The following is a 53,683-nucleotide window of genomic DNA, read 5'->3' as shown; positions in this document are numbered from 1 at the left end:
CGTCCCCGCGCTGCGCGGCTGGACGCTCACCCGCGTCGGCGCCCCGCTCGTCACGCCGTTCTACGAGCGCCTGCTGGACTGATCCGGCCCGGCTGGACGGATCCGGACGCTGCCGTTTCCGTCCACCGGAGAACCCTTCCACCCACTCTGAACTGCGACGAAGCTAGTACTCGCCAGCAGGGCCCACCGCCCGGAGGCAAACCGGCCGAGCGTCAACCGCGGGACGCGACACCGGACCCACCGCCACTCGTCCAGTTCTCGAAAGAGGTCCACTCCCATGCTTCGCACCCCGCTCGCCAAGGCCGCCGCGGTCGCCGCCCTCGCCCTCGCCGCCGCCCTGCCGATCGCCGGCCAGGCCTCGGCGAACACCATCTGGGACAGCCCCGCGCCCGCCCCGGCCGCCACGACGGCGAACACCATCTGGGACAGCCCCGCGCCGGTCACCGCCCCCGCGCCGGTCACCGTCACCCCGGCCAACACCATCTGGGACTGACCCGCCCCGCGCCGGCCACCGCCGTGAACACCATCCGGGACTGACCCGCCCCGCCGTCGCCCGAGGCCACCCGACCGCTGCTCCTGCAGGGCAGCTGTCCGCCTCCCCTCCGGGCCACGCCCCCCGACTTCCCGCGCCTGCCGCTCCGGCGCCACCACCTCTTTCACACCGTCAGGACGTGTCGCCATGCCCTCCGCGCTCTCCAAGCTCGCCCGCGTCACCCTCGCCGCCTCCATCGCCGCCTCCGGCGCGATAGCCGCCACGGCCTTCACCACCACCGCGGCCCACGCCGCCGCCTCGTCCACCGTCGGCGGCCAGATCAGCCGGTCGGAGATCCTCTCCCGCGCCCAGTACTGGTTCAACCAGAACCCGGGCCTCACCTACAACCAGGGCGCGACCTTCCCCGACTCCAGCGGCCGCTACTACCGCAAGGACTGCTCCGGCTACGTCTCCATGGCCTGGCACCTGGGCTACAGCGCCACCACCCGGTCCATCGCCGACTCCGAGACCTACCCGATCTCGCGCAGCGACCTGCGCCCCGGGGACGTCCTCAACAGCTACTACGACCACGTCCTGCTCTTCGAGAAGTGGGACGACGCCAACCACACCACCTTCTCCTACTACTCCTTCGGCTCCACCCCGGTGAAGCACGTCACCGGCGCCTCCATCAACGCCGCGAAGTTCGACTCGCACCCCAACGGCGACTACAAGGCGCTGCGCTACAAGAACGTCGTCGAGGACGTCAGCACCTCCCCGTCCTCGCTGCCCTCCGGCACCCTGGTCAAGTCCCCGAACGGCCCCTCGGTCAAGGTCATCATCAACGGCGCGGGCCTGCCGGTCGCCGGCTCCGACGTCGCCGCCGACGGCTACGACCTGAGCAAGATCGTCCAGGTCGACGACGGCGCCTTCAACGCCCTGCCCACCGTGCCGCCGCCCGGCACCGTGGTCCACGACCAGGGCGGCGGCTCCTCCCGCTACGTCGTGGTCGGCGGCGCGGCGCTGTTCATCTCCGGCTCGGACTGGACCGCCGACGGCTACAATACCCGCCCCGACATGGGCGTCCCGTCCAGCTGGCTGCAGGGCGCGATCAACACCGGCCCGGCCACCGGACTCGTCGTGATGGACCAGTCCGGCACCGACGCCGGCCGCTACGTCGTCGTCAACGGCACCGCCATGCACATCTCCGCCTCCGAGTGGACCGCCGACGGCTACAACACCCAGTCCCTGATGGGCGTGCCCAGCGACTGGCTGAAGGCCGCCATCGCCAAGCCCATGCCCAACGGCACCGTCCTGATGGACCAGTCCGGCACCGACCCCAGCCGCTACGTCGTCGTCGGCGGCGCCGCCGTGCACATCTCCGCCTCCGAGTGGACCGCCGACGGCTACAACCTCCAGTCCCTGATGGGCGTGCCCGGCGAGTGGCTCAACACCACGGCCAAGAAGACCGTCCCGGACGGCACCCTGATCAAGGGCCAGGCCGGCACCGACCCGTCGATCTACGTCATGGTCAACAACTCCGCGCTGCCGATGACCAACGCCGAGTTCACCACCGTCTACGCCAACCAGCCGGTCCTGGGCGTCCCGGAGGAATGGGAGGCCGCCGAGGTCGCCCGCCCGCTCGCCAACGGCACCCTGATCACCAACGCCGCCGGCACCGACTCCACCGTCTTCGTGATGGCCGGCGGCCTGGCCGTCCCGCTCACCTACGCCGACTTCACCGGCTACGGCTACGACAAGCTGCCGCTGCGCGGCGTCCCCGGCAGCTGGGAGCAGTCGGCCGCCGCCAAGAGCGCCCCCGCCGACGGCACCCTGCTCCAGTCCTCCGACGGCCCCACCGTCTGGCAGGTCGTCAACGGCGGCAGCAAGAAGGCAGCCGCGCCCGGCTCCTACAACGCCGCCGACGTGGTGAAGGTCCCGACCGCGCTGACCGCCAAGCTCCCCACCGTCGCCTGACGCACCCACGCCGCCAGGGCGGCCCGGCCACCGCCGGCCGGGCCGCCCCGCGCCCGCACCGCCCCGCGCCCGCACACCCCGCTCGCACCGCACCCGCACGCACCGCGCCCCGCCGCGCCCGCTCGTCCGAGCCGCCGACCCGCATCCGCCCCAGGGGGAATCCCGTCATGACCGCCGCCGCCCGCAAGACACCGGCCCTCGCCGCCGCCACCGCCCTGCTCGCCCTCGCCGCCCCGCTCGCCCTCGGCGGCCAGGCCTCCGCGGCCTCGGTGTCCACCTGGGACAAGGTCGCCCAGTGCGAGAGCGGCGGCAACTGGAGCATCAACACCAACAACGGCTACTACGGCGGCCTCCAGTTCTCCCAGAGCACCTGGCTCGCCTACGGCGGCAGCCAGTACGCCCCCTACGCCAACCGGGCGACCAAGCAGCAGCAGATCCTGATCGCCGAGAAGGTCCTCGCCGGGCAGGGCGAGCGGGCCTGGCCGCGCTGCGGCCCGGCGGCCGGCCTGGGCGCCGACCACGCCAACCCCTACCCGGCCGGCACCTCCTACCCCGACCCGGCGTCACTGCCCACCGGCACGCTCGTCAAGTCGCCCAACGGCGCCTCGGTCAAGGTCCTGATCAGCGGCGCCGGCCTGCCCGTCACCGGCTCCGACGTCGCCCCCGACGGCTACGACCTGAGCAGGATCGTCCTGGTGGACGACGCCCGCTTCAACGCCCTGCCCACCACCCCGCCCGAGGGCACCGTCGTCCACGACCAGGCCGGCGGCAGCGCCCGCTACGTCGTCGTTGCCGGCGCGGCGCTGACCATCTCCGGAGCGGACTGGACGGCGGCCGGCTACAACACCCGCCCCGACCTGGGCGTCCCCACCGCCTGGCTGCAGAACGCGCTCACCAACACCCTCCCGACCGGCCTCGTCGTCCACGACCAGGCCGGCGGCAACGCCCGCTACGTCGTCGTCTCCGGCGCCGCCCTGCCCATCTCCGGCGCCGAATGGACCGCCGACGGCTACAACACCCGCGCCGACATGGGCGTCCCCGGCGCCTGGCTCGCCTCCGCCACCCAGGCCACCGTCCCGAACGGCACCGTCGTCAACGGCCAGGCCGGTACCGACCCGTCGATGTACGTCATGGTCAACGGCAGCGCCCTGCACATCTCCGGCAGCGAGTGGACCGCCGACGGCTACAACACCAAGACCCTGATGGGCGTGCCCGAGGCCTGGCTGCAGGGCGCCGTCGCCAAGCCCCTGAAGAACGGCACGGTCCTCACCGACGCCGCCGGCACCGACTCCACCGTCTACGTGATGGCCGGCGGCCTGGCGGTCTCCCTGACCTACGCCGACTTCACCGCGATGGGCTACGACAAGCAGCCGCTCATGGGCGTCCCCGGCACCTGGCTGGGCGCGGCCGCCGCCAAGAGCGCCCCCGCCGACGGCACCCTGCTGCTCTCGCCCGACAGCCCCACCGTCTGGCTGGTCGCGGGCGGCGGGAAGAAGGCCCTGACCGCAGCCGACTTCGGCCCCGGCAAGTACAGCCTCGCCGACGTGGTCAGCGTCCCGACCGCGCTGACCGCCAAGCTCCCGACCACCACCGCGTAACCCTGGCCCCCGAACACCCCGAGCCGCCCGGCCACACCCGCCGGGCGGCTCGGGCGCGTTCCGGAGACGCCCGAAACCCGCGTGCCCCACCGGGCACCGCTCCGGTAGCCTGCAGACCATGTCGAGCCCCGAGGCATCCAGGGTGGGGGCTTTCGGTCACGCGCCGTCAGCCCCCTGAACCCCCGAGCCGCACACACCCCGCCCTCCCGCCGCACCCCGCGGCCGGACGGGCACGCCCTCAGGCCCCGGGCGCTGACCGCGGTGACGAGACGCCGACCTCCCGCGCATCTCCTCACTCCGGAGCCCCCAGATGTCCCCGACACGCCCGATGCCCCTCCCGCTGTACCTCCTCGCCCTGGCCGTCTTCGCCATGGGCACCTCCGAGTTCATGCTCGCCGGCCTCCTGCCCGACCTCGCCGCCGACCTCGGCGTGAGCCTCGGGGCGGCCGGCCTGCTCGGCCCCGCCTTCGCCGCCGCAATGGCCCTCGGCGCCCCACTGATGGCCGCCCTCGCCCGCACCTGGCCCGCCCGCACCAGCCTCCTCGGCCTCCTCCTCGCCTTCGCCGCCGCCCACGCCGCGGGCGCCGTCACCACCAGCCTCCCGCTCCTGTGCGCCACCCGCGTCGCCGCCGCCCTCGCCTGCGCCGGCTTCCTCGCCGTCGCCCTGACCACCGCCGCCACCCTGGTCGCCCCCGACCGCAAGGGCCGCGCCCTGGCCGTCCTGCTCTCCGGCACCACGCTCGCCACCATCGTCGGCGTCCCGGCAGGCGCCGCCCTCGGCACCCTGCTCGGCTGGCGCGCCACCTTCTGGGCCGTCGCCGCCCTCTGCCTGCCCGCCGCCGCCGGCCTCCTGCGCGGCATCCCGGCCGCACCCGCCCCACACGACAGCGCCCCACACGACAGCGCCCCACACGACAGCGCCCCGCATGACACCGCCGAACCGGCGCTGCGCACCGAACTCGCCCAACTGCGCCGCCCCCGTCTGCTCCTGGTCATGGCGCTCGGCGCCCTGGTGAACGCCGCGACCTTCGCCGGCTTCACCTTCCTCGCCCCCGTCGTCACCGACACCGCCGAACTGGGCCGGCTCTGGATCCCCGTCGCCCTGGTGCTCTTCGGCGCCGGCTCCCTGCTCGGCGTCACCACCGCCGGACGCCTCGCCGACCACCGCCCCCGCCTGCTCCTCGCGGCCGGCGGCCCGCTGCTCCTCGCCGGCTGGCCCGCCCTCGCCGTCCTGGCCGAGGAGCCGGCCGCGCTGCTGGCCCTGGTGTTCGTGCAGGGCGCGCTGTCGTTCGCACTGGGCGCCACCCTGATCACCCGGGTCCTCTACGAGGCGGCCGCCGCCCCCACCATGGCCGGCTCGTACGCGACCGCGGCCCTCAACGTCGGCGCCGCCACCGGCCCGCTGGTCGCCGCCACCACCCTGGGATCCAGCGCCGGGCCGCTGGGCCCACTGTGGGCGAGCGCCCTGCTCGTCCTGCTCGCGCTGCTCGCCGCTGTCCCGCTGCGCGAGGTGCTCGCCCCCCGCCACGGCGGTGCGTAACAGGCCCCGGGCCGCACCTCGCGGCAGCCGCGCCGTGGGGAGTCGGCGTGGGGAGTCGGCGTGGCCGGCTCCCCACGGCGGCCGTACGCCCCGTCGGTGGGCACGGCCCCGGCGCGGCACCATCCGTGTACGCCCTTCACGTCCTGCCGTGAGCCGGTGATGCCCCCCGCGCCCCGTGGCGTCCGCCGGGGCACCGGCGCGTCGACGCCGGCGGGCGCGGGCCGACCCCCTTGACTTGGGGGGCGGGGCGCCCCGGACCGGTTCCGCCGTGTGTGTGCCCCGCGCCCGCCGGTTCGGAGAGGACGGCCTTGAAGGTTCTGACGCACAACGTGATGTTCCTGTCCTGGCTGACGCAGAAGAGCGAGGGCGACTGGGACAACGCGGCGCGCTCGCGGCTGATCGCCGAGTCCGCGTACGTCGCGGACCACGACGTGCTGGTCTTCCAGGAACTCTTCGACCCCGGCCCCTCCGAGGAGCTGATGCAGGGCCTGGAGGGCCGGGGGTACCGCCACTCGCCCGACTTCCACGACGTCCTGGGCTTCGGGAACCTCCAGGAGGCGGGCCCCCGGACGGGCTGGAAGTACTCCTTCGACACCATCGCCAACGACGCCGCCCTGCACCGCCACCCGGCCGACCCCGCCGAGGACACGGACCGCGTCCTGCTCCGCAAGGGCCACGCCCCGCCGTGCGACGCCTGGACGAGCGAGGTCCTGAAGACCGCCTCGCCGAGCTGGGAGACGGGCGGCCGGGCCTTCACCGACTACAGCGACCACTACCCGGTGACCGCGGGCCGCTGAGCCCGGGCCGGCCGCGGACCGGCACGTCCGTTCCGGGAGTCGCGAGCCGTCCGACAGGAGGAGCGGATATGAGCTACTCGGCACCACAGCAGTTCGGCGAACTCACCTTCGTCTTCAGCACCGGCGAGACGAGACCGCCCGAGGGCTACCACGCCCTGTGCAGCGTCATCCCCGACGACGCCCCGATGACCTGGGTGCGTGGGAGCACCGGCGGCTCGGCCGCGCTGGCCGAGCCCAAGCAGTGGCGCAAGGTCACCGACTCCGACGGGGTGCTGCGCGGCCTGGTGCCGGTGGCCCCTCCCGGGTACCGGGCGCTGAGCGCGCTGTGGTCCTCGGACACGGTCCACGGGCCCCGTGACGTCCTGCGCGACCTCGGCGGCGCGGCCTTCGTCGCCCAGGGCGACCTGCGCTGCGTGAAGGAGGAGATCGGCGGACGCCCCTACGTGGCCGTCGGCGCCTGGCGCGGGCGCGGCGGGCTGGAGATCCCCGAGACCGTCCGCCCCGAGACGATCCCCGGCGGCACGGGCTGCCTGCTGACCCCCGGCATCGCGACCTGGATCTCCTACTTCGACGGCGACTACGAGGGGGAGGACCCCGGTGACGTCCACGTGCTGGACGTGCCGATGCGGCAGGTCCGGCAGGGGACGGCGAAGGGCCCGGCCGTCACGGACGGAGGCGAGGTGCCCGAGCGGACCGAACCGGTCGTCGACCGGGAGGTGGTCCTCCCGTGCACCGCCGTCCTCGACCGGGGCGCGTCCACGGAGTGGATCCTGCGCAACTCGCCGACGTACACGGTGCGGCGCAAGCGGTTCTACACCCGGGTCGCGGTCACCGACCTGCGGGAGGACCCGGGCCCGGGCACGGTCGGCGCCACCGTCCCGTGGGGGGTGGACGAGGCGCAGTCGCAGGCCTGCCGCGAAGCCGTCGGACTGTCCGCGGGGTTCGAGGCGGGCGTCGAGATCGAGGGCCGCGGCGCCAGGGCGGCCGCCTCCCTCAGCCGCGAACTCGGCTACGACAGCACGCGTTTCGTCGCCGCCATGACCCGGGAGCGGCAGGAGGTCCGCGCCCCCGCGCCGGGCCTGCACCTCACCGCGCTGTACGTCGAGAGCCACCGCATCGAGGTCGTCCGCAACGACCCGGACCACACGCTCCCCTCGGGCCGGGCGGGCCTGACGTTCAACGCCCACGCGTCCTGGACGGCGCCCGCCCACCCGCCGCGCCCGGCCCGCTGAGGGGCCGGCCGGGCGGTGGCTACGCCCGGCCGGCCGGCCCTGTTGGCCTTCGACCGGAGCTGAGGCGCAGACGGCTGCGGGCCGGTCAGGCGCGGCAGCGCAGCAGTTCCAGTGGCGGGCTGGCGAGGAGGTCCGCCCAGAAGTCCTCGCCGAACTCGCGCAGGCCCGCTTTGGACACCTGCAGCGGGACCCACTCGGCGTCGCCGAACCCGGCCGCCCGCAGGCACTCCTCGTAGACCTCGCGGCGCGGGGCCGCGCCCACGATGCTGATCGGCTGCGGGTCGAGGAGGGCCGTGATCCGCACCCGCGGGCCCGTCTCGATCTCCTCGCCGGTCGGCTCGCAGCGGAACCCGTACCTGTCCAGGGAGGGGCAGTCGAAGCGGTAGTCGGGTTTCTGGGCGAGCACGAAGAACTCCCCGCCCGGCACCAGGCTCCGGTGGATGTTGCGGCACATCCGCTCCATCGCCGCGACGTCCTCGGCGTAGTTGAGGCACTGCACTCCCAGCGCGATGTCGAACTTCCGGTCGAGGGGGCGCAGTTCGGCCACGTCGCCGACCTCGTAGCGCACGCCCAGCGGCTCGCGCCGCTCGATCGCGCGCGCGGCGGCGACCATCTCGACGGAGATGTCGACGCCGAGGACGTCGGCGGCGCCGCGCCGCTTGAACTCCCTGCTGTAGAAGCCGGTGCCGCACGCCAGGTCGAGGACCGACCTGCCGGCCACGTCCCCGACCAGGCCCAGGAAGCTCGGCACCTCCCCGTAACGGATCAGGGGCAGGGACTTGAACCCCTCGAACGCCTCGCCGATCCCGTCGTACTGCTGAACGCCCACGTGCCGCCCTCCTGTGTGTCGCCCGCCGGGTCGCGGCCGTGGCGGAAAGTCTCCTCCGCCCCGCCGGGCCGCCGTACTGGCAGATGACACAAAGAAGTCGGCGGGTGGATCGGGGGCGAACCCTCTGTCGCCCACCACCGCTCCTCGGGGGACGGGGAAACGCCGTCGAAGGGCCATTCGAGTGACGTCCCGCGTCCTCGCGTGTCCGAACGGCCACACTGGCAGCGCTGAGGAAGCCCGTCGTTCAAAGGAGACGAGTCCGTGAAGAGCCTCGGAAGGACGCTGGTCACCGTCGGTGCCGCTGTGGTTCTGTGCATCGCGGTCCCGTCCAACGCCCAAGCCGCGGAAGGGACGTTCACCTACATCAGCAACAACCAGGAGCACACGCTGGAGAATCCCGAGGGCGACCGGTGCTACGACCTCGGCCGCCGCGTCGCCGAGCTGTACAACGACACCGACGCGGAGGCGGCCGTCTTCCTCGGCGCCGGCTGCCAGGACGAGATCGGGACCATCAGGGCGGGTGGTTCGAGCGCCCAGAGCGGCATCGGCTCGGTCAGTTTCACCGACGACGAGTAGCCGGCGCACCCGGCGGTGGGGCGGCCCGGCCGTCCGACGTGATCGTGAAGGGCTCGGACCAGTTGCCGGAATCACCGGACAGGACGACCCGGTAGTCGTCTCCAGGGGGGACGTCCGGCACGGTCACCTCCATCCGTCCCAGCAGGATGTCGAAGTCACTGGCGAGGACCCGGTCGAGGAGGGTGACGCCGCCCACGCGCAAGGCGATGGACCCCGTGCGGTTGGTGATCTGCGCCGGCGGATCCGAGACGTCCCAGGTGACTTCGACCCGCTCGCCGACCCGCCAGACCGCCCCCGCCCGAGGGGAGAGAATGCGCGGCACGTAGACGTCGCGCCGGGACGTGCGCTCGGCGGAGTGGGCGGCCACCGCCGGAGCGGCGGCCTGTGCCCGTGCCGGCACCGTGGCGAGCAGGCTCGGCATGGCGGCGGCGGCCAGTGCCACCACGCCCAGGACGGGTCCGTTCCAGATCCTCATGGCCTCAGTGTCCCGGTTCGGCCCGGGGCGAGCGCACGGACGGGCGCCCCTTCCCTCGATCGGGGGAACGGCCGTCGGCGACGGACGGCCCGTGAGGGGGCGTGGCCCGAGGCCTGAGGGCGGCAAGCGGCCCGTCAGCCGCGTGACGGGGTGTGCGGTGCGGGCGTCACGGCCCCTTTTGCGGTGCGGGTCGGTCGCCTACGGTGGGTCACCCCGAAGACGAGGAGCGGAGGTTCCCTGTGGCGGAGGACGAGGCGACGACGCACTACCGCAGCTATGCCTGGGAGGACGAGCACGGCGTCAAGCACGTGGCAGCGTACCCGGGCGATGAGGAGGCCGACGAGGAGCGCAAGGCCGAGCTGCGGGCGTTGGGCGCCCGCGTGTCGGCGGACCTGGTGGCCGAGCGGGAAGCCGAGCGGCGCAGGACCGGGCGGGTGGTCGGGCGTGCGGGGCCTGCGCTGCGGTTGATCCGTGGTGAGGGCGGTTCGTCCTGAGTGCGTGACCGGGCCCGCCAGTGCGCAGGGCGCGGGCGGGCGGAGTGGGAAGTCGGCCAGGCCGACTTCCCACTCCGCGGTCGTCGGGGTGGTCTTCTCCCGGGCGGGGGTCGCCGGCTCCCGCCCGGTCCGGACCTGCGCCGCCCGGGGCGAACGGGCGCGACCCGCTTCAGGCCGGGCCGTCGGGGTTGTGGTCGAAGGTGTGGGCGCGGTGCCGGGCGAGGTCGCTGAAGGAGCGGGCGGCGGCGCTCTGGTAGGCGGTGTCCCGGCGGAGCAGGGCGACGGCGCGCGAGGGGAGCGGCGGGTCGACCGGGACGGAGCGCAGATGGGGGTGTTCGCGGGTGGTGGCGTCGGGTAGCACGGTGGCCAGGCCGGTGCGTTGGACGATCGCGACGAGCGCGCCGACAGAATTGGCCTCGATGGCGGTCCGCGGCCGGACCCGATGGTCGGCGAGGAACCGGTCGATGTGCTGCCGGGTCGCGAAGTCACCGCTGAGCAGGGCGAGTTGCTGGTCGCCCAGGGCGCGGACCGGGAGCGGGCCCGAGTGGGCCGCGTACGGGTGGTCGGAGGCGACGACGAGGCCGAGGTGCTCGGTGAACAGGGTGGTGGCGGTGATGGCCGGCAGGCGCGCCCCCTCGAAGGCGATGCCGAGGTCGAGCTGGTCGGCGGCCAGCTCGGACTCGATGCGTTCCTGTGCCATCTCGCGGACGTCCAGGCTGATCCCGGGGTGGCGCGCGTGGAAGTCCCCGATGAGCGGCCCGGTCAGGTAGGCGGTGAAGGTCGGGGTCACGGCCAGGCGCAGGGTGCCGCGTGAGAGGTCCTTGACGTCCCGCACCGCGCGCTCGGCCGCCGCGAGGTCGCGCAGGGCCCGGCGCGCGTAGTGGGCGTAGGCCTGGCCGGCGTCGGTGAGGCGCACGGTGCGCCCGGAGCGGTCGAGGAGCTGCACGTGCAGCGAGCTCTCCAGCTGCTTGATCTGCTGCGAGAGGGTCGGCTGCGAGACGTGCAGGGCTTCGGCGGCGCGGGTGAAGTTGGCGTGCTCGGCCACGGCGAGCAGGTACCGGAGGTGGCGCAGTTCCATGAGCCAACTATAGGCAGCACCGATGGCAATGATGGATACCGCGTCTTGGACGCTATAGGCCCAGGTCATGCATCGTTGAGGTCATCGGCAGGCACCAACGGTCGTCGAAGAAGGAGTGACCTCGTGAACGAGATGGCGCAGGGTTTCCAGCGGTTCAGCCGGGAGGTGTTCCCGACCCGGGCTGCACTGTTCAAGAAGCTCGCCACCACCCATCAGCCGACCGCGCTGTTCATCGGCTGCTCGGATGCCCGGGTCGTGCCGGAGCTGATCACCCAGACCGATCCGGGCGAGCTGTTCGTCATCCGCACCGCCGGCAACCTCGTGCCCCCGTACACCCGGGCCGCGGACGGTGTCGCGGCGAGCATCGAGTACGCGGTCGGCGTACTCGGGGTCACGGACGTGATCGTCTGCGGGCACTCCGCGTGCGGCGCGATGACCGCCCTCGCCTCCGGCGGCGACCTCACCGGCCTGCCCGCCGTCGCCACCTGGCTGCACCACGCGGACGTCGCCAAGGCCCGCACCGACGCGGGCGAGCACCCGGCCGGCGCGGAGCGGGTCGCCGCCCTGGTGAAGGACAACGTCCTCGCCCAGCTGGCCAACCTGAAGACCCACCCGTCGGTGGCCAAGGCCCTGGTGCAGGGCAGGGTGACCCTGCACGGCTGGGTCTACGACATCGGATCCGGCTCCGCCGAGACGCTCGACACCGACAGCGGACGGTTCGTCGCCCTGGCGGGCTGACCACCCCGTCCCCTCCGGCCATTGCCTCCCACCACCCCAGACCAGGTCCGGGCACCCGCCCGGACCCATCCCCGAAAGGCACACCCCATGGTGCACGCGCAGTTCGACCAGACCGCCCGTCAGCAGCTCGCCCTGGAGGTCGTCGACGCCAAGACCCGCAAGGACCTCACCTGGCAGGAGCTCGCCGACACGACCGGCCTGTCCGTCGCCTTCGTCACCGCCGCGCTGCTCGGCCAGCACGCCCTGCCCGCCGACGCGGCCAAGGCCGTCACCGAGCTCCTGGGCCTGGACGAGGACGCGGCCCGGCTGCTCCAGACCATCCCGCTGCGCGGCAGCATCCCCGGCGGCATCCCCACCGACCCGACCATCTACCGCTTCTACGAGATGCTCCAGGTCTACGGCACCACCCTCAAGGCCCTGGTCCACGAGCAGCTCGGCGACGGCATCATCAGCGCCATCAACTTCAAGCTCGACGTCAAGACCGTCGAGGACCCGGAGGGCGGCCACCGCGCCGTCATCACCCTGGACGGCAAGTACCTGCCCACCAAGCCGTTCTGATCCCCGGGCGGGCCGGGGTCGACCGACAGGTCCCCCGGCCCGCCGCCCCACCCCCCGACCAGCAAGGAACCGCCACCGTGGACTTCGCCCAGCACACCATCGACCTCGCCCGCCGCAACGTCGCCGAAGGCGGGCGCCCGTTCGCCACCGTCATCGTCAAGGACGGCGAGATCCTCGCCGAGAGTGCGAACAAGGTCGCCCAGACCGGCGACCCCACCGCGCACGCCGAGATCCTCGCCATCCGCGACGCCTGCACGAGGCTCGGCACCGAGCACCTGACCGGCACCACCATCTACGTCCTCGCCCACCCCTGCCCGATGTGTCTGGGCTCGCTCTACTACTGCAGCCCCGACGAGGTCGTCTTCCTCACCACCCGCGACGACTACGAACCGCACTACGTCGACGACCGCAAGTACTTCGAACTCGCCACCTTCTACACCGAGTTCGCCAAGAACTGGGACGAGCGCCGGCTGCCGATGCGCTACCGGCCCAGCGACGCGGCCATCGACGTCTACCGGGCGTGGCGCGAGCGCAACGGCGGCGAACGCCGCGTCGCCGGCGCGCCCACCGCGGCCTGACGAGGGCGCACGCGATGCCCGGGCCGATCGAGAAGGCCGCGCGGATCCGGCTGGAGGACGGCCGGGTCCTCGCCGCCGCAGGTGAAACATAGGGCATCCCGGTCGCGCCGGCGCCCGGGCCGATCAGGCCGCCGCAGTCAGCCTTTTCCTCCACAGGCCACGGGTCACCGGCCGTCGAACTCGCCGGTCCGGATGTTGCTGCCCCGGGACCAGAGTTCTTCGACGTGTTCGGCGAAGCGGTCGAACATGCCGTTCTCCCCGCTGCGCCGCAGGTGCATCAGTGGCGAGTCGTGGCCGACGGTGCGGGCGAGGTGGGGTGTGACGAGGGCGTGCTCGTCGAAGCGGAAGACGGAGAGGCCGACGTGGTTCGGGCCGTCGTCCGGGGCGCTGAACCGGGCCTCGATGCCCTCGGTGCCGGAGAGTTTGGCCAGGTTCTCCAGGGTGACCCTGATCCTGGTGGACACCGTGAGCGTCACGTCCTCGATCTGCTCGCGCTGACGCGTCGTGTCGGAGACCGGATCCCCGAGGAGAAACCGGACCCGGCAGCCGCTCCCGGCCTTGCGCCGCAGAGTCTGCAACAGGGCGGGCTGCTCCAGCCACACGAAGTAGTTGGTGTAGCCGGCGAAGAAGACATCGGACCGGGCCTCGGCGATCAACTGCGCCCAGACCGACCGCGGGCAGGCCGAGCGGTACGGGTAGACGGCGAACACCTCCCGGTCATGCCCGGTCTTGACGTTCGCCCGGACGGTGTTGGGCCAGATCACTCGTTCATCAACCCCTAAAGCCACACAGACATCGATGCGGTTCCGCTGATGCGGTACCAGCGATGCGTCAGAGAGCCAGCGTTCCACTGTCTTAGGTGTAACACCGACCTGGGGTGGCCAATTGACGGGGGGATAGTCGTGCCGCCGCCATACCTTGCTGAAGCGCAGTGTTCAAGAGGAATCCGTGAGACGTTTGGGCTTTCTTGGACGCTAGCGCCAAGACGTGGCAGTTGTCCTTGAGATGGAACATCTATAGACCATCTGGGTGCCGATGATTCTCGCGTAAGCCGCGTGAAGGGAGTCGTGCACATGGAAGCAGACGCGATCGAAGAAGTCCCTCTCGGGGGAAGCGGGGGCGTGACTAGCCAAGCTGGCATTTCGCCCCGGCTCCACGGCTACGGGGTGCGCTGGGACCCGGAGGGCCGGTGTTACCGGGTGCGGAACGAGACGACGGGGGAGTGGCTGCGCTGCGGCACCTCGGGTGAGCTGGCTTCCTTCTCCCCGTTCTCCGCCGCCTTCAGCACGTGGCGGGGGTTCGAGGTCCGGCGCCGGGTGGGGGTGTGATGGGATCCGCCCTCAACCGCGCCACGGCCGACCAGCGGCGCCAGGCGGTCGACGTCCTCGACGACCTGACCGCCGTCCTCGCCTTGGCCGGGGTGAAGTTGCCCTCCGTCGAGGTGGATTGGGAGCACGGCCGCAGGACCGGCTGCTACCTGATCGGCCTCGGCTGCGCCCGCCCGTTCGAACTCCTGCGGGTCGTGGACCTGTTGCGCAAGGGCCTGCGCTACGAGCGCCTCACGTATGACGGCTGAACTCCTCGTCCGCCTGCTGTGGTGGGCCGGCTTCTCCCTCGTACTCCTCGCCGCCCTCAGGAAGTGAACCCCCCGTGCGCGACCCCCGTCTCCTCGCCAAGCCGCCCGTGTGCCGGCTCGGCTGCCTCGTCCTCGTCCGCAACCCACGCGGCGACATCCTCTTGGTCGACCCCGACTACATGGACGGCCTCCTCCTCCCCGGCGGCGCCGCCCAGCCCAACGAGCCCCCGCACCTCGCCGCCGCGCGTCACCTCCTCGCCGAGACCGGCCTCAACCTGCGCCTCACGGACGTTGTGGCCGTCGACTTCACCCCCGCCGACCGTTACCTGGAGCGCCTCAACCTGGTCTTCGACGGCGGCACCGTCACCGAGCACGCCGCCGCCCACCTCACCGTCCCGCCCCGGCACCGCAGCGGCCTGTTCGGCGCCCGCTTCGTCCCCGCCCACGAGCTCCCGGACGTCATGGCCCCCGCCCAGGCCGCCCGCGCCGCCGAAGCCCTCGCCAACCGCGCCGTTCCCCTCCTCCTGCACGGCCAGCGCTCAAGCTGAAGGGTGCGATCTTAAAACCGCCTTTGACGGAGCCGCCGAGTGGCCGCCGCTTCCCGCCGCCACCCGCCGGCCGGAAGCGCCGGTCCGCCCGTGCGGCGGTCTGGTGTTTCCTTTGCCTGATGTGGCCGGAACCCACGTAGTTGTCACCGTACGGTCACCACGGGGTGAACAACTCCTAAAGGTCCAGACCACCGCCCAGTACGGCCAGGACGTCCGCCGCGTTCCAGTGCCCGGCTGCGCCCGGGCGGGAGGCCAGGTAGTCGGCGCAGCGGCGCGCGTTCCAGCCGTGGGACTCGGCCAGGCCGGCGGCCAGGGTGCGCAGGTAGGGCGCCGAGGGCGGGTTGAGTTGGGCGCCGGCCAGGCCTTCGGGGGCGGTGAAGGTCAGCAGCGGGTGCCCGTCCAACTCGCCCGCGTGCACCAGCGTCTCGTACCGGCCGGGCCCGAACCGGTCGCGTCCGTGCGCGAGGGCGCGGGTGAGGTCGAGGTCGGCGCCGGGGGCGCGGCGCATCTCCTGGGCGGCGATGTCACTGAACTGACTGACCGTCACCAGATAGATGCGGCAAGGAAGTTCATCCGGTGCGTCCGGATCGTAGAAGCCGCTGCCGCCGCCCCACACCGCCGACTCCCGCGCGAAGTACAGCGTGCCGGGCAGCACCGCGGCCACGTCCCGGCGCGGCGGGCTGTGGTCGCGGCAGCCGGGGCAGGTGTGCGCGCCGCCGTCGGGGCGGCCGCCGCGCAGGTAGCAGGCGAGCCGGGCGGCGTGCAGGTTCGACCCGTACGCCGCGTACCAGACGAGCCGCGCGCCGTCCTCCGTGCCGCCCTCGGCGTGGCCGGCCGCGCTACCGGACGCGCCGCCCCCGCCCCCGGCCGGCCACCGGCGGGATCCGGCCACCATCATCGCTAAACCTCCAGATTTGGTGGATCCGCTTTCACTACCGGTAGCGTCCCCGCCGCTATGGCGTAGACCACTCTTCGCCTTCCCGTCATATGCCTCCTGCCTCCGGCGATTACCCTTCGCCACCGAAAGCGATCGAAAAACCCCGAAATGACTTTCGAATCGTTCCCTGATGCCCCCATATGTCGCCGAAAATGAAAAGTTCCTTTGACTCCACCTCCACGGCATCCAGCGGGCTCCCAGTCGAGTCATGGTGAGTGAGGCACCACGCAAGGTGACTCCCCGCATTCATCCTTCATGACTACTCTCAGCCGAGGACACTCCTTATGGACGCACGCCAGGACATGGCAGGCCCGGGAACGCTGAACCGTCCCGCGCCCGCCCACGCCGCCGGTTGGCCGGCCGTCCGGCCCGCGCACCCCCGCAGCCTGCTCGACATCGTCACCGCCACCGCCGACGCCCACCCGCACGCACCCGCGCTGGACACCGGCACCGCCGTACTCGACTACCGCGCCCTCATGCACGAGGTCGACACCCTCGCCGGCGTCCTCGCCGGGCACGGCATCGGCACCGGAGACCGGGTCGGCGTGCGCATCCCCTCCGGCACCGCGGACCTGTACGTCGCCATCCTGGCCGTGCTGCGCTGCGGCGCCGCCTACGTGCCCGTCGACGCCGACGACCCCGACGAGCGCGCCGACATGATCTGGCAGGACGCCCAGGTGTGCGCCGTCCTCGGCGCCGAACGCCGGCTCGCCCCCGGCTCCGCGGCCGGGCCCCGCGGCAACCCCGCCTGGCCCACCCCCGACGACGACGCGTGGATCATCTTCACCTCCGGCACCACCGGCCGCCCCAAGGGCGTCGCCGTCACCCACCGCTCCGCGGCCGCCTTCGTCGACGCCGAGGCCCGCCTCTTCCTCCAGCAGCAGCCGCTCGGCCCCGGCGACCGCGTCCTGGCCGGCCTGTCGGTGGCCTTCGACGCCTCCTGCGAGGAGATGTGGCTGGCCTGGCGCCACGGCGCCTGCCTGGTGCCCGCCCCCCGCTCCCTCGTCAAGGCCGGCACCGACCTCGGCCCCTGGCTCGTCGAGCGCCGCATCACCGCCATCTCCACCGTCCCCACCCTGCTCGCCCTGTGGCCGCAGGAGTGCCTGGACGCCGTGCGCCTGATCATCGTCGGCGGCGAGGCCTGCCCCGCCGAACTCGTCGAGCGCCTCGCCACCCCCGGCCGCGAGTTCTGGAACACCTACGGCCCCACCGAGACCACCGTCGTCGCCACCGCCGCCCGCATGCTCCCCGGCCAGCCCGTACGCATCGGCACCCCCCTGGACGGCTGGGAGATCGCCGTCGTCGACGCCGCCGGCCACCCCGTCCCCTGGTACGAGACCGGCGAACTCCTCATCACCGGCATCGGCACCGCCCGCTACCTCGACCCCGCCAAGGACGCCGAGAAGTTCAGCGCCCACCCCGCCCTCGCCTCCCCCCGCGTCTACCGCAGCGGCGACCTCGTGCGCAACGACCCCGAAGGCCTCGTCTTCGTCGGCCGCGCCGACGACCAGATCAAACTCGGCGGCCGGCGCATCGAACTCGGCGAGATCGACGCCGCCCTCCAAGCCCTGCCCGGCATCCGCGCCGCGGCCGCCGCCGTCCGCAAGAGCCCCGCCGGCGCCGACCTGCTGGTCGGCTACCTCGTCGCCCAGCCCGGCACCACCCCCGACCTCACCGCCGCCCGCCAGCACCTGCTCGGACGCCTGCCCGCCCCGCTCGTGCCCGTCCTCGCCCTCGTCGACTCCCTGCCCACCCGCACCTCCGGCAAGGTCGACCGCAACGCCCTGCCCTGGCCGCTCGCCACCACCGGCACCGCCACCCCCGGCACCGCCGCCCCCCTGGACGGCACCGCCGGCTGGCTCGCCGGCCGCTGGGAGAGCATGCTCGGCATGGCCCCCGGCCACGGCGACGACTTCTTCGCCCTCGGCGGCTCCAGCCTCACCGCCGCCCGCCTCGTCTCCGAACTGCGCACCCGCCACCCCGGCGTCTCCGTCGCCGACCTCTACGCCCACCCCGTCCTCGGCGACCTCGCCGACTACCTCGACAACCTCGCCGGCCCCCCTCATACCGGCGCCGCCGCACACACCCCCACCCCCGCCCCCGCCCGCACCGTGCGCCGCACCCCCGCCAGCGCCGGCCTGTGGCAGACCCTCATCCTGCTCGGCGTCTTCGGCATCTCCGGACTGCGCTGGATCCTCGCCCTCACCGCCTTCGACAACCTCATCGGCAACCACCTCAGCTGGGCCCCGCACAGCTCCTGGTGGCCCGTCGCCGCCGGCCTCCTCCTCTTCTACAGCGCCCCCGGCCGCACCCTCCTCGCCGCCGGCACCGCCCGCCTGCTCACCGCCGGCCTGCGCCCCGGCAGCCACCCCCGCGGCGGCCAGGCCCACCTGCGACTGTGGGCCGCCGAACGCGCCGTCACCCTCTTCGGCGTCGGCGCCCTCGCCGGCACCCCCTGGGCCCTGCGCTACGCCCGCGCGCTCGGCTGCCGCATCGGCACCGGCGTCCTCCTGCACACCCTGCCCCCCGTCACCGGCCTCGCCCGCATCGGCGCCGGCGCCACCGTCGAACCCGAAGCCGACATCGCCGGCTGGTGGCTCGACGGCGACACCCTCCACCTGGGCCACATCGACATCGGCGACGGCGCCCGCATCGGCGGCCGCTCCACCCTCATGCCCGGCGCCCGCATCGGAGCCGGCGCCGACATCGCCCCCGGCTCCTGCGTCACCGGCGCCGTACCCGCCGGCGAACACTGGCACGGCTCCCCGGCCCGGCCCTCCACCGAGGCCCGCACCACCTGGCCCGCGGCCGCCGCCACCCCCCGCTCCCGCTTCTGGAACCTCGCCTACGGCGTCGGCCTGACCGTCTTCGGCCTCCTGCCGATCATCGCCGCCCTCCCCGCGCTCGCCATCGTCTTCACGATGGTCGACACCGACCGCACCCTCACCGCGGCCCTCCTCCAACTCCTGCCCGCCACCATCCCGCTGGCCGCCCTCACCCTGGTGTGCCACGCCACGCTGATAGCGATCATGGTCCGCCTCCTGTCCATCCCGCTGCGCCCCGGCTTCCACCCCGCCCACGGCCGCGTCGCCTACTGCGCCTGGGCCGTCACCCGGCTCAGCGACACCGCCCGGCGCACCCTCTTCCCCTTCTACGCCAGCCTCTTCACCCCGGTGTGGCTGCGCCTGCTCGGCGCCAAGGTCGGCCGCCGCGTCGAAGCCTCCACCGTCCTGGCCCTGCCCGGCCTGATGCGCGTCGACGACGGCGCCTTCCTCGCCGACGACACCCTCGTCGCCCCCTACGAACTGCGCGCCGGCTGGCTGCACATCGGCCCCTCGCACGTCGGGCGCCGCTCCTTCGTCGGCAACTCCGGCATCGTCGGCCCCGGCCGCCGACTGCCCGACAACTCCCTCGTCGGCGTCCTGTCCGACACCCCCGTCAACGCCCCCGAAGGCTCCTCCTGGCTCGGCCGCCCCGCCTTCGCCCTGCCGCGCGTCGCGGCCGCCGGCGGCGACGCCCGCACCTACAACCCGCCCCGGCGCCTGATGTGGGCCCGCGCCGGCGTCGAACTGTGCCGCCTGCTGCCCATCGTCCTCGCCGCCCTCCTCGGCGACCTCGTCCTCGCCACCCTCCAGGAACTGCGCGACGACTACGGCCTCCCGCGCGCCCTGGCCGCCGCCGGCCTCGTCCTCATCGGCGCCGCCGTCGTCGCCTGCCTGGTCACCACCGCCGCCAAGTGGCTCCTCGTCGGGCGCTTCCGCGTCGCCGAACACCCCCTGTGGTCCACCTTCGTGTGGCGCAACGAGCTCTACGACAGCTTCGTCGAGGAACTCGCCATGCCCTTCGGCGGCTCCAGCATCACCGGCACGCCCTACCTCAACGCCTGGCTGCGCAGCCTCGGCGCCCACATCGGGCGCGGCGTGTGGTGCGAGACCCACTGGCTGCCCGAGAGCGACCTCGTCACCGTCGAGGCCGGCGCCAGCGTCAACCGCGGCACCGTCCTGCAGACCCACCTCTTCCACGACCGGGTCATGCGCCTGGGCCCCGTCCACCTCGGCCCCGGCTCCACCACCGGCCCGCACTCCATCGTCCTGCTCAACTCCTCCCTCGGCGCCGGCACCACCGTCGGCCCCGCCTCCCTGGTCATGCGCGGCGAGAACGTCCCCGGCACCACCCGCTGGCTCGGCAACCCCGTCGCCGCCTGGAACGCCGACCCCGCGCCCGCCCTCGCCTCCGCCCCCGTCACCGGGCGGCGGGCCAAGCGCAAGGTCGGAGTATGACGCAGATCACTCCCGCTGGGCGATGAGTTGACGATGCGGTCGCGGTCCTACCTCTGGAGACCGCGACCGCATCCGTTTTCGAAAGGGCGTACCGACCATGACCGCCACCCCCGCCAAGGGCCCCGCCAGCTACTTCCCGTCCATCGAGAAGAAGTACGGCCGACCCGTCGCCGAGTGGAAGGGCCTCATCCGCGCCTCCCCGCTCGGCAAGCACAGGGAGCTCGTCGCCTGGCTCAAGACCGAGCACGGCCTGGGCCACGGCCACGCCAACGCCCTCGTCGCGCACACCCTCGCCGAAGCCGCGGCCTGAGCCCGTCGCCCGGCTCTGCCGGGTGACGCCCGGCCCCGGTTCTGCTGGGTGACGCCCGGCCCCGGTTCTGCTGGTGATGCCCGGCCTGCGCCCCGTGGCGGGTGGAGGGCCGGCGGACGACGACCGGACCGGGGCCGCCTGCGGCACGATCGGGAAGCAGGCGGCCCCGGACCCGGGTCGTTCCGTACGGGCGGGGCATCGACCGCGATGCCCGTACGGCTGCGGTCGGGACCCATTCGACGACTTCAACAGCACTTGAAGTCAAGCCCCCGGCGGCCCGGGGCGCCACGGGGCGGGGTAGCCTCGCTCCCGGCGGGGGCCGGCGGACGAGGTTTCAGGGGCGGTCGAATGGAACAGCAACAGCGCGGCTACTGGCGGGTCGCGGACGGTTCGGCGGTCAGCTCCACCCAGGCCCAGGTCGCCTGGACCAGGGCCGCCTACCCGGCCCTGGTGGACGTGGCCCGCCGCTACCACGCGGTGATCACCTACTCGGAACTGGCCGAGACCGTGCAGGAGGCGGCCGGCGTGCGCACCCGGGTGCACCAGCGGACCTGGATCGGCAAGGTCCTGGCCCTGGTGGTGCGCGAGGCACACCGCCGCGGGGACCCGCCGCTGACCGCACTGGTGGTCCACTCCACCGACGGCATGGTCGGCGTCGGCTACCAGGAAGTGCTGGCCGTGGCCGGACAGCCGCCGCTGGCAGCGGACATGGACCGCGAACACCACGCCGCCGCCGCCCGCCTCGCCTGCTACCGGCACTTCGGCGCCCAACTGCCCGCCGACGGCGGCACCCCCGCCCTGGCCCCGCGCCTGCAAGCGGCCGTCAACCGCAAGGCGGCCGCCGCCACCCCGCCCCGCCCCCCGGCGATCTGCCCCTCCTGCTTCCTCCAACTGCCCGCCACCCGCGTCTGCGACTCCTGCGGGGCCAGCGCGTAGGGCTCTCCTCCGGATCACGCCGGGGTGGGGCCGACGGGCCCGGACGGAGCAGCGGGCCGGATGGGATGATCTTGCCGGCAGTTCCGTACGAGGAGGCACGGTGGACGACCACTCGAAGCACGACCACTCCCGGTGGGAAGGCGTCGTGATCGCGGCTCGCGAACGTGCCGGCTCGCGGCAGGCCCTCATGGTCGAGCGCTTCGGACTGTCCGGTGACGTGCAGTACCACTGGTCGATGGACGACGCGCGGATCACCTGGTCGCGCAGGAGGAAGTGGTCGCGCAAGAGCGCGGTGTTCCTCACCGGCCGGCTCACGATGATCGGCAGCGTCAGCCTCGCCCGGCAGACCTGGCTGTGGTCCTGGGCGAACGAGTCGCTGCCGCCCGCCGTCCTGGGCGACATCGAACGGGTGCGGCGCTTCGGCGAGGACAACGACTTCCCCGTCCTGCCGTGGCCGGGCTTCGACTCCCACCCCGAACTCGTCGCCGAGGCGCGGACGGTCGCGGCCTCGGTGCTCGACGCCGACGGGTTGTGGATGGAGTCGACGGACGACACGGAGCTCCACTTCCTGCTCCACGACCTCGTGCCCACCGCGGCGGCCGACTAGGCGATCGGCCGCTCGGCCGGATGGTCGCTCGGCCGGGTGGTCGGGTAGGCGGACGGCTCGTCGGACGGCCGGGCGGGCGGCGGGGGCTCGCGGACCCACGGCGGGGTATCAGGCCCGGACACCGACGGGCAGGCGGCCCGGCATCTGCCAGCCCTCGGCGAGGCGGGAGGGGGCGAGCCGGCGCCCGTCGCCGAAGAACTCGCAGAACTTCATGATCAGCGGATCCCAACCGAGCGGGTCCACGTAGTGGTCCGTACCGGGCACGAGCAGGCGCTCCTCGACGTGCGCGCGCACCACAGTGACCTCGAAGGCGGTGCAGTGCGGGTTGCCCGCCAGCGGCGTGGCCGCCACCAACCGGCACTCCAACTGGACCGGGCACTCGGCGACGCGCGGCGCCCGCACCAGCTCCGACGGCTGCTCGGTGAGCCCGGCAACGGCGAACTTGCCCCGCTCGAAGCGGTAGCCCTGCTGCCGCCGGCGCTCGGTCAGATCCGGGTTGGCGGTCAGCATCGCGAGGGCGTCGACGGCGTCGACCTGCCCGGAGGAGGGCAGGTTCAGCACGCACTCGCCCTCGCGCCGCAGGTTGACGGCCGTCTGGGCAGTGTTGCCGAGGCCCAGCACGCAGGACTGCCCCAGCCACCACGCCGAGGACATCGGCGCCAGGTTGGTGCTGCCGTCCTCGTTGCGCGAGCTGATCAGCACCACCGGGGTGCCGAAGTAGAGGACCTTGAGATCGGTGGCCTTGTGCACGGGAATGCCGTCCTTGAGTGGGAAACCGTTGCCGGCCTCCGACTCTGCCCCCGCCCGGGAGGAGGGCGCTGGCGGTGATCGGACACGGCGTTCCCGGCCCCGGCGTTCCCGGCCCCGGCGGACGGCGCTACGCCGGACGGCCCCGCACGCGCCGGCTCGGCCCGACACGCACTGCCGACCCGACACGCCGGTTCGGCCGTACGGGCGGGTTCAGCGCCCGTACGGGCCGGCCGTCAGAACGCGGCGCTGACCGGACCGCGAGCGGCCACCGTACGGGCCTGGCCGTCGCGCAGCCGGTAGGACAGACCCACGACGGCCGCCGAGCCCTCGGCCACCTTGGCGGCCAGCAACTGGGAACGCTCCAGCAGCAGGTCCACGGTCTGGCGGATGTGCTCGTCGACGATCCCGTCCGGGTCCTCGATGCCTGCGGCCCGGGCCGACACCACACTCGGGGTGACCCGCTCCACCACGTCCCGCACGAACCCGCCCGGCAGCCGCCCCTGGTCCAGAGCCTCCATCGCCGCGCCCACCGCGCCGCACGAGTCGTGCCCCAGCACCACCACCAGCGGGCACTCCAGCACGCTCACCCCGTACTCGATGCTGCCCAGCGCCTCCGCCCCGGTGACGTGCCCGGCCGTCCGCACCACGAACAGGTCGCCCAGCCCCCGGTCGAAGATGATCTCGGCCGCCAGCCGGGAGTCCGAACAGCCGAACAGCACCGCGAAGGGCCGCTGAGCCGGAGCGAGGGCGGCCCTGCGCCCGGCGTCCTGGTTGGGGTGCTCCGGGCTGCCCGCGACGAAACGGGCATTGCCCTCCATCAGCACCCGCATCGCCTGGTCGGGGCCGGATATCGGTGAGGAGATCATGCCTGCACCCTAGATCGCCGCTGGTGGGGCCCGCAGCAGGGGGGCCGGGGCAAGGGGCCCGGCACCGCGTCGCCCTCACCCGGCCGGCCCAGTCCGCGGCCCGCCCACTCGACGAAGTCGATCCCGGGACTGGCCCTGCGCAGCCTCACCCGCCGCCCTGGCTCTCTTCACTGTTCCGCCGTCACCTTCGCCCCCATGACGGCCCCCGGCACCGCCCTGCTGCACCGCCACCGCGAAAGTGACGCGGCTCGCAACGCTTCGAGACCGAACAGGCCGAACGAGCCGAACGAGCCGGACGGGACGGACCGCCACGGCAGCCCGGGGAGCACGTACGCGGGCACAACGATGCGCAAACGATGCGAGTAGCCCGGGCGGTGGCCGCTCCGAGACGGTCGCAGTGTGCACGCACTGATCGACCGCCCGGCACCCCGGCCCCCGGCACCCCGGCCTCCGACACCCCGGCCCCCGGCAGACGAGACGCCCCGCATCGAACCCCCCGGCACCGAACCCCCGGGCGACGGCGGACGGGCCGGGCTGCGCGCCCTGGCGGCACGCGTGGCCGGCGGCGACGAGCGGGCCTTCGAGGAGCTGTACGCCGCCACCGCCGGGACCGTACTGGGCCTCGTGCTGCGGGTGCTGCGCGACCACGCCCAGGCCGAGGAAGTCACCCAGGAGGTGTTCCTACAGGTGTGGCGGGAGGCGGCACGCTACCGCCCCGAACGCGGCGAGGTCCTGCCCTGGATGCTCACCCTCGCCCACCGGCGCGCCGTCGACCGGGTCCGCTCCGCCCAGGCCACCGCCGACCGCGACCGCACCGCCGCCCTGCGCGCCTACACCCCGGTCTTCGACGAGGTCGCCGACCAGGTCGAACGCGACCTGGACCGCGGCCGGGAACGCGAACGGCTCCGCCGCGCCCTGGCCACCCTCACCGACGTCCAGCGCGAATGCCTGCTGCTGGTCTACTACGGCGGCCGCACCCAAGCCCAGGCCGCCGAAGCCCTCGGCGCCCCGCTCGGCACCGTCAAGACCCGCATCCGCGACGCCCTGCTACGCCTGCGCACCCAACTCGCCGACCCCCCACCCCACCCGACACAACCCCGCGCCCACACCTGCCTGCCAAATCTGTAGACCGACCTACATATTCCCCCCGAACCCGCGATCGCGGTGCTGCGCAGGAAGTCGACTGGCCCGACTTCCTGCGCAGCGCCGATGGCTTCCCGGGGAACGAGCACTGCTTGCCGCCCGCATCCGCGACGCCCGCCGCCTCGGCCTGCCCCGCATAGGCTCACGCATGTGCCCGTCCCCGTCCCCGTCCCGGTCCCCGTCTCCGCGCCTGCCTCCGCCGGCCGGCCGCCGGCCCAGGCCAGCCTGACCACCGGTGCCCTCGCCCGCATGCTCGGCGTTTCCCCGACCACCGTCCGCTCCTGGGAGCGCCGCTACGGCATCGGCCCCGCCCGGCGCGACCCGGGGCGCCACCGCCAGTGGAGCCCGCGGGACGTCGCCGTCCTGGCAGAGATGTGCCGCCTGACCGCCCGCGGCGTCACCCCGGCCGAGGCCGCCCGCCTCGCCCTCGCCGCCGAGGCTCCGGGACCGTCCGGGCCGTCAGAGGGCTCCGAGGCGTCAGGGCCGTCCGGGCCGTCCGAGCCGTCCGGGCCGCCGGGGCCGCCGGCCGGCGCGCCGACCCGCGGCGGCGGGAACACCCTGCCCGTCGGCACCGTCCGCCCCGAATGCCGGGGGCTGGCCCGCGCGGCCGTTCGCCTCGACGCCCCCGAGCTCGCCCGGATCCTGCGACACAGCGTCGACACCCTCGGCCCGGTCGCCGCCTGGACCGAGGTGATGATGCCCGCGCTGCGCGCCGCCGGCCGCAAGTGGGCCGCCGAGGGTGAGCGCTACGTCGAGGTCGAGCACCTGCTGTCCTGGCACGTCGCCGCCGCTCTGCGCCGCGCCGCCGACCGGGTCGAGCCGCCGCAGGGCCCGGCCGTCCTGCTCGCGGGCATGCCCGCCGAACTGCACGCCCTGCCGCTGGAGGCGCTGGCTGCGGGGCTGGCCGAACGGGGTCTGCCGTTTCGGATGTTCGGCCCGGCCCTGCCGACCGAAGCCCTGCTGGAAGCGGTCCGCCGCACCGGCCCGCCCGCTGTCCTGCTGTGGTCCCAGGTCGCCCGCACCGCCGACCGGGCCCTGGCCCGCCGTGTCGCCGAGACCGCCTGGGGCCCTTGCGGTGCCCGCACCCGTCCCGTCGTCCTGACGGCCGGCCCCGGCTGGACCGGCCCCCGCCGCCCCCCGGGCGCCCTGCGCCCCCGCGACCTGCCCACCGCCCTCGACCAGCTGGAGCACCTGCTGCGCTGAACCCCCGCCCCTGCGGAACCGCGACACGTGCGCCGCACAGCCTTGCCCACCCGCCCGCAGGCCCGCACCGCTGGTTCCGGAGTGAATATACCGACCGGTCTACAGATTTGATCGCGCCCGCAGTGCGCACCGGAAGTCGGCCTGCCCGACTTCCTGTGCGGGGCGGGGCGCTGCGAACGGGAAAAAATATATCGGCCGGTCTACAGATTCGACTGCGCGCACAGTGGGCGGGGCGGGGTGGGCAGCCGGGAAGCGGGAGCGGTGCGGCGTGTGCGAGAAGTCGGACCTGTCGACTTCTCGCGCGGCCGGAAGCGCGGCCGAGAAGAAATGTGTAGGTCGGTCGTCGGTCTACATATTTCCCTCGTGAGTGCCGCAGTGCCGCCCACGCCAACGTGCACAGGAAGTCGGCGGGTCCGACTTCCTGTGCACGGGCGGGCCTGTCAGACGTGGGGGAGAATATGTCGGTCGGTCTACATATTTGCCTGGTGGGTAAGCCGGCGGGGTGGGGGCGGGGGAGGTGGGGGTGCGGCCCCCGGCTACCGGGGGGTTGTTCGCCGGGGGCCGCGGTTCATGGGTTGATGCCGGGTCAGGACGCGGGCATCAGGACGGTGTCGACGATGTAGACGGTGGCGTTGGCGGTCTGGACGTCGCCGCACAGCACCTTGGCGGCGGAGTTGACGGTGAAGTCCGGGGCGGCGCCGGTCACGGTGAGGTCGTCGGCGGCCAGGGTCTTGTGCCCGCCGGCGAGCGCCGCGGGAGCCAGGCGCTGGGGGACGACGTGGTAGGTGAGGATCTTGGTGAGCTTGTCCTTGTCGGCGAGGACGGCGTCGAGGTCCTTCTTCGGGAGCTTGGCGAAGGCGTCGTTGGTGGGGGCGAAGACGGTGATGTTCTTCGCGGAGTTGAGGGTGTCGACCAGGCCGGCCTGCTTGACGGCGGTGACGAGGGTGGACAGCAGCGGGTTGTTGGAGGCGGCGGTGGCGACCGGGTCCTTGGCCATGCCGCTGAAGCTGCCCGCCCCGTCCTTGGGGACGGCCGCGCACGCGGTGCCGAACGGCTGCCCGGACGTCACCTGTTCGGCGGCCGGGGCACTGGACGGCTGGGGCGCGGCGGCCGCGGTGGTGCTCTTGGCCGTGTCCGAGGACTTCGCGCTGCCGCCGCCGCTGCTGCTGCACGCGCTGAGGGCGGCGGCCAGCAGGCCGACGGCGAGCACGGCGGCGAAGGGCTTGCGGACCAGGACGGTCGTGTTCATGGACGGATTCTCCTGTCGGAGGCATCGGGCGGATCCCGGATGCCGAAGGGGTGGGGAGGTCGTGGGGTGGGGTCAGGTGACGGTGACGACGACGCTGTGCCAGCCCGTCGCGCCCGAGGGGTAGGGAGGTGTGCGGGTCTCGGGCTGGACGGCCCCGGTGCCGTCGGTGGCGCGGGCCTCCAGGCGGTGGGTCCCGGGGGCGGCGCCGGTCCAGGTGTGGGTCCACTGGCGCCACAGGTCGGGCCCGGCGTCGGCGGCCAGTTCGGCCTGCCGCCAGGGCCCGCCGTCGACGCGCACCTCGACGGCGGCGATGCCGCGGTGGGTGGCCCAGGCGGTGCCGGCCACCGTCACGTCGCCGGGCGGCACGCGGGCGAACGGCGCGGGCACGTCGATCCGCGAGGCGGTGCGGACCTCGCCGGTGCGGTCCCAGCCGCGCCGCACCCAGTACGGGTCGCGGGCGGCGAAGGTGGTCACCTCCAGGTCGACGAGCCACTTGGTGGCCGAGGTGTAGCCGTAGAGGCCGGGCACCACCGTGCGGCAGGGGAAGCCGTGTTCGACGGGCAGTGCCTCGCCGTTCATCGCCACCGCGAGCAGCGCCCGGCGCCCGTCGAGGAGCGTCTCGACCGGGGTGCCGATCGTCATGCCGTCCTGCGAGCGGCCGACGAGCTGCTCGGCGCCGGCGCGGACGCCGGCGCGGCGCAGCAGGGCGGGCAGCGAGGCGCCGAGCCAGCGGGTGGTGCCCGCATAGGGGCCGCCGACCTCGTTGGAGACGCAGGACAGGGTGTGGTCCAGCTCCTCCAGCCCGAGGGCGAGCAGGTCGTCGAAGCCGATCAGCAGCGGGCGGTCGACCAGGCCGTGCAGCCGCAGCGACCAGGCGCGCGGGTCGATGCGCGGCAGGGTCAGGGCGGTGTCGACGCGGTAGAAGTCGGCGGTGGGGGTGATGAACGGGGGCAGACCGGGGACCGTGGCGCCGACGGCACGCGGCAGCGGCGGCGCCGGGCGCAGCGGCGGTGGCAGGCGGACGGCGGCGCGGGCCGCGCTGACGTCGCCGCGCCGGTCGGACAGGACGCGTCCGGCCGTGCCGAGGGCGGCGGCCGCGCCGATCGTGGCGCCGGCCGCCAGGACGCGCCGCCGCCCGGGCCCGCCCGGCCGGACCGGGCCCGGGAGAAGGCAAGGGCGTCCGGTCAGCCACCACAGCGCGGCGACCGCGCCGCCCGCCGCGGCGGCGGAGGGCAGCAGGTCGGTGGGGACGGCCTGCGGGCGGGCCAGCGCGGCCCAGGCGCCGAGGCCGCCGAAGGCCGCGAACAGGGCGGCGGCCGCGCCGCGACGGCGTACGGCCAGCACGCCGAGGGCCGCGGCCGCGAGGCCCATGACGGTGTAGATCCCGCCCAGCAGGACCGCCTTGTCGCCGGTGCCGAACCGCTGGACCGCCCACGCCTTGACGGCGGTGGGCGCGAGGTCGATCGCCGCCGAGCCGATCGCCACCACCGGTGAGGCCTGGGGGCGGGTGAACGCCGCCGCCGCCTCACCGGCTCCCACGGCCGCGGCGGCGGCCGCCAGCCCGCACAGCGCCGCCACGGCCGGCCCGGCGGCACGGGTGCGTGCTCGGGGGAGGGCGCCAGGCGGGCGGCTGTTCGTCTCATCGGTCACGGTCCTCATTCGGCGGTCCGGCTCCACCGGATGGGTGCGAGTCCGGATATCCCCCGATTGGGTGACATTGCTCTGGCCGGGTGACACCTCCCGGCCACGGCCGAGGGCCGCGGACGGGCCGCGGACGGGAGGCCGACGGAAGGCGGAACGGGCCGGACCGCCGGGAGGCCTCGGCCCCGGTGCCCCGGGCCGAGGCCGCTCAAGGGCGCCCCGGGACTCCCGAGGCGCCCTCGACGGGCACCCTCACCGTCTCCCGACCCCGACCTGACCGACCCGGTTCGGCCCCTCAGGTGAACGGGATCAGCAGGACCGGCGCCCCCGTGGGGTGCGCGGAACCGGCCGAGGGCTCCACCGTGACGCCGATGCCGCGCGCACCGTCCAGCGGGCCGTCCAGCAGGAACGCGCCGTCGCCCCGGGGCATCAGCCCCGCCGGGCGCATCGCGGCGCCGTCGTCGAACCACAGCTCGTACGTCGTGCCGTCCGCCGGGGCGGGCAGGCCGGAGGTCAGGAGGACGGCCCGGCCCCGGCCGTGCGACCAGACCACCGCCCCGCTGCCGGTGCCGCCGGCCGCCGGGCCGCTCGCCCGCCGGGCGTCGGGTGCCGTCAGCAGCCCGGTGACCTGGTCCTGGTGCCGCTGCAGCGCGGCGGCGAGGGCCCTGGCCCGGTCCGCCTCCCGGTGCTGCTGGACGGCCACGCCGCCGAGGGCCGCGGCCGCCGCCAGACAGGCCGCCAGCGCCAGCCGCGGCCAGCCGCGGGCGAGCCGCCCGGGGCGCCGGGCGCCGTCGGGCCCGGCCGCGGCGCGCGGGGCCTCCTGCCGGACGGTGTCCAGCGCGCCCATCACCCGCGACTTCAGCTCCCCGGGCACCGCGACGGCCTGCGCGGCGCCCAGCCTGGCCAGCGTCGCCGTGAACTCGGCCACCTCCCGGGCGCAGGCCGGGCACTGCGCCAGGTGGCGCTCGAACTGCGCGCGCTCGTCCGCGTCGAGGGCGTGCGCGGCGTAGGCGCCGGTCAGCGTGTGCAGGTCGGCGCCGCTCATGCTCCCACTCCCAGGCAGTCGCGCAGCCGGATCAGCGCGTCGCGCATCCGGGTCTTGACGGTGCCCAGCGGGGTGCCGAGCAGTTCGGCGACCTGCGGGTAGGTGTACCCGCGGTAGTAGGCCAGCGTGATCGACTCCCGCTGCAGCTCGGTCAGCCCGTTCAGGCAGCGCCGTACCTGCTCGCGTTCCAGCCGCCCCTCGACCTGCTCGGCGACCTCGTCGAACGCCGGCGTGTGCGAGGCGGCGGCGGCCCGCCGGTCGCGGTCGGCGGCCGCCTGCGCCGCCCGCACCCGGTCCACGGCGCGGCGGTGGGCGATGGTCAGCACCCACGCCAGCACCTCCCCGCGCTCGGGCCGGTAGCGGGCGCAGGTGCGCCACACCTCCAGCATCACCTCCTGCGCGACCTCCTCGGACTGCGCCGGATCCCGCAGCACCCGGCGGACCAGCCCCAGTACCGGGCCCGCCACCGCGTCGTACAGCCGGCCGAACGCCTCCTGGTCGCCGCGCGCGGTCCTGCTCAGCAGCTCCTTGAGGTCGGTGCCCGGACGCCCCGGCCCGGACAGGTGAACGACCGTACTCATCCGGCCGCCTCGCGCTCGCGACACACGGGCGACAGCCCCGGCCAGTGGACGGTGGGCATGGCACGACCTCCAGGGAGTCCCGGCCGGGCGGACACCCGGCCGGGCCGACGGAACACGGCGACGTCAGGCGTTCGAAGCCGCACCCGGCGCGGATTGCCCGCCAAGGACACCGGATTCCCGGCCCCGCGCCCGCCCGGATTCCCGGCCCCGCGCACGCCCCGCCTTTCCCGCCCCCGCGCGCACGCCCGGGCGCCCGCAGGAGACCCCTGGAAGACTCGAAGCCACGGGCCGCCCCGGCCGATCAGACCCCGCCGATCCGCCCCCGTCCAATCCCCGGCCGCGTCCGCTCCGAACACCCCGGCAGCGCCCCCCGCGCCTGGCGGGGCACGGGGGGCGCACCCGCCCGCACGAGAGGAGCCGCAGGTGGACGAGCCGACCCGGACGCGCCCGCACTGCCTGGTCACCGGCGCCACCGGCTACATCGGCGGGCGCCTGGTGCCCGAACTGCTCGCCGCCGGGTACCGGGTGCGCTGCCTGGTCCGCGACCCGCTCCGGCTGCGGGACCAGCCCTGGCGGGCCGACGTGGAGGCCGTCACCGGGGACGTCACCCGCCCCGAGACCCTGCCCGCGGCCTTCGACGGCATCGACGCCGCCTACTACCTGGTCCACTCCCTGGGCACCGGGCCCGGCTTCGAGACCCGGGACCGGCAGGCCGCCGAGACCTTCGCCGAGGCGGCCGCCGCCGCCGGCACCCGGCGCATCGTCTATCTCGGCGGACTGCTGCCCGCCGGAGTCCCCGAACCGCACCTGTCGGCCCACCTGCGCTCGCGCGCCGAAGTGGGCCGCGCCCTGCGCACGGGCGGCGTCCCCACCGCCGAACTGCGGGCCGCGGTGATCATCGGTTCCGGCTCGGCCTCCTTCGAGATGCTGCGCCACCTGACCGAACGGCTCCCGGCGATGGTCACCCCCCGCTGGGTCGACACCCGCATCCAGCCGATCGCCGTACGCGACGTGCTGCGCTACCTGGTCGGCGCCGCCGCCCTGCCCCCCGAGGTCGACCGCATCTTCGACATCGGCGGGCCCGACGTGCTCACCTACCGGCTGATGATGCGTCACTACGCCGAGGTCGCCGACCTGCCCCGGCGCCTGATCGTGCCGGTGCCCGTGCTCTCCCCGCGCCTGTCCAGCCACTGGGTGGGCCTGGTCACCCCCGTACCGGGCTCGCTCGCCCGACCGCTGGTGGAGTCGCTGCGCCACGAGGTGGTGTGCCGCGAACACGACATCGCCCGCTGGATCCCCGACCCGCCCGAGGGCCTGACCGGCTTCGACCGGGCCGTGGAACTGGCCCTGCGGCGCATCCGCGACGCCCAGGTCTCCACCCGCTGGTCCTCCGCCTCCCTGCCCGGCGCGCCCAGCGACCCGCTGCCCACCGACCCCGACTGGGCCGGCGGCAGCCTCTACCAGGACCTGCGCCGGCGCCGGGTGGCCGCCGACCCGGCCGCGCTGTGGCGGGTGGTGGAGGGCGTCGGCGGCGAGAACGGCTGGTACTCCCTGCCGCTGGCCTGGGCCCTGCGGGGCCGCCTGGACCGCCTGGCCGGCGGCGTCGGCCTGCGCCGGGGCCGCCGCGACCGCCACCGGCTGCGGGTCGGTGACGCGCTCGACTTCTGGCGGGTCGAGGAGATCGAACCCGGACACCTGCTGCGGCTGCGCGCCGAGATGCGCCTGCCGGGCCTGGCCTGGCTCGAACTGCGCGTGACGCCCGACGGCGACGGCGGCGCGCTCTACCAGCAGCGGGCGCTGTTCCACCCGCACGGACTGGCCGGCCACCTCTACTGGTGGTCGGTGGCGCCCTTCCACGCGCTGGTGTTCGGCGCCATGGCCCGCAACATCACCGAACGCGCCCGGCCCGCCGTCCGACACCCCTGTCCTCCCCGTCCCCACCCGCACCCCACCGCACGAGGCCCCCGATGAGCACCGCCGTCGTCCTGTTCACCCAGGACCTGCGCCTGCACGACAACCCCGCCCTGCACGCCGCCCGCACCCGCGCCGACGAGGTCGTCCCCCTGTTCGTCCTCGACCCGGCCATCGCCCGGGCCGGCTTCGCCGCCCCCAACCGGCAGGCCTTCCTCGCCGAGAGCCTCGCCGACCTCGACCGGGCGCTGCGCGCCGCCGGCTCCCGCCTGGTCCTGCGCCACGGCGACCCCGCCGAACAGGCCGCCCGCCTGGCCGCCGAGTGCGGCGCCGACACCGTCCACACCAACGCCGGCGTCTCCGCCTTCGCCACCCGCCGCGAACACGCCCTGCGCCGTGCCCTCGGCGAGCGCCTGCACCTGCACGACGCCGCGCTCACCATCGTCCCCGCCGGCCTCGTCACCCCGGCCGGGCGCGACCACTACGCCGTCTTCACCCCCTACCACCGCGCCTGGCAGCAGGCCCCCCGGCGCACCGTCCTGCCCGCCCCCCGCACCCTCGCCACCCCCGACGGCCCCGCGAGCGCCCCGCTGCCCGCCGCCCCCGCCGGCACCTCCCCGGGCCGCGCCCCCGGCGGCGAGAGCGCCGCCCGCCGCCGCCTGCGCGCCTGGAACCCGGACGCCTACGAGCAGTTGCACGACGACCTCGCCGCCGACGCCACCTCCCGCCTCTCGCCGTACCTGCACTTCGGCTGCCTGTCCGCCACCGAACTCGCCCACCGCGCCGGGAAGTCCGACACCCCCGGCGCGGCCGCGCTGGTGCGCCAGCTCGCCTGGCGCGACTTCCACCACCAGGTCCTCGCGGCCCGCCCCGACGCCGCCCACGCCGACTACCGCCCCCGCCCCGTCCGCTGGTACGACGACGAACGCGAGCTCCAGGCCTGGCGCGAGGGCCGCACCGGCTACCCGATCGTCGACGCCGGCCTGCGCCAACTCGCCGACGAGGGCTGGATGCACAACCGGGCCCGCCTGCTCACCGCCTCCTTCCTCACCAAGAGCCTGCGCCACCACTGGCGCCCCGGCGCCGCCCACTTCCTCGCCCTGCTCGTCGACGGCGACCTCGCCAACAACCAGCTCAACTGGCAGTGGGCCGCCGGCACCGGCACCGACACCCGCCCCAACCGCGTCCTCAACCCGCTGCGCCAGGCCGACCGCTACGACCCCGACGGCGCCTACGTGCGCCGCTGGGTCCCCGAGCTCGCCCACCTGCCCGCCCGCGCCGTCCATCGCCCCTGGGAGCTCGCCGAGCCCCCGGCCGGCTACCCGGCGCCGCTGCTGCCCCCCGACGCCCTCGGCACCCGTATGCGCGAGAGCGGCTGAACAGCCCTCACCCGAGACCCGTCCGCGCTCGCCCGAACTCACCCGAAACCCGCCCGCCCCCGCCCGAACTCACCCGAACGGCGTAGCGCCGCTTCCGCTCCCGCCCGGGCCCCGGCCGCCGCGGGATGCGGGCCCCACCCGCCTCCCGTTGGATGAAACCCGAGGCCCGGCAGGCCCCGGGCAGACCGCCCCGGCAGGTCGCGCCGGCAGTCCGCCCCACCCCCGGCGCACCACCCGAAGGAGCAGGAGCATGCCCATCTCCAGGACCCGCGACGGCGTCGAGATCTTCTACCAGGACTGGGGCAGCGGGCGCCCCGTCGTGTTCATCCACGGCTGGCCGCTCAACGGCGACGCCTGGCAGGACCAGCTGAAGGCCGTCGCGGACGCCGGCCTGCGGGCCATCGCCCACGACCGGCGCGGCCACGGCCGTTCCGCCCCGGTCTACGGCGGCTACGACTTCGACACCTTCGCCGACGACCTCGACAGCCTGCTCACCGGGCTCGACCTGCGTGACGTCACCCTGGTGGCCCACTCCATGGGCGGCGGAGAGCTCGCCCGCTACATCGGCCGCCACGGCACCGGGCGGATCCGCTCCGCCGTCCTGCTGTCGGCGATCACCCCGTCCATGCTCCAGGGCCCCGACAACCCGCACGGCGTGCCCGGCACCGTCTTCGACGACCTCAAGGCCGGCATCCTCACCGAGCGCTCCCAGTTCTGGCAGGACACCTCCGTCGACTTCTTCTCCGCCGACCGCCCCGGCTCCCGCGCCACCCAGGGCAACCGGGACGCCTTCTGGTTCATGGCGATGCACCAGACCATCGAGGGCGGCGTCGACTGCGTGGACGCCTTCGGCTACACCGACTTCCACGAGGACCTGGCCGGGTTCGACATCCCCACCCTGATCGTGCACGGCGACGACGACCGGATCGTCCCCGTCGAGGCCACCGCCCGCCGGGCCGCCCGGATCATCCCCGGCGCCGTCCTGAAGGTGTACGAGAACGGCTCGCACGGCATCGCGATGGTCCCCGGCGACAAGGAGCGCTTCAACGCCGACCTGCTGGAGTTCCTCGAACGGTGAGGGAGCCCCAGGGCAGCCTCAGGGCGCGCGGCGCAGGGACAGCACCGTGACGTCGTCGCGGCTGCGGCCCCCGCTCCAGCGGCGGGCCTCGCGGTCCAGGGCCTCGGGCAGCAGGGCGGCGGGGGAGGCGGCGAGGGCGGCCAGGCCCCGCTCGACGGGGTAGAACGCGCCGGTGGCGTCCTGGGCTTCGGTGATCCCGTCGGTGAGCAGCACCAGCACGCCGTCCTCGGGCAGCGCGAACCACCGGACGGTGCGCACCTCGTCGGTCAGCTCCGCCAGCCCGAGCGGCACCCCGGCCGGCAGCGGCACGGCCTCGACCCGGCCGCCGTGCAGCAGGTAGGGGGCGAGGTGGCCGCAGTTGACGGCCTGCACGTCCGCGCCGCGCTCCACGCCCAGCACGGTCGCGGTGACGAAGCGCTCGCTCTCGCCGCCCTGCACCGCGTACGCGTTGTGCCGCTCCACCGCCGCTTCCAGGGCGTCCGCGACGCCGGTCAGCGCCGGCTCCCGGAAGGCCGCCTCCCGGAAGGCGCTCAGCACCGCGAAGCCCGCGCCGATCGCCGGCAGGCCCTTGCCCTGCACGTCGCCCACCAGCACCCGGGTGCCGTACGGGGTGTCGGCGATGTCGTACAGGTCGCCGCCGACCAGGGCGTCCTCCTCCACCGGCCGGTACAGCCCGTACAGCTGGACGTCGGGGGTGAGCACCGGCAGCGGGCGCAGCAGCTGGCGCTGCAGGGCGACGGCGGTCTGCCGCATCCGGAACAGCTCCCGCTCGCGCCGCACCCGCCGCGCGCACAGCCCGACCACGGCCGCCTCGGCGCCGACCACCCCCACCAGGGTGCCCACCCGGGCGGCCAGCGAGGACGGCGGGAACAGCACCGTGCTGACCGCCACCACCCCGGCCACCCACACCGAGGCCGCGACCGTCTGCGCGACGCTCCCCAGCCCCGCCAGCAGGGCCGGCAGGAACACCAGCAGCAGCACCAGCCGGGCGCTGGTGCCGCTCGCCGCCTGCGCGAGCAGGACCAGCGCGGTGGAGGCCAGCACCCCCAGGACCACCGCCCGGTTGCCGGGCGCCCGCGTCCCCCCGCCGTCCCGCTCCCCGCTCCCGTCCGCGCCGCCCACCCCGCCGTCCTCTCCGCCGCCTCGCCGTCCCCCCAGGCATACCGGCGGCCCCACCCGGCCGCCAGCGCAGCCCGCCCGGACGGGCGAGCGCCCGGGCGGGTCCGGGCGCCGCCCGCTGCCCGGGCGTCAGGCGCAGGTGCTGTCGGCGCAGAGCTGCCACGGCTCCCAGGAGACGAACCGGTCCACCTCGGTGGTCCGCCACGAGCGGTCGCGGTTCCACTCGCGGACGGTCACCCGCAGCCGCCCGTCCGGCAGTTGGACGATCGAGCTCGGCGCGCCCAGGCCCGCGTTGGGGTCCGGCAGCCGGGGCAACCGGCGCACCGGGCCCCAGGAGTCCTGGGCGTCGCCGTCCTGGCTGCGCACTTCCATGGCCGCGCCCGCGTCGGCGCCGGAGGCGAAGGCGTGCAGCCGGCCGTCGCGTTCCCTGAAGAGCGTGAGCCCGCCGTGGTAGGGCGGCGGTGACAGCTCGAAGTTCTCGGTCGGGGTCCAGGAGCCGCCGGGCCCGGGCAGGACGGTGTGGCAGAAGCCGCCGTAGGAGGCGAAGAACACCTCCAGGGCGCCGGCGCTGTTCTCGACGGCGCTCACCTGGTACAGCTTCGGGCCCACGGGGGTGGCGCTGACGCGCTCCCAGGCGCCGTAGGCGCCCCCGGGCGCGTCCTGGGAGCGGTGCCAGACGAAGGGCAGGAGGGAGGCCGCCGAACTGTCGTAGAACTGCTGGAACTGTTCGGTCCGCCCGTCGGAGCGCGGCGTCTCCAGCAGGGTGTTCGGGAGCGCGGTGGTGGCCAGGCCCTGGGCGGTCGCGTCGGCTCCGCACCCGGTGGCGATGCCCGGCGCGGGGGCCGTGCCCGCCGTGGTCGTCGTGGCCCACGCGGTCGTTCCCGCGAAGGCCACGACCAGCACACCCGACAGCACGGCTTGCGGAAGTCTCCTGTACACGGTCGGTGAACCTCCCCATTCGGTAACGGAAAAGGATTGCCCGGCAGGGGAGTTGGACGCTTCGCCAGCCCCTCGCGCGGGACCGGCACATTCTCGTGCACCGGCGCCGGGGCGGACAGGGCGCCTGTGGGGCGGCCGGACGGGATCCGGCCGAACGGCGGCCCGCCCCGGCGGCGGGAGGGCCCGCCACGCCAGGAGGCCACCAGGTCGGGAGGTCGGCAGGTCGGGGACGGCAGGTCAGGGCAGGGACGGCAGGTCAGGTCGGGGACGGCAGGTCAGGTCGGGGACGGCAGGTCAGGGGGTCGGCGGGGCCGGGGCGTCACCGCGGGGACGGCCGCGGAACAGCTCGTCCAGGTGGTGGGTGAGGATCGCCAGCGCGGCGTCGCCGGTGCGCTGGCCGCCGAGCACGCTGGAGCCGAGGCCGTTGACCATGGCCAGCAGCCCGGCGGCGGTCATCTCCGGGTCCCTGGCGGGGTCGATCTGGCCGTCCTGCTGGGCCGCGCGGACCTGCTTGGCGAGGAAGCCCTCCAGCAGGTCGGGCTGGGGCGTGCCGTGCTTCTCCACCAGCGCGGGATCGCTGAGCACCAGCGTGTAGTACGCGGCGTAGGTGCGGGTGATCCGGCGGCTCTCCGGGTCGGTGGGCAGGACGCTGGACAGGACCGCGGTCACCAGGCCGCGCGGCGTGGGCGGGGTGGCGGCCGCGGTGATCCACGCCGCCATGCGGGCCTGGAGCTGGGCGCCGAGCCGCTCCAGCGCGTCCAGCAGCAGCCCCTCCTTGGTCGTGAAGTAGTACTGCACCAGCCGCAGGGAGACGCCCGCCTCGGTGGCGACCGCCCGCATGCTGGCCGCCTGCAGCCCCTGGGTGTCGGCGATGCGCAGCAGCGCTTCGGCGATCTGCCGCCGGCGTTCCTCGTGATCGACCCGCGCGTTCATGAACGACCTCCCTGGTACACCCGTATCATGCCGTGATACACATGTATCATGCGAATCAGCCAGTTCAAGAACGACCAGGCCGGGGACCGGTTTCGCGCCGCCTACGAGCGGGCCCTGACGGAACTGTGGCCCGGACCGCGGACGGCGCTGGACCTCCCGACCGCGTTCGGGACCACCCGCGTCTACCGCACCGGCCCGCAGCACGGCGAGCCGATCGTGCTGCTGCCCGGCTCGGGCGGAAACGCACTGATGTGGCACCGCTACATCGACACGCTGGCCCGCCACCGCCCGGTCATCGCCGTCGACACGGTCGGCGAACCGGGCGCGAGCGTGCAGAGCGCCCCGATCGCCGACGGCCGGGACGCGGCCGCCTGGCTGGACGAACTCCTGGCCGCGCTGGAGGTGACGGACGCCCAGGTCGTCGGCTGCTCCTACGGCGGCTGGCTGGCGCTCCAGCACCAGATCCACCACCCCGGGCGGGTCGCCTCCCTCACCCTGGTGGACCCGGCGGGCTTCGCCGACATGGGCGCCCGCTTCTACGCCTGGGTGATCGCCGGCGGCCTCGCCGCCACCGCGCCGCGAGCGCTGCGCCCCCGGCTGGCCCGCCTGGTCGGCAACAGCGCCATCCTGGAGACCGAACTGATGGCGCTGATGCGCGCGTCGATGGGGTTCCGCCGCGCGCTCCCGGTGCCCCCGGTCCTGTCCGACGAGGAACTGCGCCGCCTGGACGTCCCCGCACTGTTCCTGCTCGGGGAGCGCAGCGCCATGCACGACGCGCACGCGGTCGCCGAGCGCCTCGGCCGCCTCGTGCCCTCGGCCCGGACGGAGATCGTGCCCGGCGCCGGCCACGCCCTGCCGACCGACCGGCCGGACCTGGTGGCCGACCGCGTCCTCGACCCCGCCGGGCGGTAGCGCCACCGGCCGGGCCCGGGGGCTCCCACCGCGCGCCCGCGCCCGCACCCGGCTGCGCACCGGGTTCCCCGCGGGACCCGCCGCGCAGGCGCACCACCGAATCCCGCCCGCACGGGACGTGACGGAACGTCAGGAAACGGGGGGAGCCATCAGGTCGTGCAGCAGGTCGCCGCCCAGGCCCAGGCCGGTCTTCGACTCGTCGGGCAGGTGGTAGTCGCGGTACCAGTCCGCGGGGGCCTCCGGGTGCGGGCCGCTGACCGCCACCCGGCCGGCGCCGTAGGGGGCGGTGACGGCGGCGGCGCGGTCGTTGGAGTAGCGGGCCAGGACGTCCACGCCCGGGCCGTCGACGTCGAAGTACGGGCCGTCCTGGAAGTACATCCGCTGCGGGCGGCCGCGCCAGGAGACGTCGACGAGGCGGTCCTGCTCGTCGGTGACGGTCGCCCCTCGGGAGCGGATGTACTGCCCGGAGTCGCCCGGCAGGAGGTCGTAGCCCGGGTCGCCGGCCAGGTAGCCGCCCATGCACAGGCCCAGGTAGTGCCCGCCGCCCCGGACGTAGTCGCGCACCAGCTCCGGCGAGAAGCCGGGGTCGCGCTGCAGCAGGCCCCACGCGGTGCTCACCTCCTGCCCGTTGGTGCCGCCCGGCTGCACGTACAGCGCGGCGCCGGCCAGCACGCCCGCGCCGAAACGCAGCCGCTCCTCGGGGCCGACGTAGCGCACCGCGAAACCGTCGCGCTCCAGCAGCTCCCGCGCCGCCTCCGGGCAGCCCTCACAGGCCGCCGGGCCCCGGTAGACCAGCGCGAGCGGCCGCCCGTCGGCGGCGGCGACCGCGTCGTCCCCCGCGCCGTCCGGCACGGGGGAGGCGCCGCAGGCGGACGCAGTCAGCAGCGCCGCCGCCACCGCCAGGGCCGCAGCCGCCCGCCCGGGCCGCCGCCCACCCCTCATGACCGGCACTCCCGCCATCGCCGACACCCTCCCCGCGCCCTACGCCGTGTGCAGCGACGACGCTACGGGCACGGCGGCCCGCGCCGCACATCCGCCCCCCGAACGGGTGCCCCCGCGCCGTCCGCGTTGACGGGAGGCGGGTTCGGGGGAGTGGCGCGGGCGGACGGGTCAGGCGGGCCCGGACCCGGCCTGCCGTTCGTCCTGGTGCCGCAGGAGATCGTCCGTCGTCATCGGGCCGGTCTGCCGGCGGCCGCCGCCCCCGGGAATTGACCCATGAAAGTGGCGTGGGATTGCCACCTGATGGCCGGTCTTTCCGGTTCTAGCCTGGTCCCATGACGACGACGAGCACCGCCGCCACCGCCGCCCCCGTGCTGACCCGCCACGCCGGGGCCGAGACCTGCGCCGACCCGAGCAGCACCATGACCCTGCTCGCCGACTCGGCGCACACCGAGGGCGGGTTCACCAGCTACCGCTCCACCTTCGCCAAGGGCGCCGCCGGCGCCCCCGCGCACTTCCACACCCGGGCGTGGGAGCTGTTCTTCGTGATCGGCGGCTCGCTGCAGGTGCTGGTCGGCGAGGAGGTCACGATCCTGGGCGAGGGCGACTTCCTCGCCGTGCCGCCGCACGCCTTCGCCGCCGCCCCGGGCGCCGAGGCCGACGTCCTGTTCGTGTTCACCCCGGGCATGGACCGCTTCGACTACCTGCGCCTGCTGGGCCGCGTCATGCGCGGCGAGGCCGACCCGGGCGCGATCGCCGCCTCCGCCGGGCGCTTCGACAACCACTACGTCGACAGCCCCGCCTGGCGCGCCGCCCTCGACCGGAGCGCCGCCCGCGCATGAGGCCCCGCCCCCGCCCGCCCCGCCCGGGGCCCGTGACGGCCGCTCCCGGCGGGCCGGTGCGGGCCGGGTGTGGAACGGTGGAAGCCGGGGGTGTCCTGGTTGCGAGAGGAGTGGCCATGTCGTCGAAGCGTCGCCGCAAGAAGAAGGCCCGGGCCCGGCGCGGGGCCAACCACGGCCGCCGGCCCCAGTGCTGAGCACCTGAACCGTGCGTGCGGCCGGGGCGCCGCCCCCGGCCGCACCGGTGACTCACTCAGGCCGCTCACTCAGGCCGGTTCGCGCCCGCGCGGCACGGCGTGGTACGTGCAGATGTCCGTCCAGTCGCGGCCGAAGGTGAGCACCAGCACCGGGCCCCGCCCCTCGCCGCGGGCGGCCCGCAGCAGCGCGCCCGGGTCGCCGTCCGCCGGGATCTGCTCGTGCCGGAAGCACACGTCGCTGCCCGTGCGCGGCCAGTACGGGTCCGGACGGGGGACGCCGGGCAGGTCCCAGACCAGGGTGGCGTCGGCGGTGGACAGGCTCGGGCCGGGCATCCGCCGGCCGTCGGGGTAGCGGCCGCGGTCGCGGTGGTAGCGCAGCGCGTAGGCGACCGTGCCCGGTGAGTGCGGCGGTTCGTCGCCCCAGGTGTTCGGGAAGCCCCAGTCGGCCAGGCCCGCCGCCTCGATCCTGGGCAGGACGGTGGTGATGTCCTCGCCGGTGGCGAAGTAGGCGGCGGCGCTCATCCGGCAGACCAGCACGCCGCGGCCCTCGGCGGTGGTGGTGAGCAGGCCGAGCGAGGAGGGGCGGTCGCAGTGGTCGGCGACGCGGGTCAGCAGGTGCGTCACGCCCTCCACCGTGGCCAGGCCCTCGACCAGCCGGCGGATCCGCTCGCGCTCGGCGGCCCGCAGCGCCTCGACCCGCGGGGAGGAGGCCAGGGCGCGCAGCCGGCGGGTGGTGGGCAGGCGGGCGCGCAGCGCGTCCCGGGCCCGTACGGGCTGGGCCAGCAGCATGCCGAGCAGGTACTCGAAGCCGTTCACCGGGCGGGGTCCTCTCGGGCCGGGGAAATGCAGAGAGACCGCTCGGGCCGCTGGGGCCGGGCGGTCTCTGCTGTTCGGACGGGCCCATGCGCCAACACGGCCCGCTGCCGGTGTTCCCGAAAATTTGGAGTAGACAGCGCCCCCGGGCTCCTGACCCGCAGGTCTGGATGACGCTGCTGCACATCGTCACATTCAGCCAGGACGGCTACAAGGGCGAGTTGCACAAAAATGCATCAAATTCCGGTTTCGAGTTCCTGAACTGCACTGATGCCAGAGGGTTGTGACGAGATTGCGGGCCGGACCCGGGATTCTGGCGCATCAATCTTCGCGATGTTCACCGAACCGATTGGGAATCACCCGTACGCCTGACAGAGTGTTGCGCGAAACGGGTTCCTCGCGTGACGCCAACCACCGAAGTTCCCGTCCATTGGAGTAGACGGTGATATAGGAGGTCCTCGATGACGAGGAAGCGGAAGAAGAAGCGCGCCCCCGCCCACTGCACCGCCGGCCACCCGGCGCCGCCGCGACCGGGCCTGCCCTGGTCGTCCGGCCCCGTGCGGACGGCCGTGGTCGTCGTCGTGGTCGTCGTGGCCGCCGCCCTGGTGAGGACGGGCATGTCGGCGGCAGCGGCGCTCGAACTGGCCACCGGCGGGCTGCTGCTGAATGCCAGGCTCCAGCAGGGGCGGGCCTAGAAGGAACGCCGGACCGCGATGGGACGCCAGGAGAAACCGATCGCGGCGACCGAGCCGGCCCTGGGCCGACTCGCCGCGTTGCTGCGCGAGCAGCGTGAAGAGGCGGGGTTGACCTACCGTCAGCTCGCCGACCGGACCAACTACCACCCGACCACCCTGCAACGGGCCACCAGCGGCCGGACCATGCCGAACTGGGAGGTCGTCGAGGCCCTCACCCGGGCCTGCGACGGCGACCTCAAGGCGGCCCGCCGCAAGTGGACCCTGGCCAACTACTGGGCCCACGTTCCGCGCCCCTCCGGGACCCAGCGCCGGGCGCCCCGACGGCTCAACCCCGAGCAGGTCGACTCCCTCGCCGACCTGCGACGGGCGATGCACGAGATGCGGCGCAAGGCCGACTGGCCCTCCTTGGAGGAGCTGGACCGCCGGGCCCGGGCCGGGGGAGGGCGCCTGCCCTCCAGCACCCTGGCGCTGGTCCTCAGGGGTGAGGCCCCGCTGCGCAAGGCGGTGTTCCTCACCTACATGGAGGTCTGCGGGGTCAAGGGGGCCCGCCGCGCACTGTGGGCGGCGGCCTGGGAGCGGACGAACAACGCCCGCACCCCGGCACCGGTCAACTCCCGCACGTACCAACGGGAGTTCACCCGGGCCATGCAGTCCTCCAGCAGCGGCACCTCGACGGACATCCTGTTCAAACTGTGGGTGACCCTGCGCAACAGCCTGGCCGCCGACCGCGCCGAGGACGCCGGCCACCCCGGCCACTCCGCCGGGACGGGCCGCGACGGCGCCGGCGGCCCGCCGGTACTCGTGTGACCCGGTCCGCGGACGGGAACGCGCCACCAGCGCCCCGTCCGCGGACCAGCACCCACCCGCGCCACCTCGGGAATCAACCATGCCGACACCACCACGACAGCCGACCACCGCTACCACCACGACCACGACCACGACCGCCGCCACCGGACCGGCGCTGGGCCTGTGGGCGCTGTACGACCTCCACCTGCGCCACTACCTCGACTACGCCGCCCTGCTGCTCCCCGCGGCCGACGCCCCGCTGGCCGTCCAGGGCGCCTTCGACGACCTCAGCGGCCACTGGCTCGACGCCCTGGCCACCGCCAGCCCGGCCGCCTGCGCCTGGCAGGCGGTCCGCCGACACGTCTGCGCCCTGGCCGGCCCGCACCCGCTCGGCCCGGTCGCCCACCTCACCGCCCCCCAGCAGGACGTCCTGCTGCTGCACCTGGTCCTCGCCCTGCCCGCCGCCGAGGTCGCCGCCCTGACCGGCACCGAACCGGGCGCCGTCCACGTGCAGCTGCGCTCGCTGGCGGCCGTCCGCCGGTAGCGCCCGCCGCCCCGGCCGGGCTGCCCCCCGGCCGGTCCGGCGGCTCATCGCACCGGGCTCGCGACCGGATCGGGGTCGGGAGCGGTGGGGCAGGAGGCGGCGGCGCGGGCACGGGCGCGGACCTCGGCGACGGCCGGGCAGGTGGCGTAGACGCGGGTGAGGTGGGCCAGCTGGTCGGCCTCGGACTCCAGATCCTGCCCCAGGGCGTGCGGCGATTCGGCCGCCGGGGCGGTGCGCGGGGTGTCGGGGTTGGGCCGGGCCCCGGCGGCCGCGCGTTCCAGCGCGGCGGCCAGCGCGGCGGCCTCGGCGGTGGCGCCGGCGGTGGCGCCGGCCCGGGCGGCCGCCGGGGGGAAGCGCGAGGCGGCGGCGGCGAGCCACCGCGGGGTGCGCGGGTCGAGGTGCTGGCGCAGGATCAGCCGGGCGTCGTGGATCTCGATGATCCGCCGGTACAGGGCGAACTGCGGGTCGCGCGGCGGCAGCAGCGGCAGGCGGCTGGCCGGGGCGAGCGCGATCTCCGGCAGCACGGTGTGCAGATCCCGCCAGAGCGGGGCCAGCGCCCGGTAACGGCGGTGGGCGCGCAGCCAGCGGCGGACGGCGGCATACGCGGCCGGCCACACCGTGGTGCCCAGGCCCGCCGCGAGCAGCGCCACGCACAGCAGGCCCAGGACGCCGCACAGGGCGTCCTCGGCGCCGGCCTGGGTGCCGGTGACCGCCGCCTGGACGACGTCGTCGACGCCCCAGGCGTTCCACAGCAGGCCCGCGACCAGGCTCAGGGTGAGCAGCCGCAGCCCGCTGCGCTGGCGCCCGGGCGCGGCGGCGCGGGCGAGCCGGGCGAGCCGGCGCAGCAGGGCGGTGAGGCAGCAGGCGAGGTAGAGCACGCCGGCGGCGGTGTACCCGGCCAGTGCCAGCCGGGCGCCGGTGGAGGGCGCGGCGGTGAGGTCGGAGGCGTCCAGGCCCGGCGCGGCGGCGACGAACAGGACCGCCCGCACCCCCAGGACACCGGCCAACAGGGCCAACTGGCGCCGCACCGCACGGCGGGCCGGCTCGGGATCGCGCAGGGCGAGAGCCAGCAGCCGGATCGCGCAGGCGGCGCCGATGCGCAGCACGTCGCCGAGCAGCACGGGCACGGCGGGCGCGATCCCGAGCAGGTGCAGCCGGTCGCCGGCCTGGACGGTGGGCGGGGCGAGCAGCAGCAGCGCGGCGGCGAGCAGCGCCGTGGCGTAGCAGCTGTAGCGGGCGATGGCGCGCGGGTTGGTCCGGCGGCCGCGGGCGAAGTGGCAGGCGCTCAGGGCGAAGAACAACGCGACGCCGTAGAGGACGAGGCCGCTCACGGACGCCCCGCCGTCCGACCGCCGGCGGGCCCTGGCTCGCCGGCGAGCAGGGCGTCCAGGACGTCCAGCGAGTCCGGGTGCGGGGCCGGGCCGGGCAGGTGCGCCGCGTCGGCCTTGGCGGCCCGGCTGAGGACGAGCGAGGCCAGCAGCTCGGCCTCGCGCTCCTGGGGCTCGTCGTAGCCGGTGCGCCCGAGCACCCGCCGGACCAGGTCGGGGGACAGGTGCGGCAGGAGGTCCGCGGCCGGGCCGAGCGGCGCGGAGCCGGCGTGGTCCAGGAGCAGGTGGGCGATCTCGTGGACCAGGATGTGCCGGCGGTGCAGCGCGCTGGTGTCGGCGGTGTACAGGATGTAGTCCGCCTCCCGGGTGGACACCAGCAGCCCGCAGGGCGCGTTGGGCCGGGCGGCCACCGGCAGCAGGTCGATCGGCCGCCCCCGCCGGCGGGCGATCTGCTCCAGTAGCACGGTGGTGTCGAACGGGCTCGGCAGTTCCAGCTGTTCGGCCATCCGCCGGCAGCGGCGCAGCGCCGATCGGTAGCACCTGTCGTCCCGCACGCTGTGTTCTCCTTCTCGATCAGCGGCCCCGTTCCCCCCGATCTCCCGACCGCCGTGGCTCCGCCTCCGTGCCTGGCCCCCGTCTTCGTAGCCCCCGCGTCCCGTCGGCCCCGCGCCCGTCAGCCCCGGACCCCGTCAGCCCCGCCCGCGGCCCGCGCCCCCGCCGACGGCGTCAGGGCGCCGGGTGCCGGCGGGCCGCGTCCCGGCGGGCGATGACGTCGATCAGCTCGCTGACCGTGTCCAGGCCCTCGGAGGAGAGGCCGACCGCGCGTAGCGCCAGGCTGCGCACGCCCGCGTCGCGCAGCGCGCCGAGCAGCGCGAGCTCCTTGGCGATCTCCGCGCCCTGCCGCTCGTCGAAGAAGTACGCGGGCGGGACCTGGAAGAACTGGGCGAGCGCCTCCAGGTGACGCTTGGTCGGGTTGTCCCGGCGCCCGGTGCGCAGCTGCCACAGGTAGGTGGTGGAGAACGACTCCCCGGTCGCCTCGCGGCAGGCCCGGGCCACCTCTTCGTTGGTGTACTGCTCGCGGTCGGGTCTGCGGACGGTGTGGAACAGCGCCTCGATCCTGGCCGCGAGTCCGGACAGCTCCACCGGTCCGTCCTCCCGGTTCGATTCCGCCATGGCCCGCCCTCCTCACCGGGGCCCCGCGCGTCTCCTCCGGGCGGGCGGGCAGGGCCGGCCAGGTCACGATAACCCAACGGCATCAGCTGGCGTGGATCACAAGATACCGCCAATCAACGTCAGTTGACCCCTCCACCGGCGGCTGACATCCTGGACCGCGGGCGGGCCGATCGAGCTGACTGACCATCAAATCCGTTCGTGTTGACGACATTTGACGTTTCCCCCGGATCGGCCGAACGATCTCGGCAGGCCGGTAGTGTGACCGACTCCCCTGGGACCGCCAGGCATCGACGCCCGAGACGGGACCGGCCGAACCGGCCGGCCCCACCGACGGCACGACGTGGGAAGGGGGCGCCCGTGAACACGGCGCCGCGACACCAGACGGTGCGGCTGGGCTTCCTGTGGCGAGCCGCCGGCGCCCCCATCGGCTGCGTGCTCGCCCTGGCGATGGGCGTCGTGCTCGCCGACAGCGGGGACGCCGGCCGGATGGGCGCCGTCCCCGCGCTGCTGCTGTCGAGCGCGGCCGTCCTGGGCGTGGCCCTGCCCGTCCCGTACGGCTTCTGGCTGCGCGCCGACGACCACGGCCTCACCCTGGTACGGGCGTTCGTCCCGCGCCGCTACCGGTGGCGGGACATCCAGGGGCTCACGATGGACGCCGGGCAGGACGCCGACTCCGGCGCCCACCGGCTCGTCCTGCTGCTGCGCCTGACCTCGGCACCCCGCCGCACCGCCCGCGGGGCCCGCGACGCACACCTGAACGGGCCGGTCCTCGGCATCCTGGGCACCACCCGCGACGGGCTGCCGCGCGGCACCGAACCCCGCCGCCTCGCCGAACTGTTCGACCTGCTCCGGCGCCACGGCGTCCCCCTCGACGACCGCCGCTACGCCGACCTCGTCCTCACCGCGCACGGCTACCCGGCGCTCGCCCACACCGCCCCCGGCGCGTCCCTCTCCGCTCGGCCCGCCGCCCGCCCCGACGCCGCCTGAACCGGGACCGGGCGGGGTCCGCGCAGCCCGCCCGGCCGGCCCGGCCCCTTGCGCCGCCCACCGCTGAGCCGCCCACCGCCCCGCAGCCGTTGACCCCGACGGAAGCGCGCCCGCCCGGACGGCGCGCCAGGACGTCAGGAGTGCGGCGATGCTCAGGTTCCACGGCGCGTGGCGGATCACCGTGGTCGGCAAGAACGCCGGCTTCGACCAGCGCGCGGTGGTGCGCGGCCCCTACGGCCCCCGGATGCTGCCCGGCCGGGTCGGCGCCACCCTGGAGGTCGACGAGGACAGTTGGACGCTGACCCTGGAACACCACCTGTGGGGCCGCAGCTGGCAGCCGAACCTGCGCGTCACCCCCGGGCCCGTCACCGAACGCGACGGCGTCCGCAGCCGCCTGCTGACCAGCAACGACTGCCACTGGCCCGACAAGCCCCTGGACTACGTCAACTTCGTCGTCCGCCTCGACCAGAGCCTCGCCCCGGCCCCCGTCCTCGCCCCCGTCCGGGCCGTGCGCCCCGCCGACTCCCCGCGGCCCTCCGCGCCCCGGGCCATCCGCACCTCCTCCTCCGGCGACGTCGGCGACTTCGGCGCGCCCGCCCCCGCGCCCGCCTCCCGGCCCGCAGCCGCCCCCGCGCCCGCCTCCCGGCCCGCAGCCGCCCCCGCGCCCAGGCCGGCGCAGGCCCCGGGCACCAACGCCCGGCCCGCCGCGACCCCCTGGTAGCCCGCCGCCGGGCCCGGGGGACAACCCCCGGGCCCGGCGGCCTACTGCCCGGATGGCCCGGCCGGGCACCGCAGGGTTGGCTGGACGCATCCGAACCACCCGATCCGAAAGGCCGTCACCCGTGCTCCTGCGCAAGACCGTCCGCCGCCGCGCCGCCCGCGCCACCGCCGTCGCCGCCCTCGCCGCCGCCCTGGGCACCACCGCCATGACCGGCAGCGCCCAGGCGATCGTCAACGGCCACGACTCCACCGAGCGCTACCCGTTCATGGCCACGATCCCGATGAGCGCCAAGCAGATAGCCGACGGCACCTGCGGCGCCACCCTGATCGACCCCCAGTGGGTCCTCACCGCCGCCCACTGCGTCCAGGGCTACCCGGGCAGCGAGCTGACGCTCGACGGCACCGTGCGCATCGGCAGCGCGCACCGCAAGAGCGGCGGCACCGTCCGGGCCATCACCCGCACCGTGGTCCACCCCGGCTTCAGCTTCGGCGACGGCCAGACCCGCCCCAACTACGACGACCTCGCCCTGGTGCGCCTGGACCGCGCCGTCGCCCAGCGGCCCATCCCCGTCGCCCAGCGCCCCGGCCCGCCCGGCACCCCGACCCGGCTGCTCGGCTTCGGCACCGTCGTCGACACCCCCGAGTTCGAGGAGATGGTCTTCCCCGACCGCCTCCAGGAGCTCGACACCCGCCGCGGCGCCGTGGCCGACTGCGCCCCCGGCTACGCCGGCCCCACCCGCCTGTGCACGACCAGCCCCACCCCCAAGGCCATGGCCTGCTTCGGCGACTCCGGCGGCCCGCAGATCCAGCGCGGCCGCGGCGGCCGCTGGGAGCTCATCGGCACCACCTCCGGCCCCGGCGCCCCGGGCGTGCCCTGCTCCGAAGGCCCGGGCCTGTACACCGACGTGCGCGCCTACGCCGACTGGATCCGGGCCACCATCGCCGCCGGCTGACCCGGCTGACCCGGCTGACCTGCCTTGGCCTGACTGACTGACTGCCTGACTGACCGGCCGATCCGGCCGACCGCCCGACCCCGGCGGCCGGATGCGCCGGCCGACCCGACGGTAAAGTCCCAGGTGAGCACCGTCGCGCCCGAGGAGACCCCACCATGCCGACCGACCCCGCCACCGGAGCCGCCGCCGCCCGCCCGCCGATCGCGCGGTACGGCCTGGGCACCGCGGCCGTCGGCCGGCCCGGCTACATCACCCTCGGGCGTGACGGCGACCTGCCCGCCGAACGCACCGTCGAGGCGCTGCGCGAGCGCACCCACGCCCTGCTCGACGCCGCCTACGCCGCCGGCGTGCGCTACCTCGACACCGCCCGCTCCTACGGCCGCGCCGAGGAGTTCGTCGCCCAGTGGCTCGCCGAACACCCCACGGCCGCCGCCGAGGTGACGGTCGGCAGCAAGTGGGGCTACACCTACACGGCCGACTGGCAGACCACCGGCGTGGCCGCGCACGAGGTCAAGGAGCACTCCACGGCGGTGTTCGACCGCCAGCTCCACGAGACCCGCTCCCTGCTGGGCCCGCACCTGGACGTCTACCTGGTCCACTCCGTCACCCCCGACAGCCCCGCTCTGACCGACACCGCCCTGCACGCCCGCCTGGCCGACCTGGCCGGGCAGGGCGTGCGGGTCGGCCTGTCCACCAGCGGCCCGGCCCAGGCGGACACCATCCGCGCCGCCCTGGCCGTCACCGTGGACGGCCGCCCGCTGTTCACCGCCGTCCAGGCCACCTGGAACCTCCTCGAACCCTCCGCCGCCCCCGCCCTGGCCGAAGCCCACGCCGCCGGCTGGCTGGTCGTCGTCAAGGAAGGCATGGCCAACGGCCGCCTCGCCGGGCGCAACGCCACCGGCGACGACACCGCCGCACTGCGCGCCCTCGCCGCCCGCACCGGCGCGCCCCTCGACGCCCTCGCCCTGGCCGCGGCCGCCGCCCAGCCCTGGGCCGACCTCGTCCTGTCCGGCGCGGCCACCGTCGACCAACTCGCCTCCAACCTCACCGCCGCCACCCTGCACCCCACCCCCGACGACCTGGCCACCCTCGCCACCCTGGCCGAACCCGCCCCGGAGTACTGGCGCACCCGCGCCGCCCTGCCCTGGGCCTGAACCGCCCCCGCCGCACCGCGGGCCCGAACCCCGCCGCCCGAACTCCCTTGTCAGTGACCGCCCCTACGGTGGCCGCATGACCTCGGACCTGTCGCGTCTCCTGCCCGCCACCCTCCCGCCCGGCCGCCTGGTCGGCGGCGAGGACGGGCCGGAGCCGCTGCTCTGGATCAGCGACGCCCCCGCCCCCGCCGGCCTGTGGCAGCAACTCCACCACGCCCACCCGCAGTCCGGCCTGTGGCCGCTGCTGCTCGTCCCCCTCGGCGACGGCGCCGACTGCCGCCCCTGGCTGTCCGGCGAACTCTTCCCGGCCTACGCCTCCGACCCCACCCTCTACGACCCCGACGCCCTGCTGCGCCGCTGGTGGCAGCAGCTCGGCGGCGCCGACGAGGACGCGCCCGAGGGCCCGCTCGACGCCGAGGACGCAGCCGAACTCCGCGACGCCTTGGCCCCCTTCGGCCCCGCCTGGCCCGGCTCCGCCCCCGCCGCGGCCGTCCCCGGCGGAGCCCCGGGCATCGAGGCCCGCGGCCTGGCCGACGTGCTGCTGTCCGTACGGGACGCGCGCCTCGGCCTGGTCCGGGCGGGCAGCGGCGCCGAGGCGCTGGCCGCCTGCGGCTGGAGCGGCCCGCTCAACCACGAGGACGACACCGCCAAGATCGCCGCCGTACTCGCCGACTGGGAGCGCCGCTTCGGCGCCCAGGTCGTCCAAGTCGGCTTCGACACCCTGGAGTTGAGCGTCGCCGTCCCGCCTGACACGCTCGTCGAGGCCCTTCCGCTGGCCGCCGAGCACACCGCCTTCTGCCCCGACCTCGTCTTCCAGGGCACCGGCACCCTGACCGCCTACGCCGAACGCCTCGTCGCCTCCCACCAGTGGTCGTTCTGGTGGGACTGACCCGGCCCCCGTTCCCGCCGCCGAACTCGGGGCCGGCGGGGGGCGTCGAGCCACGGCAGACCGTGCCCCGCCAGGCTCGCCCACCGTTTGGGCAGGTGTGGCTCAGCGTCGGCTCGTCATCCAGAGCGACACCGTCAGGCGCCGCCGCCCCGGGCCGGGGCGGCGGCGCACAAGCAGCGTCAGTTGGTGCCGAATTCGCCTGTGCGGACGGCGGTGACGAAGGACTGCCAGGCGGCGGCGGGGAAGACGAGGGCAGGGCCGTGAGGGTCCTTGGAGTCGCGGACGGGCATGACGCTCGGGAAGCCGGGCGCGACCTCGACGCACTGACCCCCGTCGCTGCTGTGGGAGGACTTGACCCAGTGGGCAGAGGACAGGTCGGGGCGGGAGCTCATGGTGCCAGTTCCTTCCGGATGCTTGGGGTCCTGGGTTGTGCGGCGCAGCCATCCGCGATGGCTGCGCCGCGCAGGTGGATCAGTTGGTGCTGAACTCCCCGGCTCGGATGGCGGTGATGAATGTCTGCCAAGCGGCTGGTGGGAAGTTGAGGCGGGGGCCGTCGGGGTCCTTGCTGTCCCGCACGCGACCTGGCTGGGCATCGTCCACCTCAATGCACATGCCGCCGTCGTTGTTGCTATGGCTACTCTTCCGCCATCTCTCCTGGTTCCCTGCTGGCACGACCGAACTCCTGTGAGATGCGCCTGATCATCGCCCTGGAGCCCCGGGGCGACAGGGCCATGGCCCTGAGGAGATCGTATGACCTGCGGCGAGCGGCAACACCCGCTGCATCCTCGATGAGTTCACCGCTCCGTGCTCCTTCTTCCCATGCAAGCGAAGGGCTGCCGGATCCAGAGTGACACTGTCAGGTGCCGCCGCCCCGGGCCGGGTCGGCGGCGCCATCGAGCGGCATCAGTTGGTGCCGAATTCGCCTGTGCGGACGGCGGTGACGAAGGACTGCCAGGCGGCGGAGGGGAAGAGGAGGACCGGGCCGTGGGGGTCCTTGGAGTCACGGACGGGCATGACGCTCGGGAAGCCAGGCGCGACCTCGATGCACTGACCCCCGTCGGTGCTGTGGGAGGACTTGACCCAGTGGGCAGAGGACAGATCGGGGCGGGAGCTCATGGTGCCAGTTCCTTCCGGATGCTTGGGGTCCTGGGTTGCGCGGCGCAGCCATCGCGGATGGCTGCGCCGCACAGATGGATCAGTTGGTGCTGAACTCCCCGGCTCGGATGGCGGTGATGAATGCCTGCCAAGCGGCTGGTGGGAAGTCAAGGCGGGGGCCGTCGGGGTCCTTGCTGTCCCGAACCCGACCAGGGTGTGTGTCATCCACTTCGACGCAGGCGCCACCATCGTTGTTGCTATGGCTGCTCTTTCGCCAGCTCTCGCGATGGTTCGCTCGCACGGCCGTACTCCTTTGAGATGCGCCTGATCATCGCCCGGGAGTCCCGGGGCGACGGGGCCAGGGCCCTCAGCAGATCGTATGACCTCCGGCGGGCGGCCACACCCTCGACATCTTCGATGAGTTCGCCACTACGGGCCCCCTCTTCCCAAGCCACCATCGGACGGCCCGGTACCGAATAGAGAAAGAGCGACCCTCCCATCTCGGCATGGACTCCTGCTGCGAATGGCAGAACCTGCACGGTGATGTGCGATCTCTGGTCTGACGCGATGGCATCGAGTTGTCGTCTCATCACCGTTGCGTCCCCGACCGGCCGTCGGAGAGTCGACTCATCGAGGATGAACCAGCAATGCGGATGAGTCGGCGAGACCAACCGTTTCTGGCGGTTGAGGCGTGCTGACACCAGTGCGTCGAGTTCCTGCGGGGTGGCATACGGATGACCCGCGAGAAGTGAGAGTCGTGCGACCTCAGGGGTCTGTAGGAGCCCTGGAATGGTGGCAGCAGAGAACTCTTCGATGGTTTCCGCCTTGGTCTCGATCTCGGACCAACGGCGGTACTTGCCGGGAAACTTCTCCTTCTTGGCGAGTATGTAGATGCGGCCGAAGAGTCCGTTGGTGCCGAACGCGGCGTCGAGTTTGGCCGGAAGGTCCGGCGGTGGCATCGACTCGGCGCGCTCGATCCTGGCCAGGTGCCCCTTCGAGAAGCAGCCGAGGATCTCGGTCAGTTGATCAAGCGACATGGAGCCGGCGAGCTCTCGGTGATTGCGCATCTCCCAGCCGAACAGGTCGCGGGCCGAGCGCCCCGGATCCAACTTATTGGGTTTGAAGGCCATGGAGTCCCTCCAGTGTGTCCAACCACAACGTGGCACACGTCCACGCTGGTCAGCTTAGCTGCGGTGAGTGACGCTTGAGGTGCAGAAAGTGAAGTCGATCGTGAATCGGCTAGCGGGACTGCAGATTCGCGTGGAAGGCGATCAGTCATGACCATGAAGTCACCCCAGCCTGCCAAGCTCCACGGCTATGGCGTGCGCTGGGACACCGGGGCCCGGTGCTACCGGGTCCGCAACGAGCTCACCGGGGAGTGGCTGCGCCAACCGGACGGTGAGCTCGGCGGGTTCGGCTCCTTCTCCGAGGCCTGGAGTGCCTGGCGCGTCTTCGAGGTCCACAAGCGGCCGGGGGAGTGAGCGTGTCCTCGATGCTCTCCCGGGTGACCGCCGACCAGCGGCGCCAGGCGGCCGACGTCCTCGACGACCTGACCACCGTCCTCGCCCTGGGTGGAGTGACGCTTCCGTCCGTCGAAGTCGACTGGGAGCGCGGGCGGTTGACCGGGTGCTACCTGGTGAGTCTGGGCTCGGCCCGTGCCGTCGAACTCCTGCGGGTGGTCGACCTGTT

Annotated in this window: 61 protein-coding genes and 1 pseudogene (2 of these 62 cut by a window edge); 37 read left to right on the top strand and 25 right to left on the bottom strand. The window is 74.5% G+C overall.

The features are described from left to right. The 7 genes from ACIQVZ_RS14635 to ACIQVZ_RS14605 form a co-directional block, all read left to right on the top strand. A protein-coding gene (locus ACIQVZ_RS14635) for a hypothetical protein (RefSeq protein WP_402450068.1) crosses the window boundary here: on the top strand, positions 1 to 82 show its 3' portion. The gene continues 239 nt to the left of window position 1, outside the view; 82 of the gene's 321 nt are visible here — the last part of the coding sequence; its start codon lies off the left edge, out of view; the stop codon is at positions 80 to 82. Between the two features lie 195 nt (positions 83 to 277). Continuing rightward, positions 278 to 493, top strand: a complete 216-nt coding sequence (locus tag ACIQVZ_RS14630; RefSeq protein WP_350881304.1) for a hypothetical protein — start codon at positions 278 to 280, stop codon at positions 491 to 493. Between the two features lie 186 nt (positions 494 to 679). Beyond that, the gene (locus tag ACIQVZ_RS14625; RefSeq protein WP_402450066.1) at positions 680 to 2,446 is read left to right on the top strand and encodes a hypothetical protein; all 1,767 of its coding nucleotides are present in this window, start codon (positions 680 to 682) and stop codon (positions 2,444 to 2,446) included. Positions 2,447 to 2,613: 167 nt separating this feature from the next. Next, positions 2,614 to 4,044, top strand: a complete 1,431-nt coding sequence (locus ACIQVZ_RS14620) for a transglycosylase family protein (protein WP_402450063.1) — start codon at positions 2,614 to 2,616, stop codon at positions 4,042 to 4,044. A gap of 328 nt (positions 4,045 to 4,372) precedes the next feature. Beyond that, positions 4,373 to 5,584 carry a Cmx/CmrA family chloramphenicol efflux MFS transporter gene (locus ACIQVZ_RS14615; protein ID WP_402450286.1) on the top strand — a complete coding sequence of 404 codons (1,212 nt, stop codon included), beginning with the start codon at positions 4,373 to 4,375 and terminating at the stop codon, positions 5,582 to 5,584. A 308-nt stretch (positions 5,585 to 5,892) separates the two neighbouring features. Further along, on the top strand, positions 5,893 to 6,381 hold the full coding sequence (locus ACIQVZ_RS14610) for a hypothetical protein (RefSeq protein ID WP_402450060.1): 489 nt from the start codon (positions 5,893 to 5,895) through the stop codon (positions 6,379 to 6,381). 68 nt (positions 6,382 to 6,449) lie between these two features. Next, positions 6,450 to 7,613 carry a hypothetical protein gene (locus ACIQVZ_RS14605; RefSeq protein ID WP_402450057.1) on the top strand — a complete coding sequence of 388 codons (1,164 nt, stop codon included), beginning with the start codon at positions 6,450 to 6,452 and terminating at the stop codon, positions 7,611 to 7,613. Between the two features lie 85 nt (positions 7,614 to 7,698). On the opposite strand, the gene ACIQVZ_RS14600 is transcribed toward ACIQVZ_RS14605, so the two are convergent. After that, positions 7,699 to 8,442 (bottom strand): class I SAM-dependent methyltransferase, encoded by a 744-nt coding sequence (locus tag ACIQVZ_RS14600; protein WP_402450054.1) that lies wholly within the window; start codon positions 8,440 to 8,442, stop codon positions 7,699 to 7,701. Between the two features lie 261 nt (positions 8,443 to 8,703). On the opposite strand from ACIQVZ_RS14600, the gene ACIQVZ_RS14595 reads away from it, so the two are divergent. Continuing rightward, positions 8,704 to 9,018 carry a hypothetical protein gene (locus ACIQVZ_RS14595; RefSeq protein ID WP_402450051.1) on the top strand — a complete coding sequence of 105 codons (315 nt, stop codon included), beginning with the start codon at positions 8,704 to 8,706 and terminating at the stop codon, positions 9,016 to 9,018. On the opposite strand, the gene ACIQVZ_RS14590 is transcribed toward ACIQVZ_RS14595, so the two are convergent. After that, entirely contained in the window at positions 9,002 to 9,493 is a 492-nt protein-coding gene (locus ACIQVZ_RS14590; RefSeq protein WP_402450049.1) for a Ser-Thr-rich GPI-anchored membrane family protein, read from the bottom strand. The two genes, ACIQVZ_RS14595 and ACIQVZ_RS14590, sit on opposite strands and share 17 nt — an antisense overlap. A gap of 239 nt (positions 9,494 to 9,732) precedes the next feature. Between ACIQVZ_RS14590 and ACIQVZ_RS14585 the strand changes: the two genes are divergently transcribed. Further along, the gene (locus ACIQVZ_RS14585) at positions 9,733 to 9,987 is read left to right on the top strand and encodes a hypothetical protein (protein WP_402450048.1); all 255 of its coding nucleotides are present in this window, start codon (positions 9,733 to 9,735) and stop codon (positions 9,985 to 9,987) included. Positions 9,988 to 10,156: 169 nt separating this feature from the next. Here the strand turns inward: ACIQVZ_RS14585 and cynR are convergent, their stop codons facing one another. Then, entirely contained in the window at positions 10,157 to 11,065 is a 909-nt protein-coding gene (gene cynR / locus ACIQVZ_RS14580) for a transcriptional regulator CynR (RefSeq protein WP_402450046.1), read from the bottom strand. Between the two features lie 123 nt (positions 11,066 to 11,188). Here cynR and ACIQVZ_RS14575 point away from each other — a divergent pair, with 123 nt between their 5' ends. The 3 genes from ACIQVZ_RS14575 to ACIQVZ_RS14565 all read left to right on the top strand — a co-directional run bounded on the left by ACIQVZ_RS14575 (position 11,189) and on the right by ACIQVZ_RS14565 (position 12,939). Continuing rightward, positions 11,189 to 11,803: a carbonic anhydrase gene (locus ACIQVZ_RS14575; RefSeq protein ID WP_402450043.1), complete on the top strand. Its 615-nt coding sequence runs from the start codon at positions 11,189 to 11,191 to the stop codon at positions 11,801 to 11,803. Between the two features lie 87 nt (positions 11,804 to 11,890). Next, positions 11,891 to 12,361 (top strand): cyanase, encoded by a 471-nt coding sequence (gene cynS / locus ACIQVZ_RS14570; RefSeq protein WP_350881326.1) that lies wholly within the window; start codon positions 11,891 to 11,893, stop codon positions 12,359 to 12,361. Positions 12,362 to 12,438: 77 nt separating this feature from the next. Next, the gene (locus ACIQVZ_RS14565) at positions 12,439 to 12,939 is read left to right on the top strand and encodes a nucleoside deaminase (RefSeq protein WP_350881328.1); all 501 of its coding nucleotides are present in this window, start codon (positions 12,439 to 12,441) and stop codon (positions 12,937 to 12,939) included. Positions 12,940 to 13,103: 164 nt separating this feature from the next. Here the strand turns inward: ACIQVZ_RS14565 and ACIQVZ_RS14560 are convergent, their stop codons facing one another. After that, positions 13,104 to 13,703 (bottom strand): DUF5919 domain-containing protein, encoded by a 600-nt coding sequence (locus ACIQVZ_RS14560; RefSeq protein WP_402450040.1) that lies wholly within the window; start codon positions 13,701 to 13,703, stop codon positions 13,104 to 13,106. A gap of 357 nt (positions 13,704 to 14,060) precedes the next feature. Here ACIQVZ_RS14560 and ACIQVZ_RS14555 point away from each other — a divergent pair, with 357 nt between their 5' ends. The 3 genes from ACIQVZ_RS14555 to ACIQVZ_RS14545 all read left to right on the top strand — a co-directional run bounded on the left by ACIQVZ_RS14555 (position 14,061) and on the right by ACIQVZ_RS14545 (position 15,063). Then, the gene (locus ACIQVZ_RS14555) at positions 14,061 to 14,267 is read left to right on the top strand and encodes a hypothetical protein (protein ID WP_402450038.1); all 207 of its coding nucleotides are present in this window, start codon (positions 14,061 to 14,063) and stop codon (positions 14,265 to 14,267) included. Then, positions 14,267 to 14,515 (top strand): hypothetical protein, encoded by a 249-nt coding sequence (locus tag ACIQVZ_RS14550; protein ID WP_402450035.1) that lies wholly within the window; start codon positions 14,267 to 14,269, stop codon positions 14,513 to 14,515. Before ACIQVZ_RS14555 ends, ACIQVZ_RS14550 begins: the two co-directional genes overlap by 1 nt. Before the next feature lie 74 nt (positions 14,516 to 14,589). Further along, positions 14,590 to 15,063, top strand: coding sequence for an NUDIX domain-containing protein (locus ACIQVZ_RS14545; RefSeq protein ID WP_402450032.1), 474 nt, complete (start codon positions 14,590 to 14,592; stop codon positions 15,061 to 15,063). Between the two features lie 175 nt (positions 15,064 to 15,238). On the opposite strand, the gene ACIQVZ_RS14540 is transcribed toward ACIQVZ_RS14545, so the two are convergent. Next, a complete protein-coding gene (locus tag ACIQVZ_RS14540; protein WP_402450029.1) occupies positions 15,239 to 15,961 on the bottom strand; it encodes a histone deacetylase in 723 nt (240 codons plus the stop codon). 323 nt (positions 15,962 to 16,284) lie between these two features. Between ACIQVZ_RS14540 and ACIQVZ_RS14535 the strand changes: the two genes are divergently transcribed. The 4 genes from ACIQVZ_RS14535 to ACIQVZ_RS14520 all read left to right on the top strand — a co-directional run bounded on the left by ACIQVZ_RS14535 (position 16,285) and on the right by ACIQVZ_RS14520 (position 22,133). Next, on the top strand, positions 16,285 to 20,280 hold the full coding sequence (locus ACIQVZ_RS14535; protein WP_402450026.1) for a Pls/PosA family non-ribosomal peptide synthetase: 3,996 nt from the start codon (positions 16,285 to 16,287) through the stop codon (positions 20,278 to 20,280). A gap of 97 nt (positions 20,281 to 20,377) precedes the next feature. After that, positions 20,378 to 20,590: a DUF4287 domain-containing protein gene (locus ACIQVZ_RS14530; RefSeq protein WP_402450023.1), complete on the top strand. Its 213-nt coding sequence runs from the start codon at positions 20,378 to 20,380 to the stop codon at positions 20,588 to 20,590. 348 nt (positions 20,591 to 20,938) lie between these two features. Further along, entirely contained in the window at positions 20,939 to 21,526 is a 588-nt protein-coding gene (locus ACIQVZ_RS14525; protein WP_350881348.1) for a hypothetical protein, read from the top strand. A 100-nt stretch (positions 21,527 to 21,626) separates the two neighbouring features. Continuing rightward, on the top strand, positions 21,627 to 22,133 hold the full coding sequence (locus tag ACIQVZ_RS14520; protein ID WP_402450020.1) for a DUF6882 domain-containing protein: 507 nt from the start codon (positions 21,627 to 21,629) through the stop codon (positions 22,131 to 22,133). A gap of 108 nt (positions 22,134 to 22,241) precedes the next feature. On the opposite strand, the gene ACIQVZ_RS14515 is transcribed toward ACIQVZ_RS14520, so the two are convergent. Both ACIQVZ_RS14515 and ACIQVZ_RS14510 read right to left on the bottom strand, forming a co-directional pair. Next, positions 22,242 to 22,883 carry a flavin reductase family protein gene (locus ACIQVZ_RS14515; RefSeq protein ID WP_402450017.1) on the bottom strand — a complete coding sequence of 214 codons (642 nt, stop codon included), beginning with the start codon at positions 22,881 to 22,883 and terminating at the stop codon, positions 22,242 to 22,244. A 233-nt stretch (positions 22,884 to 23,116) separates the two neighbouring features. Further along, positions 23,117 to 23,749, bottom strand: coding sequence for a carbonic anhydrase (locus ACIQVZ_RS14510; protein ID WP_350881354.1), 633 nt, complete (start codon positions 23,747 to 23,749; stop codon positions 23,117 to 23,119). 486 nt (positions 23,750 to 24,235) lie between these two features. Here ACIQVZ_RS14510 and sigK (ACIQVZ_RS14505) point away from each other — a divergent pair, with 486 nt between their 5' ends. After that, complete coding sequence (gene sigK / locus ACIQVZ_RS14505; protein ID WP_402450285.1) at positions 24,236 to 24,877, top strand: ECF RNA polymerase sigma factor SigK; 642 nt, start codon at positions 24,236 to 24,238, stop codon at positions 24,875 to 24,877. A gap of 165 nt (positions 24,878 to 25,042) precedes the next feature. Next, positions 25,043 to 26,095 carry a MerR family transcriptional regulator gene (locus ACIQVZ_RS14500; RefSeq protein ID WP_402450013.1) on the top strand — a complete coding sequence of 351 codons (1,053 nt, stop codon included), beginning with the start codon at positions 25,043 to 25,045 and terminating at the stop codon, positions 26,093 to 26,095. A gap of 586 nt (positions 26,096 to 26,681) precedes the next feature. On the opposite strand, the gene ACIQVZ_RS14495 is transcribed toward ACIQVZ_RS14500, so the two are convergent. From ACIQVZ_RS14495 to sigK (ACIQVZ_RS14480), 4 genes are all read right to left on the bottom strand, one after another. Next, positions 26,682 to 27,344, bottom strand: coding sequence for a fasciclin domain-containing protein (locus ACIQVZ_RS14495; protein ID WP_402450010.1), 663 nt, complete (start codon positions 27,342 to 27,344; stop codon positions 26,682 to 26,684). A gap of 72 nt (positions 27,345 to 27,416) precedes the next feature. Then, positions 27,417 to 29,003 (bottom strand): molybdopterin-dependent oxidoreductase, encoded by a 1,587-nt coding sequence (locus tag ACIQVZ_RS14490; protein ID WP_402450008.1) that lies wholly within the window; start codon positions 29,001 to 29,003, stop codon positions 27,417 to 27,419. A gap of 277 nt (positions 29,004 to 29,280) precedes the next feature. Beyond that, complete coding sequence (locus ACIQVZ_RS14485) at positions 29,281 to 30,030, bottom strand: anti-sigma factor domain-containing protein (protein WP_402450006.1); 750 nt, start codon at positions 30,028 to 30,030, stop codon at positions 29,281 to 29,283. Then, positions 30,027 to 30,611 carry an ECF RNA polymerase sigma factor SigK gene (gene sigK, locus ACIQVZ_RS14480; RefSeq protein WP_402450003.1) on the bottom strand — a complete coding sequence of 195 codons (585 nt, stop codon included), beginning with the start codon at positions 30,609 to 30,611 and terminating at the stop codon, positions 30,027 to 30,029. Before sigK (ACIQVZ_RS14480) ends, ACIQVZ_RS14485 begins: the two co-directional genes overlap by 4 nt. Positions 30,612 to 31,034: 423 nt before the next feature. Here sigK (ACIQVZ_RS14480) and ACIQVZ_RS14475 point away from each other — a divergent pair, with 423 nt between their 5' ends. From ACIQVZ_RS14475 to ACIQVZ_RS14465, 3 genes are all read left to right on the top strand, one after another. Continuing rightward, on the top strand, positions 31,035 to 32,582 hold the full coding sequence (locus ACIQVZ_RS14475) for an SDR family oxidoreductase (RefSeq protein ID WP_350881365.1): 1,548 nt from the start codon (positions 31,035 to 31,037) through the stop codon (positions 32,580 to 32,582). Further along, a complete protein-coding gene (locus ACIQVZ_RS14470) occupies positions 32,579 to 33,901 on the top strand; it encodes a cryptochrome/photolyase family protein (RefSeq protein ID WP_402450000.1) in 1,323 nt (440 codons plus the stop codon). Before ACIQVZ_RS14475 ends, ACIQVZ_RS14470 begins: the two co-directional genes overlap by 4 nt. Before the next feature lie 250 nt (positions 33,902 to 34,151). Then, the gene (locus ACIQVZ_RS14465) at positions 34,152 to 34,979 is read left to right on the top strand and encodes an alpha/beta hydrolase (protein ID WP_350881369.1); all 828 of its coding nucleotides are present in this window, start codon (positions 34,152 to 34,154) and stop codon (positions 34,977 to 34,979) included. A gap of 18 nt (positions 34,980 to 34,997) precedes the next feature. Here ACIQVZ_RS14465 and ACIQVZ_RS14460 read toward each other — a convergent pair whose 3' ends face one another. The 3 genes from ACIQVZ_RS14460 to ACIQVZ_RS14450 all read right to left on the bottom strand — a co-directional run bounded on the left by ACIQVZ_RS14460 (position 34,998) and on the right by ACIQVZ_RS14450 (position 37,970). Then, entirely contained in the window at positions 34,998 to 36,101 is a 1,104-nt protein-coding gene (locus tag ACIQVZ_RS14460) for a PP2C family protein-serine/threonine phosphatase (RefSeq protein ID WP_402449998.1), read from the bottom strand. A 126-nt stretch (positions 36,102 to 36,227) separates the two neighbouring features. Next, the gene (locus ACIQVZ_RS14455) at positions 36,228 to 37,037 is read right to left on the bottom strand and encodes a hypothetical protein (protein ID WP_402449995.1); all 810 of its coding nucleotides are present in this window, start codon (positions 37,035 to 37,037) and stop codon (positions 36,228 to 36,230) included. A 294-nt stretch (positions 37,038 to 37,331) separates the two neighbouring features. Next, a complete protein-coding gene (locus ACIQVZ_RS14450) occupies positions 37,332 to 37,970 on the bottom strand; it encodes a TetR/AcrR family transcriptional regulator (RefSeq protein WP_402449992.1) in 639 nt (212 codons plus the stop codon). Between the two features lie 48 nt (positions 37,971 to 38,018). Between ACIQVZ_RS14450 and ACIQVZ_RS14445 the strand changes: the two genes are divergently transcribed. Next, positions 38,019 to 38,882, top strand: coding sequence for an alpha/beta fold hydrolase (locus ACIQVZ_RS14445; protein ID WP_402449991.1), 864 nt, complete (start codon positions 38,019 to 38,021; stop codon positions 38,880 to 38,882). Between the two features lie 129 nt (positions 38,883 to 39,011). Here the strand turns inward: ACIQVZ_RS14445 and ACIQVZ_RS14440 are convergent, their stop codons facing one another. After that, a complete protein-coding gene (locus tag ACIQVZ_RS14440) occupies positions 39,012 to 39,824 on the bottom strand; it encodes a BPL-N domain-containing protein (protein ID WP_402449988.1) in 813 nt (270 codons plus the stop codon). A gap of 332 nt (positions 39,825 to 40,156) precedes the next feature. Between ACIQVZ_RS14440 and ACIQVZ_RS14435 the strand changes: the two genes are divergently transcribed. Further along, positions 40,157 to 40,663, top strand: a complete 507-nt coding sequence (locus ACIQVZ_RS14435; protein WP_402449985.1) for a cupin domain-containing protein — start codon at positions 40,157 to 40,159, stop codon at positions 40,661 to 40,663. A gap of 263 nt (positions 40,664 to 40,926) precedes the next feature. Here ACIQVZ_RS14435 and ACIQVZ_RS14430 read toward each other — a convergent pair whose 3' ends face one another. Continuing rightward, entirely contained in the window at positions 40,927 to 41,673 is a 747-nt protein-coding gene (locus tag ACIQVZ_RS14430; protein WP_402449984.1) for a hypothetical protein, read from the bottom strand. Between the two features lie 86 nt (positions 41,674 to 41,759). Between ACIQVZ_RS14430 and ACIQVZ_RS14425 the strand changes: the two genes are divergently transcribed. From ACIQVZ_RS14425 to ACIQVZ_RS14410, 4 genes are all read left to right on the top strand, one after another. Further along, positions 41,760 to 41,957, top strand: a complete 198-nt coding sequence (locus ACIQVZ_RS14425) for a hypothetical protein (RefSeq protein ID WP_402449983.1) — start codon at positions 41,760 to 41,762, stop codon at positions 41,955 to 41,957. Positions 41,958 to 42,131: 174 nt separating this feature from the next. After that, positions 42,132 to 42,365 carry a hypothetical protein gene (locus ACIQVZ_RS14420; protein ID WP_350881385.1) on the top strand — a complete coding sequence of 78 codons (234 nt, stop codon included), beginning with the start codon at positions 42,132 to 42,134 and terminating at the stop codon, positions 42,363 to 42,365. An 18-nt stretch (positions 42,366 to 42,383) separates the two neighbouring features. Then, positions 42,384 to 43,172: a helix-turn-helix domain-containing protein gene (locus ACIQVZ_RS14415; RefSeq protein ID WP_402449980.1), complete on the top strand. Its 789-nt coding sequence runs from the start codon at positions 42,384 to 42,386 to the stop codon at positions 43,170 to 43,172. Between the two features lie 79 nt (positions 43,173 to 43,251). Next, positions 43,252 to 43,695, top strand: coding sequence for a hypothetical protein (locus ACIQVZ_RS14410; protein WP_350881389.1), 444 nt, complete (start codon positions 43,252 to 43,254; stop codon positions 43,693 to 43,695). Positions 43,696 to 43,739: 44 nt separating this feature from the next. On the opposite strand, the gene ACIQVZ_RS14405 is transcribed toward ACIQVZ_RS14410, so the two are convergent. The 3 genes from ACIQVZ_RS14405 to ACIQVZ_RS14395 form a co-directional block, all read right to left on the bottom strand. Then, entirely contained in the window at positions 43,740 to 45,026 is a 1,287-nt protein-coding gene (locus ACIQVZ_RS14405; protein ID WP_402449977.1) for an MAB_1171c family putative transporter, read from the bottom strand. After that, positions 45,023 to 45,577 (bottom strand): ParH-like protein, encoded by a 555-nt coding sequence (locus tag ACIQVZ_RS14400; RefSeq protein ID WP_350881393.1) that lies wholly within the window; start codon positions 45,575 to 45,577, stop codon positions 45,023 to 45,025. Before ACIQVZ_RS14400 ends, ACIQVZ_RS14405 begins: the two co-directional genes overlap by 4 nt. Positions 45,578 to 45,749: 172 nt before the next feature. After that, the gene (locus tag ACIQVZ_RS14395; protein WP_063352883.1) at positions 45,750 to 46,196 is read right to left on the bottom strand and encodes a helix-turn-helix domain-containing protein; all 447 of its coding nucleotides are present in this window, start codon (positions 46,194 to 46,196) and stop codon (positions 45,750 to 45,752) included. 357 nt (positions 46,197 to 46,553) lie between these two features. Here ACIQVZ_RS14395 and ACIQVZ_RS14390 point away from each other — a divergent pair, with 357 nt between their 5' ends. From ACIQVZ_RS14390 to ACIQVZ_RS14370, 5 genes are all read left to right on the top strand, one after another. Beyond that, the gene (locus ACIQVZ_RS14390) at positions 46,554 to 47,183 is read left to right on the top strand and encodes a PH domain-containing protein (RefSeq protein ID WP_402449974.1); all 630 of its coding nucleotides are present in this window, start codon (positions 46,554 to 46,556) and stop codon (positions 47,181 to 47,183) included. A 148-nt stretch (positions 47,184 to 47,331) separates the two neighbouring features. Beyond that, a complete protein-coding gene (locus ACIQVZ_RS14385) occupies positions 47,332 to 47,904 on the top strand; it encodes a hypothetical protein (protein ID WP_402449971.1) in 573 nt (190 codons plus the stop codon). Positions 47,905 to 47,956: 52 nt separating this feature from the next. Further along, on the top strand, positions 47,957 to 48,856 hold the full coding sequence (locus ACIQVZ_RS14380; protein WP_402449969.1) for a S1 family peptidase: 900 nt from the start codon (positions 47,957 to 47,959) through the stop codon (positions 48,854 to 48,856). Positions 48,857 to 49,011: 155 nt separating this feature from the next. Then, the gene (locus tag ACIQVZ_RS14375; RefSeq protein WP_402449966.1) at positions 49,012 to 50,010 is read left to right on the top strand and encodes an aldo/keto reductase; all 999 of its coding nucleotides are present in this window, start codon (positions 49,012 to 49,014) and stop codon (positions 50,008 to 50,010) included. 76 nt (positions 50,011 to 50,086) lie between these two features. After that, positions 50,087 to 50,899 (top strand): DUF4253 domain-containing protein, encoded by an 813-nt coding sequence (locus ACIQVZ_RS14370; protein ID WP_402449965.1) that lies wholly within the window; start codon positions 50,087 to 50,089, stop codon positions 50,897 to 50,899. Between the two features lie 179 nt (positions 50,900 to 51,078). Here the strand turns inward: ACIQVZ_RS14370 and ACIQVZ_RS14365 are convergent, their stop codons facing one another. The 6 genes and pseudogenes from ACIQVZ_RS14365 to ACIQVZ_RS14340 form a co-directional block, all read right to left on the bottom strand. Continuing rightward, positions 51,079 to 51,291, bottom strand: coding sequence for a DUF397 domain-containing protein (locus ACIQVZ_RS14365; protein WP_402449962.1), 213 nt, complete (start codon positions 51,289 to 51,291; stop codon positions 51,079 to 51,081). Positions 51,292 to 51,370: 79 nt separating this feature from the next. Then, complete coding sequence (locus ACIQVZ_RS14360; RefSeq protein ID WP_350881407.1) at positions 51,371 to 51,571, bottom strand: DUF397 domain-containing protein; 201 nt, start codon at positions 51,569 to 51,571, stop codon at positions 51,371 to 51,373. Then, positions 51,534 to 51,722 (bottom strand): annotated as a pseudogene (locus tag ACIQVZ_RS14355) (transcriptional regulator); the annotation flags it as partial. The gene ACIQVZ_RS14360 and the pseudogene ACIQVZ_RS14355, both read right to left, overlap by 38 nt. An 80-nt stretch (positions 51,723 to 51,802) precedes the next feature. Continuing rightward, positions 51,803 to 52,015, bottom strand: coding sequence for a DUF397 domain-containing protein (locus ACIQVZ_RS14350; protein ID WP_402449960.1), 213 nt, complete (start codon positions 52,013 to 52,015; stop codon positions 51,803 to 51,805). A gap of 79 nt (positions 52,016 to 52,094) precedes the next feature. After that, positions 52,095 to 52,223, bottom strand: coding sequence for a DUF397 domain-containing protein (locus ACIQVZ_RS14345; protein ID WP_402450282.1), 129 nt, complete (start codon positions 52,221 to 52,223; stop codon positions 52,095 to 52,097). 28 nt (positions 52,224 to 52,251) lie between these two features. Further along, complete coding sequence (locus ACIQVZ_RS14340) at positions 52,252 to 53,124, bottom strand: Scr1 family TA system antitoxin-like transcriptional regulator (protein ID WP_402449959.1); 873 nt, start codon at positions 53,122 to 53,124, stop codon at positions 52,252 to 52,254. A 147-nt stretch (positions 53,125 to 53,271) separates the two neighbouring features. Between ACIQVZ_RS14340 and ACIQVZ_RS14335 the strand changes: the two genes are divergently transcribed. Together ACIQVZ_RS14335 and ACIQVZ_RS14330 are read left to right on the top strand one after the other, a co-directional pair. Beyond that, positions 53,272 to 53,475 carry a hypothetical protein gene (locus ACIQVZ_RS14335; RefSeq protein WP_402449956.1) on the top strand — a complete coding sequence of 68 codons (204 nt, stop codon included), beginning with the start codon at positions 53,272 to 53,274 and terminating at the stop codon, positions 53,473 to 53,475. Between the two features lie 2 nt (positions 53,476 to 53,477). Next, positions 53,478 to 53,683 carry the 5' portion of a hypothetical protein gene (locus ACIQVZ_RS14330; RefSeq protein ID WP_350881419.1) on the top strand. The gene runs 43 nt beyond the window's last position, so the window shows 206 of its 249 coding nt (coding positions 1-206); it begins with the start codon at positions 53,478 to 53,480; its stop codon lies beyond the right edge, outside the window.

The organism is Kitasatospora sp. NPDC098663, assembly GCF_044760075.1.
Classification (GTDB): Bacteria; Actinomycetota; Actinomycetes; order Streptomycetales; family Streptomycetaceae; genus Kitasatospora.
Note: the sequence above shows the minus strand (reverse complement) of the source record. Positions and strands in the feature narration are given on the sequence as shown.

Bases quoted from the DNA above. Each gene is read 5' to 3' on its own strand.
- ACIQVZ_RS14630 (WP_350881304.1), top strand. From the start codon at position 278: ATGCTTCGCACCCCGCTCGCCAAGGCCGCCGCGGTCGCCGCCCTCGCC.
- ACIQVZ_RS14625 (WP_402450066.1), top strand. From the start codon at position 680: ATGCCCTCCGCGCTCTCCAAGCTCGCCCGCGTCACCCTCGCCGCCTCC.
- ACIQVZ_RS14620 (WP_402450063.1), top strand. From the start codon at position 2,614: ATGACCGCCGCCGCCCGCAAGACACCGGCCCTCGCCGCCGCCACCGCC.
- ACIQVZ_RS14615 (WP_402450286.1), top strand. From the start codon at position 4,373: ATGCCCCTCCCGCTGTACCTCCTCGCCCTGGCCGTCTTCGCCATGGGC.
- ACIQVZ_RS14605 (WP_402450057.1), top strand. From the start codon at position 6,450: ATGAGCTACTCGGCACCACAGCAGTTCGGCGAACTCACCTTCGTCTTC.
- ACIQVZ_RS14590 (WP_402450049.1), bottom strand. From the start codon at position 9,493: ATGAGGATCTGGAACGGACCCGTCCTGGGCGTGGTGGCACTGGCCGCC.
- cynR (WP_402450046.1), bottom strand. From the start codon at position 11,065: ATGGAACTGCGCCACCTCCGGTACCTGCTCGCCGTGGCCGAGCACGCC.
- cynS (WP_350881326.1), top strand. From the start codon at position 11,891: ATGGTGCACGCGCAGTTCGACCAGACCGCCCGTCAGCAGCTCGCCCTG.
- ACIQVZ_RS14550 (WP_402450035.1), top strand. From the start codon at position 14,267: ATGGGATCCGCCCTCAACCGCGCCACGGCCGACCAGCGGCGCCAGGCG.
- ACIQVZ_RS14540 (WP_402450029.1), bottom strand. From the start codon at position 15,961: ATGATGGTGGCCGGATCCCGCCGGTGGCCGGCCGGGGGCGGGGGCGGC.
- ACIQVZ_RS14535 (WP_402450026.1), top strand. From the start codon at position 16,285: ATGGACGCACGCCAGGACATGGCAGGCCCGGGAACGCTGAACCGTCCC.
- ACIQVZ_RS14530 (WP_402450023.1), top strand. From the start codon at position 20,378: ATGACCGCCACCCCCGCCAAGGGCCCCGCCAGCTACTTCCCGTCCATC.
- ACIQVZ_RS14525 (WP_350881348.1), top strand. From the start codon at position 20,939: ATGGAACAGCAACAGCGCGGCTACTGGCGGGTCGCGGACGGTTCGGCG.
- ACIQVZ_RS14510 (WP_350881354.1), bottom strand. From the start codon at position 23,749: ATGATCTCCTCACCGATATCCGGCCCCGACCAGGCGATGCGGGTGCTG.
- ACIQVZ_RS14495 (WP_402450010.1), bottom strand. From the start codon at position 27,344: ATGAACACGACCGTCCTGGTCCGCAAGCCCTTCGCCGCCGTGCTCGCC.
- ACIQVZ_RS14490 (WP_402450008.1), bottom strand. From the start codon at position 29,003: ATGAGGACCGTGACCGATGAGACGAACAGCCGCCCGCCTGGCGCCCTC.
- ACIQVZ_RS14485 (WP_402450006.1), bottom strand. From the start codon at position 30,030: ATGAGCGGCGCCGACCTGCACACGCTGACCGGCGCCTACGCCGCGCAC.
- sigK (WP_402450003.1), bottom strand. From the start codon at position 30,611: ATGAGTACGGTCGTTCACCTGTCCGGGCCGGGGCGTCCGGGCACCGAC.
- ACIQVZ_RS14470 (WP_402450000.1), top strand. From the start codon at position 32,579: ATGAGCACCGCCGTCGTCCTGTTCACCCAGGACCTGCGCCTGCACGAC.
- ACIQVZ_RS14465 (WP_350881369.1), top strand. From the start codon at position 34,152: ATGCCCATCTCCAGGACCCGCGACGGCGTCGAGATCTTCTACCAGGAC.
- ACIQVZ_RS14450 (WP_402449992.1), bottom strand. From the start codon at position 37,970: ATGAACGCGCGGGTCGATCACGAGGAACGCCGGCGGCAGATCGCCGAA.
- ACIQVZ_RS14445 (WP_402449991.1), top strand. From the start codon at position 38,019: ATGCGAATCAGCCAGTTCAAGAACGACCAGGCCGGGGACCGGTTTCGC.
- ACIQVZ_RS14440 (WP_402449988.1), bottom strand. From the start codon at position 39,824: ATGAGGGGTGGGCGGCGGCCCGGGCGGGCGGCTGCGGCCCTGGCGGTG.
- ACIQVZ_RS14435 (WP_402449985.1), top strand. From the start codon at position 40,157: ATGACGACGACGAGCACCGCCGCCACCGCCGCCCCCGTGCTGACCCGC.
- ACIQVZ_RS14425 (WP_402449983.1), top strand. From the start codon at position 41,760: ATGCGCCAACACGGCCCGCTGCCGGTGTTCCCGAAAATTTGGAGTAGA.
- ACIQVZ_RS14420 (WP_350881385.1), top strand. From the start codon at position 42,132: ATGACGAGGAAGCGGAAGAAGAAGCGCGCCCCCGCCCACTGCACCGCC.
- ACIQVZ_RS14415 (WP_402449980.1), top strand. From the start codon at position 42,384: ATGGGACGCCAGGAGAAACCGATCGCGGCGACCGAGCCGGCCCTGGGC.
- ACIQVZ_RS14410 (WP_350881389.1), top strand. From the start codon at position 43,252: ATGCCGACACCACCACGACAGCCGACCACCGCTACCACCACGACCACG.
- ACIQVZ_RS14395 (WP_063352883.1), bottom strand. From the start codon at position 46,196: ATGGCGGAATCGAACCGGGAGGACGGACCGGTGGAGCTGTCCGGACTC.
- ACIQVZ_RS14385 (WP_402449971.1), top strand. From the start codon at position 47,332: ATGCTCAGGTTCCACGGCGCGTGGCGGATCACCGTGGTCGGCAAGAAC.
- ACIQVZ_RS14380 (WP_402449969.1), top strand. From the start codon at position 47,957: ATGGCCCGGCCGGGCACCGCAGGGTTGGCTGGACGCATCCGAACCACC.
- ACIQVZ_RS14375 (WP_402449966.1), top strand. From the start codon at position 49,012: ATGCCGACCGACCCCGCCACCGGAGCCGCCGCCGCCCGCCCGCCGATC.
- ACIQVZ_RS14370 (WP_402449965.1), top strand. From the start codon at position 50,087: ATGACCTCGGACCTGTCGCGTCTCCTGCCCGCCACCCTCCCGCCCGGC.
- ACIQVZ_RS14365 (WP_402449962.1), bottom strand. From the start codon at position 51,291: ATGAGCTCCCGCCCCGACCTGTCCTCTGCCCACTGGGTCAAGTCCTCC.
- ACIQVZ_RS14350 (WP_402449960.1), bottom strand. From the start codon at position 52,015: ATGAGCTCCCGCCCCGATCTGTCCTCTGCCCACTGGGTCAAGTCCTCC.
- ACIQVZ_RS14340 (WP_402449959.1), bottom strand. From the start codon at position 53,124: ATGGCCTTCAAACCCAATAAGTTGGATCCGGGGCGCTCGGCCCGCGAC.
- ACIQVZ_RS14335 (WP_402449956.1), top strand. From the start codon at position 53,272: ATGACCATGAAGTCACCCCAGCCTGCCAAGCTCCACGGCTATGGCGTG.